The 57,671-nt window shown below is 61.7% G+C and carries 48 protein-coding genes and 2 pseudogenes (1 of these 50 running past the window's edge); 22 read left to right on the plus strand and 28 right to left on the minus strand.

Annotation, left to right across the window (positions count from 1 at the left end):
- Nucleotides 1-110 precede the first annotated feature (110 nt).
- Nucleotides 111-335, minus strand: a pseudogene (locus tag E3T46_RS16100) (transposase); the annotation flags it as partial.
- 113 nt (nucleotides 336-448) lie between these two features.
- Between E3T46_RS16100 and E3T46_RS16105 the strand changes: the two are divergent.
- The 3 genes from E3T46_RS16105 to E3T46_RS16115 all read left to right on the plus strand — a co-directional run bounded on the left by E3T46_RS16105 (nucleotide 449) and on the right by E3T46_RS16115 (nucleotide 3,805).
- Nucleotides 449-823 carry an alpha/beta hydrolase fold domain-containing protein gene (locus tag E3T46_RS16105; protein ID WP_241980840.1) on the plus strand — a complete coding sequence of 125 codons (375 nt, stop codon included), beginning with the start codon at nucleotides 449-451 and terminating at the stop codon, nucleotides 821-823.
- A gap of 105 nt (nucleotides 824-928) precedes the next feature.
- Nucleotides 929-2,296: an NAD(P)/FAD-dependent oxidoreductase gene (locus E3T46_RS16110; protein ID WP_134579325.1), complete on the plus strand. Its 1,368-nt coding sequence runs from the start codon at nucleotides 929-931 to the stop codon at nucleotides 2,294-2,296.
- A gap of 48 nt (nucleotides 2,297-2,344) precedes the next feature.
- Entirely contained in the window at nucleotides 2,345-3,805 is a 1,461-nt protein-coding gene (locus tag E3T46_RS16115) for a class I adenylate-forming enzyme family protein (RefSeq protein ID WP_134579326.1), read from the plus strand.
- Here E3T46_RS16115 and E3T46_RS16120 read toward each other — a convergent pair.
- Nucleotides 3,798-5,852 carry a 3-hydroxyacyl-CoA dehydrogenase NAD-binding domain-containing protein gene (locus E3T46_RS16120; protein WP_206751488.1) on the minus strand — a complete coding sequence of 685 codons (2,055 nt, stop codon included), beginning with the start codon at nucleotides 5,850-5,852 and terminating at the stop codon, nucleotides 3,798-3,800. The two genes, E3T46_RS16115 and E3T46_RS16120, sit on opposite strands and share 8 nt — an antisense overlap.
- Before the next feature lie 205 nt (nucleotides 5,853-6,057).
- Between E3T46_RS16120 and E3T46_RS16125 the strand changes: the two genes are divergently transcribed.
- Nucleotides 6,058-6,684 (plus strand): TetR/AcrR family transcriptional regulator, encoded by a 627-nt coding sequence (locus tag E3T46_RS16125; RefSeq protein ID WP_134579328.1) that lies wholly within the window; start codon nucleotides 6,058-6,060, stop codon nucleotides 6,682-6,684.
- Between the two features lie 69 nt (nucleotides 6,685-6,753).
- Here E3T46_RS16125 and E3T46_RS16130 read toward each other — a convergent pair whose 3' ends face one another.
- The 3 genes from E3T46_RS16130 to E3T46_RS16140 are packed head-to-tail and all read right to left on the minus strand — an operon-like array spanning nucleotide 6,754 to nucleotide 8,466.
- Complete coding sequence (locus E3T46_RS16130) at nucleotides 6,754-7,116, minus strand: nuclear transport factor 2 family protein (protein WP_134579329.1); 363 nt, start codon at nucleotides 7,114-7,116, stop codon at nucleotides 6,754-6,756.
- Between the two features lies 1 nt (nucleotide 7,117).
- On the minus strand, nucleotides 7,118-7,777 hold the full coding sequence (locus tag E3T46_RS16135) for a 3-oxoacid CoA-transferase subunit B (protein ID WP_198415574.1): 660 nt from the start codon (nucleotides 7,775-7,777) through the stop codon (nucleotides 7,118-7,120).
- The gene (locus E3T46_RS16140; protein WP_134579330.1) at nucleotides 7,774-8,466 is read right to left on the minus strand and encodes a 3-oxoacid CoA-transferase subunit A; all 693 of its coding nucleotides are present in this window, start codon (nucleotides 8,464-8,466) and stop codon (nucleotides 7,774-7,776) included. The genes E3T46_RS16135 and E3T46_RS16140 overlap by 4 nt, the downstream gene beginning before the upstream one ends.
- A 211-nt stretch (nucleotides 8,467-8,677) precedes the next feature.
- Between E3T46_RS16140 and E3T46_RS16145 the strand changes: the two genes are divergently transcribed.
- From E3T46_RS16145 to E3T46_RS16165, 5 genes are read left to right on the plus strand one after another with little or no spacing between them, the layout of a single operon-like run.
- Nucleotides 8,678-9,187, plus strand: a complete 510-nt coding sequence (locus tag E3T46_RS16145) for a biotin/lipoyl-containing protein (protein ID WP_166790310.1) — start codon at nucleotides 8,678-8,680, stop codon at nucleotides 9,185-9,187.
- 4 nt (nucleotides 9,188-9,191) lie between these two features.
- Nucleotides 9,192-10,550: a biotin carboxylase N-terminal domain-containing protein gene (locus E3T46_RS16150; RefSeq protein ID WP_134579332.1), complete on the plus strand. Its 1,359-nt coding sequence runs from the start codon at nucleotides 9,192-9,194 to the stop codon at nucleotides 10,548-10,550.
- Nucleotides 10,551-10,610: 60 nt separating this feature from the next.
- Nucleotides 10,611-12,083, plus strand: coding sequence for a carboxyltransferase (locus tag E3T46_RS16155; RefSeq protein ID WP_134579333.1), 1,473 nt, complete (start codon nucleotides 10,611-10,613; stop codon nucleotides 12,081-12,083).
- 4 nt (nucleotides 12,084-12,087) lie between these two features.
- Entirely contained in the window at nucleotides 12,088-12,915 is an 828-nt protein-coding gene (locus E3T46_RS16160) for an enoyl-CoA hydratase-related protein (RefSeq protein WP_134579334.1), read from the plus strand.
- Nucleotides 12,916-12,930: 15 nt separating this feature from the next.
- On the plus strand, nucleotides 12,931-13,854 hold the full coding sequence (locus tag E3T46_RS16165) for a cyclase family protein (protein WP_134579335.1): 924 nt from the start codon (nucleotides 12,931-12,933) through the stop codon (nucleotides 13,852-13,854).
- Nucleotides 13,855-14,070: 216 nt separating this feature from the next.
- On the opposite strand, the gene E3T46_RS16170 is transcribed toward E3T46_RS16165, so the two are convergent.
- Entirely contained in the window at nucleotides 14,071-16,275 is a 2,205-nt protein-coding gene (locus E3T46_RS16170; protein ID WP_134579336.1) for a hydantoinase B/oxoprolinase family protein, read from the minus strand.
- A 21-nt stretch (nucleotides 16,276-16,296) separates the two neighbouring features.
- The gene (locus E3T46_RS16175; protein ID WP_134579337.1) at nucleotides 16,297-18,510 is read right to left on the minus strand and encodes a hydantoinase/oxoprolinase family protein; all 2,214 of its coding nucleotides are present in this window, start codon (nucleotides 18,508-18,510) and stop codon (nucleotides 16,297-16,299) included.
- A gap of 260 nt (nucleotides 18,511-18,770) precedes the next feature.
- Here E3T46_RS16175 and E3T46_RS16180 point away from each other — a divergent pair, with 260 nt between their 5' ends.
- The 3 genes from E3T46_RS16180 (at nucleotide 18,771) to E3T46_RS16190 (ending at nucleotide 23,484) form a co-directional block, all read left to right on the plus strand.
- Nucleotides 18,771-21,482, plus strand: coding sequence for a branched-chain amino acid ABC transporter permease/ATP-binding protein (locus tag E3T46_RS16180; protein ID WP_134468204.1), 2,712 nt, complete (start codon nucleotides 18,771-18,773; stop codon nucleotides 21,480-21,482).
- Entirely contained in the window at nucleotides 21,479-22,162 is a 684-nt protein-coding gene (locus tag E3T46_RS16185; RefSeq protein WP_134579338.1) for an ATP-binding cassette domain-containing protein, read from the plus strand. Before E3T46_RS16180 ends, E3T46_RS16185 begins: the two co-directional genes overlap by 4 nt.
- Before the next feature lie 137 nt (nucleotides 22,163-22,299).
- On the plus strand, nucleotides 22,300-23,484 hold the full coding sequence (locus E3T46_RS16190) for an acetyl-CoA C-acyltransferase (protein WP_092448051.1): 1,185 nt from the start codon (nucleotides 22,300-22,302) through the stop codon (nucleotides 23,482-23,484).
- Nucleotides 23,485-23,875: 391 nt separating this feature from the next.
- Here E3T46_RS16190 and E3T46_RS16195 read toward each other — a convergent pair whose 3' ends face one another.
- The 8 genes from E3T46_RS16195 to E3T46_RS16230 form a co-directional block, all read right to left on the minus strand.
- Nucleotides 23,876-24,742, minus strand: a complete 867-nt coding sequence (locus tag E3T46_RS16195; RefSeq protein ID WP_241980874.1) for a hypothetical protein — start codon at nucleotides 24,740-24,742, stop codon at nucleotides 23,876-23,878.
- A 62-nt stretch (nucleotides 24,743-24,804) separates the two neighbouring features.
- On the minus strand, nucleotides 24,805-25,779 hold the full coding sequence (locus E3T46_RS16200) for an electron transfer flavoprotein subunit alpha/FixB family protein (protein ID WP_241980842.1): 975 nt from the start codon (nucleotides 25,777-25,779) through the stop codon (nucleotides 24,805-24,807).
- A gap of 37 nt (nucleotides 25,780-25,816) precedes the next feature.
- A complete protein-coding gene (locus E3T46_RS16205) occupies nucleotides 25,817-26,596 on the minus strand; it encodes an electron transfer flavoprotein subunit beta/FixA family protein (protein ID WP_134579433.1) in 780 nt (259 codons plus the stop codon).
- Between the two features lie 143 nt (nucleotides 26,597-26,739).
- On the minus strand, nucleotides 26,740-27,933 hold the full coding sequence (locus tag E3T46_RS16210; RefSeq protein WP_134579340.1) for an acetyl-CoA C-acetyltransferase: 1,194 nt from the start codon (nucleotides 27,931-27,933) through the stop codon (nucleotides 26,740-26,742).
- The gene (locus tag E3T46_RS16215) at nucleotides 27,926-28,819 is read right to left on the minus strand and encodes an acyl-CoA dehydrogenase family protein (RefSeq protein WP_134579341.1); all 894 of its coding nucleotides are present in this window, start codon (nucleotides 28,817-28,819) and stop codon (nucleotides 27,926-27,928) included. The genes E3T46_RS16210 and E3T46_RS16215 overlap by 8 nt, the downstream gene beginning before the upstream one ends.
- Nucleotides 28,816-29,943 (minus strand): acyl-CoA dehydrogenase family protein, encoded by a 1,128-nt coding sequence (locus E3T46_RS16220; RefSeq protein WP_134579342.1) that lies wholly within the window; start codon nucleotides 29,941-29,943, stop codon nucleotides 28,816-28,818. The genes E3T46_RS16215 and E3T46_RS16220 overlap by 4 nt, the downstream gene beginning before the upstream one ends.
- Before the next feature lie 112 nt (nucleotides 29,944-30,055).
- A complete protein-coding gene (locus E3T46_RS16225; RefSeq protein WP_092448058.1) occupies nucleotides 30,056-30,886 on the minus strand; it encodes a cyclase family protein in 831 nt (276 codons plus the stop codon).
- Nucleotides 30,883-31,971, minus strand: coding sequence for an MBL fold metallo-hydrolase (locus tag E3T46_RS16230; protein WP_166790312.1), 1,089 nt, complete (start codon nucleotides 31,969-31,971; stop codon nucleotides 30,883-30,885). The genes E3T46_RS16225 and E3T46_RS16230 overlap by 4 nt, the downstream gene beginning before the upstream one ends.
- 298 nt (nucleotides 31,972-32,269) lie before the next feature.
- Here E3T46_RS16230 and E3T46_RS16235 point away from each other — a divergent pair, with 298 nt between their 5' ends.
- From E3T46_RS16235 to E3T46_RS16245, 3 genes are all read left to right on the plus strand, one after another.
- Nucleotides 32,270-33,520 (plus strand): ABC transporter substrate-binding protein, encoded by a 1,251-nt coding sequence (locus tag E3T46_RS16235; protein WP_166790313.1) that lies wholly within the window; start codon nucleotides 32,270-32,272, stop codon nucleotides 33,518-33,520.
- A 158-nt stretch (nucleotides 33,521-33,678) separates the two neighbouring features.
- Nucleotides 33,679-34,437 (plus strand): glucose 1-dehydrogenase, encoded by a 759-nt coding sequence (locus E3T46_RS16240; RefSeq protein WP_092448061.1) that lies wholly within the window; start codon nucleotides 33,679-33,681, stop codon nucleotides 34,435-34,437.
- A 67-nt stretch (nucleotides 34,438-34,504) separates the two neighbouring features.
- Nucleotides 34,505-35,263: an SDR family oxidoreductase gene (locus E3T46_RS16245; RefSeq protein WP_134579345.1), complete on the plus strand. Its 759-nt coding sequence runs from the start codon at nucleotides 34,505-34,507 to the stop codon at nucleotides 35,261-35,263.
- Nucleotides 35,264-35,557: 294 nt separating this feature from the next.
- Here E3T46_RS16245 and E3T46_RS16250 read toward each other — a convergent pair whose 3' ends face one another.
- From E3T46_RS16250 to E3T46_RS16255, 3 genes and pseudogenes are all read right to left on the minus strand, one after another.
- Nucleotides 35,558-36,709, minus strand: a complete 1,152-nt coding sequence (locus E3T46_RS16250) for a glycerol dehydrogenase (protein ID WP_134579434.1) — start codon at nucleotides 36,707-36,709, stop codon at nucleotides 35,558-35,560.
- Nucleotides 36,710-36,897: 188 nt separating this feature from the next.
- A pseudogene (locus E3T46_RS18620) lies at nucleotides 36,898-37,100 on the minus strand (IS110 family transposase); the annotation flags it as partial.
- 1 nt (nucleotide 37,101) lies between these two features.
- Entirely contained in the window at nucleotides 37,102-38,538 is a 1,437-nt protein-coding gene (locus E3T46_RS16255) for a GAF domain-containing protein (protein ID WP_241980844.1), read from the minus strand.
- A gap of 194 nt (nucleotides 38,539-38,732) precedes the next feature.
- Between E3T46_RS16255 and E3T46_RS16260 the strand changes: the two genes are divergently transcribed.
- From E3T46_RS16260 to E3T46_RS16275, 4 genes are all read left to right on the plus strand, one after another.
- Entirely contained in the window at nucleotides 38,733-39,776 is a 1,044-nt protein-coding gene (locus E3T46_RS16260; protein ID WP_134579346.1) for an amidohydrolase family protein, read from the plus strand.
- A 14-nt stretch (nucleotides 39,777-39,790) separates the two neighbouring features.
- The gene (locus E3T46_RS16265; RefSeq protein ID WP_134579347.1) at nucleotides 39,791-40,600 is read left to right on the plus strand and encodes an iron-sulfur cluster assembly protein; all 810 of its coding nucleotides are present in this window, start codon (nucleotides 39,791-39,793) and stop codon (nucleotides 40,598-40,600) included.
- On the plus strand, nucleotides 40,597-41,631 hold the full coding sequence (locus E3T46_RS16270; RefSeq protein WP_198419238.1) for an NAD(P)-dependent alcohol dehydrogenase: 1,035 nt from the start codon (nucleotides 40,597-40,599) through the stop codon (nucleotides 41,629-41,631). Before E3T46_RS16265 ends, E3T46_RS16270 begins: the two co-directional genes overlap by 4 nt.
- A 515-nt stretch (nucleotides 41,632-42,146) precedes the next feature.
- Nucleotides 42,147-42,926, plus strand: coding sequence for a carbon-nitrogen family hydrolase (locus E3T46_RS16275; RefSeq protein ID WP_134579348.1), 780 nt, complete (start codon nucleotides 42,147-42,149; stop codon nucleotides 42,924-42,926).
- A 283-nt stretch (nucleotides 42,927-43,209) separates the two neighbouring features.
- Here E3T46_RS16275 and E3T46_RS16280 read toward each other — a convergent pair whose 3' ends face one another.
- The 4 genes from E3T46_RS16280 to speB all read right to left on the minus strand — a co-directional run bounded on the left by E3T46_RS16280 (nucleotide 43,210) and on the right by speB (nucleotide 47,244).
- Nucleotides 43,210-43,794 carry a helix-turn-helix transcriptional regulator gene (locus E3T46_RS16280; protein ID WP_134443211.1) on the minus strand — a complete coding sequence of 195 codons (585 nt, stop codon included), beginning with the start codon at nucleotides 43,792-43,794 and terminating at the stop codon, nucleotides 43,210-43,212.
- A gap of 134 nt (nucleotides 43,795-43,928) precedes the next feature.
- The gene (locus E3T46_RS16285) at nucleotides 43,929-44,768 is read right to left on the minus strand and encodes a nitrilase-related carbon-nitrogen hydrolase (protein WP_277870987.1); all 840 of its coding nucleotides are present in this window, start codon (nucleotides 44,766-44,768) and stop codon (nucleotides 43,929-43,931) included.
- 10 nt (nucleotides 44,769-44,778) lie between these two features.
- Nucleotides 44,779-46,248 (minus strand): cytosine permease, encoded by a 1,470-nt coding sequence (locus E3T46_RS16290; protein ID WP_134443212.1) that lies wholly within the window; start codon nucleotides 46,246-46,248, stop codon nucleotides 44,779-44,781.
- 45 nt (nucleotides 46,249-46,293) lie between these two features.
- Nucleotides 46,294-47,244 (minus strand): agmatinase, encoded by a 951-nt coding sequence (gene speB, locus E3T46_RS16295; protein WP_134443213.1) that lies wholly within the window; start codon nucleotides 47,242-47,244, stop codon nucleotides 46,294-46,296.
- 568 nt (nucleotides 47,245-47,812) lie between these two features.
- Between speB and E3T46_RS16300 the strand changes: the two genes are divergently transcribed.
- Nucleotides 47,813-48,772 (plus strand): cytochrome b/b6 domain-containing protein, encoded by a 960-nt coding sequence (locus E3T46_RS16300; protein ID WP_134579349.1) that lies wholly within the window; start codon nucleotides 47,813-47,815, stop codon nucleotides 48,770-48,772.
- A gap of 10 nt (nucleotides 48,773-48,782) precedes the next feature.
- On the opposite strand, the gene E3T46_RS16305 is transcribed toward E3T46_RS16300, so the two are convergent.
- The 3 genes from E3T46_RS16305 to mmsB all read right to left on the minus strand — a co-directional run bounded on the left by E3T46_RS16305 (nucleotide 48,783) and on the right by mmsB (nucleotide 52,054).
- Nucleotides 48,783-49,553, minus strand: a complete 771-nt coding sequence (locus E3T46_RS16305; protein WP_134579350.1) for an EI24 domain-containing protein — start codon at nucleotides 49,551-49,553, stop codon at nucleotides 48,783-48,785.
- An 83-nt stretch (nucleotides 49,554-49,636) separates the two neighbouring features.
- Complete coding sequence (locus E3T46_RS16310; protein ID WP_134468224.1) at nucleotides 49,637-51,121, minus strand: CoA-acylating methylmalonate-semialdehyde dehydrogenase; 1,485 nt, start codon at nucleotides 51,119-51,121, stop codon at nucleotides 49,637-49,639.
- 30 nt (nucleotides 51,122-51,151) lie between these two features.
- Nucleotides 51,152-52,054, minus strand: a complete 903-nt coding sequence (gene mmsB, locus E3T46_RS16315) for a 3-hydroxyisobutyrate dehydrogenase (protein WP_134579351.1) — start codon at nucleotides 52,052-52,054, stop codon at nucleotides 51,152-51,154.
- 112 nt (nucleotides 52,055-52,166) lie between these two features.
- Here mmsB and E3T46_RS16320 point away from each other — a divergent pair, with 112 nt between their 5' ends.
- Nucleotides 52,167-53,069 carry a LysR family transcriptional regulator gene (locus tag E3T46_RS16320; protein WP_241980848.1) on the plus strand — a complete coding sequence of 301 codons (903 nt, stop codon included), beginning with the start codon at nucleotides 52,167-52,169 and terminating at the stop codon, nucleotides 53,067-53,069.
- 79 nt (nucleotides 53,070-53,148) lie between these two features.
- Here the strand turns inward: E3T46_RS16320 and E3T46_RS16325 are convergent, their stop codons facing one another.
- Nucleotides 53,149-54,534, minus strand: a complete 1,386-nt coding sequence (locus tag E3T46_RS16325) for an MFS transporter (protein ID WP_134579353.1) — start codon at nucleotides 54,532-54,534, stop codon at nucleotides 53,149-53,151.
- 180 nt (nucleotides 54,535-54,714) lie between these two features.
- Between E3T46_RS16325 and E3T46_RS16330 the strand changes: the two genes are divergently transcribed.
- Nucleotides 54,715-55,368, plus strand: coding sequence for a hypothetical protein (locus E3T46_RS16330; protein WP_134443220.1), 654 nt, complete (start codon nucleotides 54,715-54,717; stop codon nucleotides 55,366-55,368).
- A 31-nt stretch (nucleotides 55,369-55,399) separates the two neighbouring features.
- Here the strand turns inward: E3T46_RS16330 and E3T46_RS16335 are convergent, their stop codons facing one another.
- Together E3T46_RS16335 and E3T46_RS16340 are read right to left on the minus strand one after the other, a co-directional pair.
- The gene (locus E3T46_RS16335; protein ID WP_134579354.1) at nucleotides 55,400-56,857 is read right to left on the minus strand and encodes an MDR family MFS transporter; all 1,458 of its coding nucleotides are present in this window, start codon (nucleotides 56,855-56,857) and stop codon (nucleotides 55,400-55,402) included.
- A 174-nt stretch (nucleotides 56,858-57,031) separates the two neighbouring features.
- Nucleotides 57,032-57,671 carry the final stretch of an excinuclease ABC subunit UvrA gene (locus E3T46_RS16340; protein ID WP_134471057.1) on the minus strand. 1,829 nt of this gene lie beyond the right edge of the window, so only the last 640 of its 2,469 coding nucleotides appear in the window; the start codon falls outside the window, past its right edge; its stop codon occupies nucleotides 57,032-57,034.

Genomic DNA, 57,671 nt, shown 5'->3' on the forward strand with positions numbered 1-57,671 from the left:
CCAAGTCACCACGAATTGGAAGCAAGCCCTCAGCCAGCTCGTGATGATTTACCCCGACCGAATCAACCCCCACCTCTAACCAATTCCCAACACTTACACAAAAGATTTGACAGGCTCTCGGACTGCAAAGCCTTGAATTTAGCCCACTCGACCGGGCCATGCTCGGCAGTGCCAGCCTCCGGGTGTTCCTCTTTCCAGAGGCGAACCCAATTGCCCAGCGTCCCCTCGACCACACCGATCTCGGGTGCCACTTGAGGGATCGGCCGGCGCGATGAAATGACCAGCTCCACGGCCTCGGCCCGGAACTCGGCATTGAACTTGCGACGATTAGTCATGAAACAGATTCTCCTTACCTCTGTCTCAATTCACTGTGCGGACGCAAAACTCGACGCACACACCCCCAAACGCTGACATGGGTCATACTCAATACAATAACCACAAGTCAAAAATGAACCTGACCAGCACCTTTACAACTCTAACCCGAGACACCCCGGAAACTCACGCTGGGCCATCGGGTCCTGAGCTCGTAGCTATGTTCCTGGGCGGCATTACACCGGCGGACGATCCGTTGGCCAATCCTCTTTACGCTGACTTCGCAGGTTTCCCCCGTCTCTATATCAACGTGGGTTCGGGAGAGGCGCTGCTTGACGACGCCCGCCGACTCCATGAACGTGCACTCGCTGCCGGGGTCGATTCAACGCTCAGCCAAGTTGCCGGCATGCAGCATGTTTTCCCCATCCTGGCCGGGCGGGCGACGGAAGCCGACGAGGAGCTCAAACGACTCGCGCAATGGTTTTCAGGAAGAAGACGATTGACAGGTTGAAATATCTACATCAGGATATGAATCATACAAACGATTGGTACATCTCAATGGTGAGAGCATATTAACTTCTCTTCGTGGTGGGCCACCAGCTATGAGGAGAAACTCATGACGTTCGAACTGCCTGACACCTTTGCGATCGTCGGAGCGGGCCCTGCCGGCCTCGTCACCGCCCGCGCATTCCTCAACTATGGGCTCAAGATTGAAATCCTCGAGCGCCACAGCCGTATCGGCGGAATCTGGGACAAAAGCAACCCCGGATCTCCTGTCTACGATAGCTGTCATTTCATCTCTAGTCGCGACTACGGGGGATTCATCGGCTACCCCATGCCCTCGACCTACCCCCTGTATCCCAAGTGGCACCAGATACGTGACTATGTTCGGGGCTTTGCCGATACATTCGGTCTGACTGCGTTTATCCGGACCGATTCAGACGTTGTCAGTGCCGTGCCAGTGGACACCGACGTCGGCCGATACTGGTCGATCACGCTGGGCTCCGGTGAGACGCGAAACTACCGAGGCGTCGTTAGCGCAACGGGAGGTCAGTGGGTTCCGGTCATTCCCAAGTTCTCCGGGTCCGAACGGTTCACCGGCACCATCATGCACAGCTCGGAGTACGACGACATCGATGTCTTCCGAGGCAAGAAAGTGCTGGTCGTCGGCGCCGGCAATAGCGGCGTTGACATCGCAGCGGACGCGGCGTTCATGGCGGAGAAAGCTGTTCTCTCGACCCGTCGGGGATATTGGTTCCTCCCCAAGCTCGCCTACGGCGTCCCGGTGGGAGACCTCTTGCAGGGAAACATCCCCGATGAGAAACTGCCCGCTGAACTTGTCGGGCTGGATTCAGCGGGAATCATTCAGAAAGTCCTGGACGCCGTCGTGGGTGACGTCACAAACTACGGTCTGCCCGCACCGGATCACCCATTGGGCGCGACGCACCCCATCACCAACTTCCAGGTACTGCACGCTCTGGCGCACGGCTTGCTCTCCTATCGCCCCAATATTCAGGAGATCACTCCAACCGGGGTGATATTCGAGGACGGCAGCTTCGAAGCGATCGACGTCATCGTCTTTTCAACGGGATACGACAACAGCATTCCCTGGCTGCCCGAAGGAATGCTCGAGTATGAAGAGGGGCAGCCGAAGTTCCTGCTCGGGGCACTCGTCGACAACGTGGAGGGACTGTACGGCGCGGGAGTGTTGCACTTCGCGGGCAACACCTACCCGGTCTTCGATCAGCTCGTTCAGCTTGCGGCGGCAGACGCGAAGGCACTATTATCCGGCGAAAATGAAGCTCGTCTCAAGGAATTACGGGCGTCATATCGGCCCAGCTTCAAGCACAACGGTACGTTCCTGGATGTGCGGCGCAACGCGAATCATGTCGATATAGAGGCTGTCAACACCTATCTCAAAGAACTGGAAGAGGACTTCGGGGTTCCCGTCCCCTATTTCAACACTCCGGACTTCTATGTATAAGTTCGACGGACGGCCCGTCGAGCCTGGGCTCTCGAAGGTGGCACGCGCATGAACCGGGCTCTGCCGATTCTCGACTGGGCTTTCTCACAACCGGACAAGGCATGCCTGGTCACCGATGAACGTTCCTACAGCTACCGCGAAGTCAGCCTCGCGATCCAACAGGTCGCGGCCAGCCTCATGAGCGCTGTCGGCATCGGGACGCGCGTGGGCCTGTTCATCGACAGCACGCCGAACTTCATCGTCTATCAACACGCGGTTTTCTATCTTGGTGGAATCGTGATGCCCCTGAATCGGGCGTTGACGGAGCCGGAAGTTGTCGAAGTCGTGACACTCGTCGGTCTGACGATCGTCGTAAGCGATACGCCGGTAGAGCTTCCTGACGGCGCAACAAACATCGTCGTCGCGGGGGAGTTCGATGTGCCGCCGCCGGGTGCCGTGATCCCCACCCCTGCCGTTCTTCAGCCTGACGCTGGCGCCTGCCTCCTGCAGACATCGGGGTCGACCGGCCGTCCCAAGGGCGTGCTCCTATCCATGGGAAACCTCAGCTCCAACTATGACGCGACCTATCGTTGGATAGGCATCGGCAAGGAAGATCGCATTCTGCTCACCCTTCCGGTCTTCAACACCTACGCGCTGAACCAGGGCATTAATATGATGGCGATGACCGGTGCCACGCTGCGCTTGGTTCGTCGCTTTTCACCCGAGCGTCTGCAAGAAGTAATGAATGAATTCCTGCCCACATTCATCCCTCTCGTCCCCACCATGGTGACGCGCCTGCATCAAGCCGGCGTGCGCTTTGACGGTGACGTGCGGGTGGGTATCGGCGCCGCTGCGTCGCCGTCTCAAATCTCAGCCGATGCATGGTCGGTGTTTCCCAGAGCCCATATTTACTTCGGCTATGGATTGACGGAGGCCACCGCGATCGTCAGTACGAACCACGTGGGCACGAAAGAGAACAACACCGGGGACTATCTCTCAGCGGGCGCAGTCGTACCGGGCGTGCGGGTCACGATCCGGGACCCATCCGGTGAAGACGCCCGCGGCGAAGTTCTGGTTTGGGGTCGAGCCGTGTTCAGCGACTACGTGGGGACTGCTGAGCCGCGCCCCGTCGAAGATGGATGGTTGCTCACGGGGGATATCGGTCTCTTCGATGAGAAAAGACGATTGCACATCGTCGACCGAAAGCGGGAGTTGATCATTCGCGGTGGACAGAACATCTACCCCGGTGAGATCGAACGCGTCCTGTCGTCCCATCCAGCCGTGAGCGAGGCCGCAGCAGTCGCCCGCGCTGATGCCGACTTCGGCGAAGTCCCTGTTGTGTACGTCGTGCTGCGTCGCGGGGAGAACGTCTCCGGCGCTGAACTCCTGACGTGGGCGGCGGCCCGGCTTGCACCGTTCAAGGTGCCGGAGGATGTTTTCGTCATCGATGTGATGCCGAAGACTCCCACCGGCAAGATTCGCAAATTGGATCTGCGCCGAGGCAGGGAAGTGGAGAACGCCGTCAGCTGAGGGGAGAGCCCACTGCGGCCAGCAGGGCGACAACTTCTGGGGGCATGACGCCCGTGGTCGCAGGCCGGGCCAAGGCGAAGATCAACGGGCAGGACTGGTAGGCCGCTGCGAGCCCCTCCATCAGCCAGGTGGGGGACTGCGCGGCGGCGAAGCGGATGGGGCCGCCCAGCGCTTTGGGAAATGCGAAACCTGCTGTCATCACCACGTCGATGTCGCTGGCGCGCTGAGCAACGCCGCTCGCGAGAACTTCTGCGGCTCCGACCAGCATGGAGGAGATGATGCGCTGTTGGATCTCGGCCGATGTGAAAAAGCGAGGCGTGATGCACTGGGCGGCTCGGCTTTCCGCGATGACCTTCGCGGTGTTTTCACTGGGTATTCCCCGTTTCGCCCCATCGGGATAGGTGTACCAGCCCTCGCCCGTCTTGGTGCCCAGATGGCCTTGTTCGCAGAGAGAATCGGCGATGGTCACGTAACGTTCGAGCGGATTTCGAGAGCTGCTCAGACGTTTTCTTCGCGCCCAGGCGATGTCGAGGCCGGACATATCCGACACGGCGAAAACGCCGATGGGGAGGCCGAGATCCACCATGGCAGCGTCGACGTCCTGAGGTGTGGCGCCCTCTTCGACAAGGAATTCTGCCTGCGCTCGGTAGTCCGTGTAAATGCGGTTACCGATGAAGCCTTCACCGACCCGCGCCGGAACGCCGGTTTTCCCTAGCTTGCGAATAAGATCCGCCAGGGTGGACGCGGTGGCGTCGTTTGTGAAGCGTGTTCGGATGACTTCGACGAGTGGATTCTTCTCTGCGGGGTTGAAGAAATGAAAACCGGCCAGGCGCTCCGGATAGCGAAGGCTCTGGGAGATTTCATCCAAATTCAGATACGACGTATTGCTGGCCAGAACCACGGTGGACGAAACAACGGTTTCAAGAAGCCCCAGCAGGTCCTTCTTCACCTGCATGTCTTCAAAAACGGCATCGATGATTAGGTCAGCGGTGGCCAGATCCTGGACATTCAACGTCATGGTGATGGTGCCGTTGTTTTTTACGTCGCTGTGGTCCTGTGCCAGCGATGTCATTGCGCGGTCGAGTACCTCTGGGTTGGAGTCGAAGAGCGTGACCGCGAAGCCCGCCGTTCGGCACACCTGAGCGATCGAGGAGCCCATTGTTCCCGCGCCGGCGATTCCGATATGTGACAGTTTTGCGGCGGTCGCAGTTGTGCGGAGGCCTTTTGCGGCGGCTCTCGTGGCGAAGAATAGATACCGGAGGTTGATCGCTTCGGTGCCGGATCGCAGCTCGTTAAACGCCTGACGCTCGAGGGCCAAAGCCTCGGTTGAGTCGCGGGTGAGCGAGCCAATAGTGAGTTCGACCGCCCGGGTGATATTGGGGCGAGCGCGGCCCCGGCCGGAGGCTCTTTCAACGGCACGCTCAATGAGATCGGGCGGGTCGATGGGGGGGACCAGATCGAGTGTCCGTCGTTTGGAGGCCATGGTCCGTGCGGTGGAAATTGCTGAATCGAGGAGGGCCTCTGCGGGGACGATGCTGTCGACCAGCCCCATGCCGAGTGCCTCTCTGGCCGTGATGTGACGCCCGGATGAGATGAGGTCAATCGCCGCCGCGACTCCCACAAGGCGAGGGAGCCTGACGGTGCCGCCGGCGCCGGGGAGAATTCCCAGGGTCACCTCTGGGAGACCCAGCACCGCCGTGGAGTCGGAGATTCTGGCGTCGCATCCCAGAGCGACCTCCAGGCCGCCGCCGAGAACGAAACCCGTGAGTGCTGCAACTACAGGGCAGGGGAGTGCTTCCAGCGCTGCGATGACGGTCGGGAGTTGGGGTGCCTCTATGGCGTTCTCGAATTCCTTGATGTCAGAACCTGCATAAAAATGTGCGCGCCCGCTGGCCAGGACGACCGCACGGACATCGGACATGTTCGCGACGAGTTCCAGCGCTGCGAGCAGGTGTCGCCGCAACAGGCTGTTGCCCATGTTTATGGGGGGACTGTCCAGGGTAATGATCGCCACATTGGAGCGTACGAGCGTTGAGACGACTGTCATGTGGTGATGCCTCATCCTTGAGTTAGTTTCAATTCACCCGATCGATACGCGGTGCACGAATTATATTATCAAACAATCATTTGGTTGTCATCGTATGGAAAAACAAGTTCGATATACCGACTGAACACCAAACAATCGGTAGTATGTCTTTCTAAGGACTAGAGGTATCGCGGCGCAGTCAGCCCTGGCTGAGAAATGGGTAATCATGAAAAAGAAATCATCTGAACGCCCCTCCGCGGAGGGGCGGAACAGAGATGGGAACGTCATCGCGGCAGCTATTTCCGTCATGTCGGAAAAAGGGTATTCCGGCACCTCAATTCAAGAGGTCGCCGATCGCGTCGGTGTGCTCAAGGGCAGTCTCTACCACTATTTCTCCTCCAAAGAAGAGCTCCTGTTTCGCATCCTCGACGAATCGCACTCGGAGTCAATGGTCATCGCCGACGCGGTTGCCGCTTTGGGCCTGGATCCGATCGACGAGTTGCTGGAATACGTGACGCGACAGAGCTTGTGGTACCTGGCCAATGTTGAACGCGCCAACATCTTCTTCACGGAGTCGCGGAACCTCACGGGGGAGCGGAAGGCGCTGACGAAAGACCGCGGCCTGCAGTTTGAACGGCATGTGCGTGATCTGATCACCGCGGCGCAGGAAGGCGGACAGATTCGCAGTCACCTGGATGCAAGGCTGCTGACCCGCTTTGTGATCGGCGCGATGAACAACGTTCGTTTCTGGCCATCGCGAAGTGCGGGGAGCTTCTCGGACGAACAGCTCGTTTCCGCCCTTGTCGAGCTGACGTTCAACGGGCTGGAAGCCCAACCGGCCGCGCACGATTAGCGGTCGGCCGCCGGATGAGGGGCTGCCTCACTCTGGCCAGGGCGGCGCGTTCGCCTGACGTAATCCGGCTCAGGCGAAGGTGAGTTCCGCCGTGTCATAGAACGACCGGACAGCGGCGAACTTGCCGCCGATCACCGGCATGCAGTTGATGCCCCGAAGCGGGTATCTGATGCCTGCCGACGTGATGAGGACGGACTGCCACTCAAATGCGGACTCGGCACCCGACGTGGTTTCGTGCACGATAGCGACCTCAAGGCCCGGATAGAGGTCGCTCGCGTTTGCATAGAAGCCACGAATGGCGTCGTGACCCTGGAGGTTCCAACCCGGTGCCACAAAAGTTGCATCGTCTCGGTAGAAGGCCATTATGGCATCGAGATCTCGCGTGATTTCGGCATCCCAGTAGGCGCGGGCTATGTCGAAGTTCGTTGACATGTCAGTTCCTTACGGTTGCGGACGTTGTCGCGTCGATGAGGGTGAATCCCACCAGCGTCGAGAGCTGACCCGCATCCAGATCATCGAAGATTTCGAGAATCCGAACGCCGGCAGGAATGACGTCGAACACGGCCACGTCCGTGTATATCCGTTCCACGCACTCGGCGCCGGTGAGCGGGTAGCTGCAGTTCTGCACGAGTTTGCTCTCGCCGGTCTTAGAAAAGAGGTCCATCACGACGTAGACGTGTTTCGCTCCCGCTGCCAGGTCCATCGCCCCGCCAACGCCGGGAATGGACGTGGTCGAGTTCGTGCGCCAGTTGGCAAGGTCGCCCCGCGCCGACACTTGGTAGGCACCCATGACGCAGAAGTCGATGTGTCCTCCACGCATCATCGCGAAGGAATCGGCATGATGGAAATACGACGCGCCGATCTCTTCGGTGACGTAGACCTTTCCCGCGTTGGTCAGGTCCGCATCTTCTTGTCCGGGGAGCGCGGCGCCACCCATTCCCAGCATCCCGTTCTCTGTGTGGAGAATGATCTCCCTGTCCTCGGGTAGATAATCCGCCACGAGTGTCGGTACGCCGATACCGAGGTTCACGTAGGCGCCGTCGGGGATGTCTTTCGCCACTCGTGCCGCAATTTGGTGGCGCGAAAGCCTCATGATGTCACTTTCGGGTTGGTCGGGGCGTTGCCCGTGCTTATGAAACGGTCCACATAGATTCCGGGGGTCACGATGATCTCGGGATCCAGTTCGCCGAGTGCCACCACGTGATCGACTTCGGCAATGGTTACCTTGGCTGCGGCAGCCATGACGGGGCCAAAATTTCTCGCCGTCTTGCGGTAGACGAGGTTGCCCCAGCGATCTGCACGGGATGCCCGGATTAGGGCGAAGTCTGCATGCAGGGGTGTCTCGAACACGTAGTGTTCCCCGTCGATGAGGCGCACTTCCTTGTCCGCGGCCAGCTCTGTGCCATAACCGGTCTTGGTGAAGAAACCTCCGATTCCGGCACCCGCAGCACGGATGCGTTCGGCGAGGTTGCCTTGAGGGACGAGCTCGAGCTCAATCTTGCCGGCGAGAAAAAGTTCATCGAAAACAGTGGAGCCGATTGCTTTGGGGAAGGAGCAGATCACTTTGCGAACGCGGCCGGCTCCAAAAAGTCGGGAGATGGCGTCCCCGCCCGCCCCGGCATTGTTGTTGATGACCACGAGGTCGCTGACCCCGCGGTTCAGGAGTGCCTCAATCAGCGCGATGGGCTGGCCGGGAGGGCCGAACCCGCCGATCATGATCGTGGCGCCGTTTTCGATTCCCGAAACGGCTTCTCCCGCGTCGTGGACTTCTTTGTCAATCACCGGACACCTTCACTTCGTGTTCTTGGCTGGGTCTTGAGCTAGTCAACCATACGTCTGTTCGATAAACCAGAATCAGTATGTCGAACTTCGTATTGACAACAATGCTTGACCGCCTTGTTCTGGTGACCATATACTAAAACTGCCAACCGATTGTTTGATTCAAGCACGTCGGTCTTAATCCGGCAGACCGAGAATGGCAAAGGAGCCCACAGTGAGTCTTTCGTCCGCTGATATCAATAGCATCGTCGCAGCCCTGCACGAATCGGACTGGGATGAGGCCGTCGTGAGCGTCGGCGACGTAAAGATTTCCGTTGCTCGTAACGGCGCCCACCTTCCCGGCGGATCAACCGCGATGACGACTCCTGCACCGGTCGCGGAGCCGGTCGTCGCCCCTGTTGCGGCCCCCGCAGTGGCGGTATCCGCTCCGATTCCGTCCTCGCCGGCAGCAACGGCCCACGCTCCGGCCAATGCCACGGACTTCGCCATCACGGCACCCAGCATTGGGGTTCTGTGGCGTTCCCCCGAACCCGGCGCCACTCCCTTCATTGAGGTCGGTCAGCGCGTTGAGATCGGGGACACGGTGTGCATCGTTGAAATCATGAAGTTGATGAACAACGTTGCCTCCACGGTTACCGGGATCGTGACGGCTGTGCATGCCGAAAACGGGGCGACCGTTGAATATGGAACACCCCTGTTCAGCGTTGACGTCACCGCGAACTGACCCCGTGCGCAGCATTCTGATTGCCAATCGCGGTGAAATCGCCGTTCGTATCATCAAGGCTTGCTTCGACGAAAATATCGAGAGTGTCCTCGCCGTCTCGGCCGCCGACGTTGATTCGCTCGGGGCCAAACTCGCAGATCGAATCGTCGTCATCGGGCCGGCAGCAGCGGGGGAAAGCTACCTCTCCGTTGAACGGGTCGTGGCAGCGGCGCGTCACGCGAACTGCGATGCACTCCACCCTGGCTATGGGTTTCTTTCCGAGCGGCCGACTCTTGTTGACGCCTGTGAAGAAAACGGGATCACGTTCATCGGGCCTCCGGCTGAGGTCATGCGTCGCGCGGGCGACAAGCTTCAGGCACGCGCGGTGGCGGAGTCCATTGGTATTCCCACGGGCAAGGGATCTCCGGGGCTGACCAGCGTCGAAGACGCGATCCGGACGGCCGAGCACTTGAACGCATACCCTCTCTTGCTCAAAGCGTCGGCCGGCGGTGGTGGACGTGGAATGACGGTCGTGAGGAATCCCGATGACCTCAGCCAGGGTTTTGTCCGGTCGAGCACCGAGGCACTGCGTGCCTTCGGTGACGGAACCCTCTATCTCGAGCCCTACATCGAGAAGGCTCGACACATTGAGATTCAGATCCTCGCCGACTCCCAGGGGACCGTCTGCCACCTCGGCGAACGTGACTGCTCAGCGCAGCGTCGGTACCAGAAGATCATCGAGGAGGCACCCAGTGTCGGTCTTCCGGATGGCCTCATCATCCGGATCAGGCAGGCTGCAGTTGACCTGGCGACAGCCCTCAACTATGTCGGGGCAGCAACAGCCGAGTTCCTGGTTGACGTAGAAAGAAACGCCTTCGTCTTTCTGGAGGTGAATGCCCGAGTTCAGGTTGAGCATCCCGTCACTGAGGCAGTATCGGGAATCGACATCGTGCGCGAACAGATTCGTATCGCCCAAGGCCTGCCCCTGTCATTCTCGCAAGAGGACGTTTCTATCACCGGGCATGCAATCGAGTGCCGGATCAACGCGGAGAATTCTCGCAACAACTTCCTGCCCAACCCCGGACTCATCGAGGAATGGACGATGCCTCAAGGTACGGGCATTCGCGTGGATACCTACGCACACAACGGAGCTCACGTGCCCCCGCACTACGACTCGCTCATCGCGAAGATAATCGTTCATGCGCCCGACCGGCAGCAGGCAGTAGACCTGATGGCCCGAGCTCTGGCCAAAGCTACCGTTCGCGGCGTCGACACGACAATCGACCTTCAGCTCGACATTATGCGCAACGGTACTTTCCGCACCCAACCCATCACCACCAAATGGCTCGAAGAATCATTTCTTCCAGCCCGGCCCGCCGCCTAAGCACGTTCCCTTGTCACCGCTCACTATGTGTGCATGCCCCGACGCTTCGAAGGAAATAGCATGAATGTCGAATTTGTAGACCAGACCCTGCGCGATGGAACTCAGAGCCTCTGGGGATTGCGGATGCGCGCCTACGATGCCGCAGATGCCCTGCCGTACCTGGCCAAGACGGGATTCGAGACCATCGACCTGACGGGCCCAGGTGTCTTCACCGTCCTCGTTCGGGAGTTCAACGACGATCCGTGGGACACGATGGACTTCCTCGTCAAGGGCCTGCCGGGCAACAAAACACGCTGCGGAATGCGCACCCACAGCGTGATGGGATTCGCCCGCGCCCCCGAATCGATCATCGACCTGTGGGTCCAAACGCTGATCAAGCACGGCGTTGAGAATTTTTGGATTTACGACTGCGCCTACGACCTCCCGGTGATGAAGCGCTTGGTCGATGTGATTGCGGCGGCCGGCGGCGAGGCGCTCCCGTCGATCATGTACGGCTTGACCTCGATTCACGACGACGCGTTCTTCGCCGCTCAAGCAAAGGAAATGGCATCGTGGGCAGGAGTGCGTTCCATCTATGTAGAGGATGCGCCCGGCATTCTGAAACCGGAACGCGCAAAGACCCTGTTGCCGGCAATCCGGGCGGCGGCCGGCGATATGCCTCTTGAGCTTCACTGCCATAACAACGCCGGGATGGCCCAGCACAACTACATGGTGGGGATTGAGAGCGGTTTTAACCGTATCCACACCGCGTCACGCCCTCTCGCCAATGGGGCATCTCTTCCGTCGACGGAGAGCATGGTCGACATCGTCGAATACATGGGCCACACCCATTCGCTCGACCGGAACATGTTTGCGCCCGTTGCCGAGAATTTCATTCGAGCAGCCAAGGCCGGAAACCACTTACTTGGAGTGCCTGCCGAGTTCGACCCCCGGATCTACGATCACCAGCTTCCCGGTGGCATGACGGGCACGCTCATCAACCAGCTCGGCAAGCATGGGATGGCTCACCGGCTGAATGAGGTCCTGAACGCGATCCCTCAGGTTCGTTTGGATTTCGGCGAACCGATCATGGCTACTCCGTTCTCCCAGTTCGTCGGAATACAAGCGGTGCTCAATATTGTTACGGGCGACCCCTACAGCCTGGTTCCTGACGAGGTCATCCATTACCTTCTCGGTCACTATGGGCCCATCCACGGCACCGTGAACCAGAACGTGCGCGACCGCGTTCTCTCCAGTGCGCGCGCCAAGCAAATTGCCCAGTGGGAGCGTCCCGAGCCCAGCCTGAAGGAGATTCGTTCGCGCTTTGCCGCCGGGATCTCGGACGAGGAGCTGCTGCTTCGCTATATGAACTCCGAAGATGAGGTGAACAAGACCCTCGCGGCGGGACCTGTGCGCAAGGACCCTCGCCGGAGTGCAAACAGGATCGTCGAGAACATCGTGGACTTGGTCGGAGAGAAGAGCACGGCCACGGCCTTCTCGGTGTCATCGCCGGACTTTAGCGTTCAACTCAGTAAATTGACCGGAAGCAAGTAAGGCCATGACCGCACCTTACGAAGCCATCACCCTCCTCGAGGAAGACAACGTCGCCTGGATTACTTTCAACCGGCCTGATCGGCTCAATGCCCTGAATGATCAGCTCTTGGAAGAACTAGGCCACGCGTTGGATTTCCTGGCAACGTCAGACAGCAGGGTCATCGTCCTCAGGGGCAGCGGCCGAGCATTTTCGGCGGGCTACGACGTCGGTTCGGACTCTGATGAAATCGGCTACGCGCACGAGCGAAGCCCGGTTGAAGACCGTGACCGTCAGCTCGCGAACATCGATCTGTTTCTGAAAGTGTGGCGCCACCCGCTTCCTGTCATTACGTCCGTTCACGGCTTCTGCATGGCCGGAGCGACGCAGCTCTGTGTGTTCTCCGACATCACCATCGTGGCTGAAGATGCCGTCATCGCCGCTTCCCCGGCTGTTCCCATCGGGGGTGGGTTCATCTCCCCGTTGTGGGCCACCATCGTCGGTCCCAAGCGCGCAAAGCTCATGAGCTTCGACGCCGGCCATCGCATCAGCGGTGTGACGGCTGTCGAATGGGGCTGGGCCACGGAAGCGGTCCCTGCAGATGCTTTGGATGAACACGTGCGAGCGCTCGCGGTCTCCATCGCTCGCACGCCGACGGCGATTCTGAAGCTCAAGAAGGAGGCCATTAATCGGGTTTCCGAACTTCAGGGTCTCGTCACGATCGGGCGGATGGGCGCCGAAACAGATGCGCTCCTCCATCTCACGCCCGAGGTTCAGCTCCTGCAGAACCTCATCAAGGAACGTGGCCTCAAGGGCGCCATCGCTCACTTCAACTCCGGCGAAATGAAATTCTAGCCAAGAACGGATCCCATGATTCCCGCATTCGATGACCTCCCTGAAATCGGCACCATCGGCATCAAGCACTCGTGGGGGGTCCTTCCCGTTTCGTTGGGAACGCTCGCGTTTCTGAGCCCGGCGGCGACGCTCGAGGCCAGCCATGCCGTCCGCACGGGGGAGACGATTTCTCTCAACGTTCCCTTCGACGACTTCGCACCGCCCCTCTTCGGCCGCCCCAGCCTGGGGCATCTCGTGACGGAGACCGGGAAGAACACGTTCGAAGACACCTTGAACGATTTCAATCCTCAGTCCGCATCACAATGGGACGGCCTAACCCACATCCGGGCCCGAGAATTCGGATTCTACGGTGGCATCACCGACGGCGACGAAGCCCGAACAACACTGGGAATGCACCACTGGGCCCAGCACGGCATCGTCGGCCGCGGATTGCTCGTCGACGTCGTTCGGTATCGGGCCGCGCAGAATATCGCGTGGGACCCGTTCGTGGAGGACGCCATTGAAGCGTCTGAAATCGCCGACATCATCGCCTGGCAAGGACAGCATCTGCAGCCCGGAGATATCCTCTGTGTTCGCACCGGGTGGATGGGTGAATATCGACGTCGAGCTTCCACCGACGGAGATGTCTCCCGCGTCGGGGACCAGTTTGCCGGAATAGCGTCCACCGAGGCAATGGCGCGATTCCTCTGGGACAACAAGGTTGCTGCCGTCGCATCGGACAACCCCGCTGTGGAGAGCGCTCCTGGCGATCCTCGCAATGGCTCGCTTCACCGGCGACTGATCCCCGGATTGGGCTTCGCCTTGGCAGAGCTCCTCGATCTGGATGCCCTCGCTGACAGGTGTTTCGAGCTCAACGCATACGACTTCCTCTTCTCCGCCGCACCGCTTCCCCTGACCGGGGGAGCGAGCTCAACGGCAAACGCGCTCGCCATTCTCTAGACGAACGACCGCTGCTCTGGCTGCTTTCGCTGCTCGGCGCGGTCGTTTGGCGCGCCTGCGTGTCTCCGCGATCGCGAACATGGCAGCCCATCGGGGTGTTGTCGCAAGCCGGTTCTGATCCGGCATCCGCTCGTGAACCGGACACCCCGCGCGGGCCGAACGCACTACAGCCCCGGACCTTCAGGTCCGGGGCTGTAGTGCGTGGTGTGTGGTTCGTTACGCTCCCGCGGGGAACCGCTCGAAGATACCGGGACGACTGGACTGAACCAAGGGGTGCCCGTCCAGGGTGACGTCGACCACGAGCGAACTTGCGCAGCCCGGGCAGCTGTTTTCGCGAAGAACAACCTCTTCGAACTGCACACGCTTGCGAACGTTCGACTTGAGCTCCGCGAAACGGCCGGAAATCTCTTGTTCCTTCGTCACCGCCTGGGTGCGCCAGTTGCCCGTACTGGCGCCTAGGTCCTCGCCGCACATGTTGCAGGCCCAGCGCTCATTGACGATGCCCAGAGGCGCGAAGGTCGTCGCGTTGCTCAGGATCGGGCGCTTCACTTTGCCGCCGATTCGCGCTTCACGGATTGACTCACGAAGAGCCATGGTTCCGAGCTCATCAACGCTGCCATTTTCGGCGAGCTCGACACCATAGACATCGTGGGCGACTCCAGCGGAGACGTAGCCGTCAGAGACGTCCGCGCTCACACGGTGCGTTTCCCGCAGGAGCGGGTCACCGGCACCGCCGCCGCCGCCGTGGATAACGGTGTAGACGTCACCTCGGTTGAGCGTGAGCGACGCGGATTGCGTGGGGCCGGGGATGGAGTGTCCTTGAAGCGATTCTTCAGTGGGGTAGGTTCCCGTCTCCAGGAGATCAAGAATGTTCGTGTCGCGAAGAAGCTTCCACGTGCCGGCCGAACCGGCGAATCCGCCGGCAACGCCACGAGGAGGAACATAGGCGCTGTTCGTGTAGGCGCCGGCATTCATCCGGTCGCAGTGCAGGATGGCGAGACAGGTGTTGACGCCGTTGCCGCCTCGGAACACTCCGGCACCACCGGTGTCGGGCTCCACGCGGCGCCAGAGGATCATTCCGGGCTGGCTCATCTCTTCAGCCTCAACGTCGGGCATGTCGCACCCGGCCATCGCCTGTGCGGCATAGATTTCCATGCCGTCGCCAACGCTTTGTCCCGCTCCGCCCGAGGACATACCCACGGACATCGAGAACGAAACAGTGGGGTTCCCTGTCCGGCGATCAACGCCGAAGGCGGTGAAATAGGTTTGATTCTGGGCAGGCTGTCCGGCAACACGAGCGCCGATGACGGGATTCTTGCTGAAGGAGCAGGCCTGGGAGAACACATCGATGAGCAACTTGTTGACGCGCATTCCCGTCTGGATGTGTGACATCGTGACGGGAGCCGGGGCCACCGCGTTGACAATGGAACCCTTGGGTCCCAGATCGAAGTGGACCGGACGCCAAATTCCGGCATTGATGGGGATGTCATAGGCCAGCTGCGCCAAGATCGTCGTCCACGACTGGCCGAGAACCGACGGTTCGACACCGTTGACGAATGAATCCGTCTGAGGTCCACCGCGGAATTGCAGTGTTATCTCATCATCTTCCACGATGAGGCGGCAGTGAATCTCGTGGAGTTCTTCAATGCCGCGGGCGTCGAATTCGACCCAGTCGCTGCTGTCATACGTGCCGTCCGGCATTGACTTGATGATGGCACGCAGGCCGATCTCAGAGAGCCGCTTGCTCTCTTCGTTCAACGTTGTGAAGCGGTCAAGGCCGATTTCAGCCAATGTCGCTTCGAGACGGCGTTGGCCGGCGTTGTTGGCGGCGATCATGCTGCGAATGTCGTTGAGGACTGTTCCCGCCATGCGTACGTTATTAGCGATGAAACCTTCCCATTCAGGATCGATGGCGCCATCACGAGCAATTCGCGTTCCGGGGAACGCGAGGGATTCCGAGAAGGAGTCCACGGCACCCAGCGCGAAACCGGAAATGGCAGAACCACCGATGTCGAGGACGTGTTCGTTCACATAGCCCCAGGCCACGAGCTTGTCCTCGAAGAAGAAGGGCATAACGATACCTACGTCGCCCTGGTGCACGGCGCCGGAGGTGTGCGGGTCGTTGCAGGCGAAGGCGTCGCCGGGCCGAAGGTTGGCGGGGTCGACTCGACGCATAACGGCCTGAACGCCCAGGAGAGCGGTGCTGACGTGGAACGAGACGAATCCCGAGAACGCGAGCTGCTCACCGTTTGCATCCAGGATGCAGGTGCTGAAGTCTTTGGCGTCGGTGACGACCGGGGAACCCGATGTCCGCATCAGGGTGATGGCCATTTCGTTGGCAATGTTGCGAATCGACTTCTGGTGAACCTCGACATCGATTAGATCGTATTCGAGGGTTCCCTGCGTCTTTGCAGAATTCATGACTGTCTTCTCTCTGGTTCTTTACGCGGTGAGCGTGAAATTGAAGTACTGGTCACGGCCACATTCGGAGCCTTCGGGTACGTAGATTGTCGTATCTCCGACGTCAACGATGCAGGGGCCGTTGACCACGGCGCCGGGGATGAGGTCTGCTTCGGCGTAGATGGGGAGCACTGCGTCGCGTCGCTCGCTGGGCAGGAAGACGGAGCGTTCGCCGACAGGCTGCGGCGTGGGGGCTCCGACGACGACCGCCTGCTGACGCTCAGTCGGCTTCGGGCGGTGGTGGATGACACGGGTCGAGAGGGTCATGAGAACAACAGGTGAGCCCTTCCATGCCGTTCCTTCGCCGTAGTTGCGCTCGTAGACGCGGGGGAAATCCTCCGCGAGGCGAGCAGCGTCGGCTGGAACGAAATCCACGTCCTGCAAAGGAACGGTCACTTCATATGTCTGTCCGAGGAAACGGAAATCACCGCTTCGTTCAACCGAGAGATCCTCTGGAGCAATCCCCTCGAGACCAGCGTCGTGCTTGGCCTGGCTGAGCATGACCGCCATGGCTTCGTTGATCCGATCGGCCTGGCTTGGGTCGCTGAGATCCCAGTTGACTGTTTGCTCGTACTGACGCACGTAGTCCGCGATCAGAACGCCATACGCGGAAAATGCCGAGGAATTATCGGGGATGACGATACTCGGGCAGCCCAATCGGCGGCAGATTTCCACGGCAAACAAGCCGAGCCCTCCGCCGTACGAGAAGAACGTGAAATCACGAGGGTGATGGCCTCGTTCGATGCTGACAACACGTAGTGCATTGGCCATTTCGATGACGGCAAGGTCATAGATGCCTGCTGCGGCTTGCTTGACATCCCAGCCCAGCGGATCCCCAATTCGGTTCTTCACAGCTGCTGACGCATCCGCGACGCTGAGCTGGTGGCGACCATTGAGGTAGTTTCCTGGATCGATCAACCCCAGGATGACGTTCGCATCGGTAACCGTCGGTTCTGTTCCGCCGCGTCCGTAGCAGGCGGGGCCGGGCTCGGAACCCGCGCTGTGCGGGCCCACCTGGGGAACGCCTCGTCCGTCGAGCCATGCCACGCTGCCGCCGCCGGCGCCGACTGAGACGATGTCCAACATGTTGATTCCGGTGTGGAACGGTCCGAATGTTGCCTGCTTGGCGATGGACGGCTCGAGGTTGGGGAGAACCGCCGTGTCGAAACTCGTTCCTCCCATGTCACCGACGAAGATATTCGTCAGTCCGAGTCGGGCGGCAGCGTGCCGGGCACCCATTACGCCGCCCGCCGGGCCGGATTGCATCAGGGTGACAGGCTTGGCCTGAACGGCCTCGGCGCCGACGGATCCACCGATTCCCTGAAAGAACGTGAGAGTGCCGGTGAAACCCGCATTGCCGAGCTGCGTCTGCAGGCCTTCGACATATCGTGTCGTAGCCCGGTGTGACAGGCAGTTGAAAACCGCGGTCATGAATCGCGGATACTCGCCGACGACGGGGTGAACCTCAGAAGAGAGGGTGATGAAAATGCCGGGGATCTCTTCGAGAACAATCTCGCGGGTTCGCTTCTCGTTCGTGCCGTCGCTGAACGACCACAGGTAGCAAATTGCAATGGCTTCAACACCATTGTCGCGAAGACGACGGACGGCGGCACGGACTTCGACTTCATCGAGGGGAACGGCGATCTCGCCATTGCTCATCACGCGTTCACTTATTTCTTCAATGCAGTCCCGCGCAACGACGTCCGGCGGGGGAGTCTGGAGATGGTCGTCGTATTCAACGCGGCGGGCGCCGCTGGCCAGACGAAACGTGTCCTTGAATCCGCGTGTGATGAGCACGCCTACTTTGGCACCACGCAACTCGGTGATGGCGTTGGTGACAATAGTTGAACCGTTGATGAACGCATGGCATTGGGCAAGAACTTCATCGCGTTCCTGGCCGAGCTGGTTCGCTGCAAGCTCAAGGGCATTGAAGATGCCGACACTGTAATCACCATGTGTCGTGAACGACTTACTGCGTACGAGACCATTGGGCCCCGAGAGGACGAGGTCGGTATGGGTCCCCCCGACGTCGACTCCAACGGCATAGTCACCTTTTTCAACCAGCTGCGATTTCATAGTCCTTGTGTTCTCCATTTCATAGCAACGCCTCGCTGCGTCATGATCACATTTGCCCTGTTGCGCTTCGACCGCTTGCGCGGAAACGACGGGTCTGTGAGCTCTCGATAAGTGTCGCAAAGGCGAGATAAATCTGTCAAGCGTTTGTTTGAATTACTGTTTGTTTCCGGAGGGATGCCGGCCAGAGAATTCCGGCGTGATCGAGTAGAAACAATAGTTGACTTTCCACCATACGATTGGTAGAAATATCAGGTAGCCTGTGGGATCGTGCAGCAGGTCGAGCGTTGACCCCCTGTACAACCCCGATCAATGAGGATCGAAAGGAGCTTCATGCCCTTCCGGCCTTTTGTTGAATTTGAATTTGATGGAAGAAGGACCTGATGGAAGAAGTTCTGCGGTTTGCACTGATCGGCCTTGGCCTGGGTGCAATGTACTCACTTGCCTCGCAAGGTCTTGTTCTCATCTACCGAGGTTCGGGTGTTCTCAATTTTGCGCAGGGTGCCGTCGGCATGCTCGGGGCCTACGTCTATTACGAGGCTCGCACGACGTTCGAGCTTCCCTTCCTGGTATCGGCATTGATCGGCATCGCCGCTTCGGGAATTGTCGGTGTTCTCGTGCAGGTCGTCATCATGCGCCGGCTCAAGAACGCCTCGCCGCTGGCGCGAATCGTGGCGACCCTCGGGATCCTGCTCACCTTGCAGTCCCTCGCGGTCTTGAAATACGGCGGCCGAACGACATTCGTGACGCCCGAGTTGCCCCAAGGCGTCATTCCCCTATCCGGATCGATAGTCCTTCCTTGGGACCGACTCATCATGGTCGTCATCGCCGTGGTCTTGACGGTCATCCTCTGGGCTGTCTACAAATACTCACGATTCGGACTCGGCACCTCAGCGGTGGCTGAAAATGAATTGGCGGCCTCGACCCTGGGCTGGTCGTCTGATCGCATCGCCATGATCAATTGGGCCGTTGGTTCCGCACTGGCTGGTCTTGCCGCAATCCTCGTTTCGCCCATCATCACCCTTCAGGTCTCGGTGATGACGAACCTTGTACTTGCGGCCATGGCGACGGCGCTGATTGCCGGCTTCCGTTCGTTCCCGATAGCACTGGTGGCAGGGCTCGTCATCGGCATGATGCAGACCGCTGTGGGACGCTTCTCAGCAGACATCCCGGGGCTGGCGGACTCGCTTCCCCTTGTCGCCATCGTCATCATCCTGCTGGTGCGGGGCAAGTCTCTTCCACTCCGCGATTACATCTTCCAGAAGCTTCCCCTGGTTGGCTCGGGACGCATCCGCTGGAGAATCGTCGTTCCTGTTCTCGTTGCTGCCGCAATCCTGATCATCGCCGTCCCGCCTCGCTGGCAGGATGCCTTGACCATCACCATTGCCGCGGCCATGATCACGCTGTCCATCGTGCTTCTTACCGGCTATGCCGGACAGATTTCGCTGGCCCAATTTGCGATGGCAGGTTTTGGCGCATTCATCGCCGGTCGGATGGTTTCCATTTGGCATGTCTCCTTCGAAGTGGCTCTCATCTCCGGCATCTTGGCCACCATTCCGGTCGGAATTCTCATTGCGCTCCCCGCGGTGCGAACCCGGGGGATCACCCTGGCCGTTGTCACTCTCGGGTTGGGCACGACTCTCGAGTTCATGGTCTTCAACAGCGACTTCCTGACGGGCGGCTTTTTCGGGACCCAAATCGGGCAACCCCGGCTTTTCGGCCTCAACATCAGCGCCATCGTTCATCCCGAGCGATATGGACTCGTGGCCTTGGGGCTCCTGCTCCTGATGACCCTGGTCGTGGGCAACATTCGTCGCGGCCGAAGCGGCCGCAAGCTCATTGCGGTGCGAACGAATGAACGAGCCGCCGCCGCACTCGGAATCAGCATCACGTCAGCCAAGCTGTACGCCTTCGGTGTCGCTGCCGGTATAGCGGCGTGCGGCGGTATCATCCTCGCGTTCCGCAGCGAATCGATCGTCTTCGGTTCGACCTTCACGAGCTTCAACTCGATTTCGGCTGTGGGCTGGGCGATGATCGGCGGAATCGGATTCCTCCTCGGCCCGCTCTTTGGCGCGACGCTGGCTCCGGGATCCATTGGTGCCGCGCTCCTGAACGCAATCCCGGGAGAGTTCAGCACGTTCCTGCCCCTCGTCAGCGGTGTGCTGATCATCTTCTTCGTGATCCAGAACCAGAACGGTGTTGCCAAGGAAATGTCGACGCTGTTCAAGGGACTTCTGCCCAAGCTGGCCCGTGATGCCAAGGCGCATTCCTCCAGGGAGCTGATGGTTCCCAACGCAGCTCCGGTGCGCGTCAGCCAGAAGGTATTGGAAGTCAGGAACCTGACCGTTCGATACGGCGGAACGGTCGCCGTGGAAGGCGTGACCCTGACGGTCCGCCCTGGCCAGGTTCTCGGCCTGATCGGGCCCAACGGTGCCGGAAAGACCTCCATCATCGATGCGATCACCGGTTTCGCCCCGCAGACCGAGGGCGATGTCATCCTCGATGGAGTCAAGATGAATGATCTCTCGGCCATGCGTCGAGCACGCGCCGGAGTCAGCCGTTCATTCCAGTCTCTTGAGCTTTTCGAAGACTGTACCGTTCTCGACAATCTGCTTACGGCTGCCGATCCATTCGAGTCGGGTTCATACTTCCTGGAGATCTTTCGGCCGAGCAAACCGCGACTCTCCCCGGCCACAATCGAAGCGATCCGTGAGTTCGACCTCGCTGATGAACTCGACACGGTGGTTGAGAACCTGCCCTACGGCAAGCGTCGACTTGTCGCTCTCGCCCGCGCTGTTGCCATCGAACCCAGCATTTTGCTGCTGGACGAGCCCGCAGCCGGATTGGGCGATGTCGAATCGGCGGAGCTCGCAGAAATGGTTCGAAAACTCGCAAAGAACTGGGGCATAGGAGTCCTGCTCGTGGAGCATGACATGAACTTCGTCATGGGTCTGTGCGACGAGATCGTTGTCGTCGACTTCGGAAAGAAGATCGCCGAAGGAAGCCCCGCTGAAGTTCGCGGGGACAGCCTTGTTCTCGAGGCCTACCTCGGAGCTCCCTCGTCGGAAGAAATCACGGAAGGAATGAATCGATGAGCGCACTTGACGTTATCGGGATGAGCGCTGGATACGGCACCCAACCCGTTGTGGAAAACATCAACCTGACCGTTGAATCGGGAACCGTCACCGCTCTCTTCGGGGCAAATGGTGCGGGAAAGTCAACCACGCTCAAGGCCATCAGCGGGGCCATCGGCGTCCTGGCGGGAAGTGTGGCGATTAACGGCAGCGCAACCACAGCCCCTTTGTACCAGCGTGCACGCAATGGGCTCTCGTATGTCACGGAAGAACGGTCCGTTTTCAAGGGGCTGACCGTTGAGGAAAACCTCCGAGTCGGCGGTGTAGACATTCCCACCGTGCTCGCGCTCTTCCCAGAACTTGAGAAACGTTTGCGCATTAAGGCCGGACTCATCTCGGGAGGCGAGCAGCAGATGCTCTCGCTCGGTCGGGCCATGGTGCGAGGACCCAATCTGATTCTGGCCGACGAACTGTCACTCGGTCTCGCCCCGCTCGTCGTGACACGCCTCTTCAAGGCGTTGCGCACTGCGGCGTCTGAGACAGGGTTGGGTGTTCTCCTCGTTGAACAACACGTTCGGAAGGCACTCGACTACGTTGACCACGTCTACGTCATGAGGCGCGGGCGAGTCGAACTAGACCTTCCGGTTGCCGAGGCGAAGAACCGCATTGAAGACATTGAGAACGCCTATCTCTCGGCCTGACGAGCGACCGGCCCGGCCGTTGGGCTGCGGACCGAGAACCATCCCGTCAGCTTGCTGACACACGCTGATATTCTCAGCCGAGTCAAACAGAGTGCCACGGCACAGACCCCATAATTACATCGTCGTCAGGAGAGGACATGGCAGAGGCCTACCTCGTTGGAGGAGCACGAACGCCCGTCGGTCGTTATGGTGGGGTGCTGGCGGGGGTGCGTCCGGATGACCTCGCGGCGATCGTGGTGGCGGAGGCGGTGCGTCGTGCCGGGATCGATCCGGCCCTGATTGACGACATCATTTTCGGCGCTGCCACGCAGGCCGGGGAGGACAACCGTAATGTGGCGCGGATGGCGGCTCTCCTGGCCGGTCTGCCCGATCACGTGCCGGGGATCACGGTCAATCGCCTGTGTGCGTCGGGTTTGTCGGCGATCACGATGGCGGCGCAGGCCATTCGCGCCGGCGATGCCGACGTGATGGTGGCCGGCGGTGTGGAATCGATGACGCGGGCGCCCTGGGTTCAGGGTAAACCGGACCGGGCGTGGGCGAAGCCCGGTGCGCAGTTCGATACGTCCATCGGGTGGCGTTTCATCAACCCGAAGTTGGCGGCGCGGGATAAGGCCACGTTTTCGATGTCGGAAACGGCGGAGGAGGTCGCTCGCATCGACGGCATCACCCGTGATGAGGCGGATGCCTTCGCCCTTCGCAGTCAGCAGCGGGCGGCGGCGGCGATTGATGCCGGTCATTTCGTGGACGAGATCGTCGGCGTGCCGACGAAGGCCGGCGAGGTGCTCGTGGATGAGGGCCCGCGCCGGGATACGAGCCTGGAGGGGCTCGCCGGGCTGCGCCCGATCGTCAGTGGCGGTTCTGTCGTGACGGCCGGGAATGCCAGTTCGCTCAATGACGGGGCTTCGGCGGTCGTGGTGGCGAGCGGCGAGGCGGTGAAGCGTTATGGCCTCATTCCTCGCGCCCGCATCGTGTTCGGTGCCAGCGTGGGTCTCGCGCCGGAGATCATGGGGCTGGGTCCGGTTGCGGCTACCCAGAAGGTGCTCGCTCGAACGGGACTGCGGGTGGAGGACCTGGGCGCGATCGAGCTGAACGAGGCCTTCGCCACCCAATCGCTGGCGTGCATCCGGCGCCTCGACCTTGACGAGGAGATCGTGAACCGCGACGGCGGCGCGATAGCCCTCGGGCATCCGCTCGGATCGAGTGGGGCGCGACTCGTCGTTACTCTCCTCGGACGCATGGAACGTGAAAACGCCCGGCATGGCCTCGCCACGATGTGTGTGGGCGTCGGCCAGGGCTCGGCCTTGATCCTGGAGCGTGTCTGATGACCACAATGGGACTCGAACTCGCCGCGACGAGAACCTTCAGTTCTCCAGAGGTTTGGCTACAGCAACTCCGCTTCTGAGGCGGAAGCCCGACGCAAGGGACGGCTGCCTTCGAGGCCGGCCTGAATTGCCTCAACAGCATCTCCCACGTCACCGCCGCGCTAACTGACTGGCATCTTTGGGTTTCATCCCTCCGATGGTGGGATTCTGCGTTCTGGCGGTTCGCCCGAGGATGGTAGCCGGATCGTGAACTGTGCAGGGTTCGGCGGCCTTCATGAGGTGGTGGCCGGCCTGTCCCTCTGTCGTTCCCAACCCGTCGCACTCCGGACGCATTCCGCGACCGGCTCGCCGTGATCGGTCACTTCGCCCATGCAAGCCCGGAAAATTGCCGCTAGCGAGAAACTGTTCCGGTCAGTGCGGCAACGGAGCGCAGCACGAGCGGTGTCGCTGCGAACCAAGCCGCAATCATGACCACCAGTGATCCTGCGAAAATCCAGAACCCCAACCATGTTGTGTTGTCCTGGGAGGCATACATGTGATTGAGGTTGCGCAGCGCACCTGTTGCGAGCACGAGTGTCACGTGAAGGATCGTGAACCCGGCGAACCAGAGCATGACGGGAAAATGAATTGCTCTGGCCATCGCCAGGGGGAACGCGGCGTTGATTCTTCGGGCACGTTGTGGCCAGGCTGAAGACATCCGGAGCCCGGTTGCGATCGCCAGGGGCGCGGCGACGAAGATTGTCGCCGAGTAGCTCAGAAGCTGAAGACTGTTGTAATTGACCCAACCGTTGTCAGTGGGCCAATTCAGCGATAAATACTGAATGCCCACGGAAACAGCGTTGGGAAAGACGTCCCAACCCAGGGGGACAACTCTCATCCATTGGCCGGTGACGACGAGCAAAACAATGAAGACAATACCGTTGAGAATCCAGAGGAAGTCCAGGCTGAGGTGTAGCCACAGCATGATGCTGACTCTTTGCGGTGCCGATTTCGTGCGGAAGATACCGGAATTGCGTCTGGTCCAATAGGCCGCGGGGCGACGCTCGGTGCGTACCTGCCATCCCGATCGAATGATCAGCAGGATGAAGAAGGCATTGAAGAAATGTTGCCACCCCAACCAGGCGGGCAGGCCCACCGGAGCGTTGGCGGGTAATGCGGAATGCCCGGGGTAAGTCTGCATGAAAGAACGCACCTCGGGTACGTCGCGCACGGCCTGGGCACCGAGAACTGCGGCGAGGAGAAGAAGGACGCTCAGCAGCGCTAACCCGGCGGCCTTGACCCATCGGCGGCGTACCGGCTCCCGCACCTTCAGGGAGGAGCTCAATGCCGGAGCCGATGCAGGGCTTCAATGGTCTGCGGAATGACCGTGAAGATATCACCCACGATGCCGAAGTCGGTGAAGTCGAAGATAGGGGCGTCGGGATCTTTGTTCACGGCCACGATGACCTTGGCCGTTTGCATTCCGGCCAGATGCTGAATTGCGCCGGAGATGCCCAGGGCGATGTAGAGCTGGGGTGACACGATGGTTCCGGTCTGGCCTACCTGCAGAGAATGCGTGACGTACCCCGCATCCACCGCGGCGCGTGAGGCCCCCACGGCTGCACCGAGAGCGTCGGCGAGTTGCTCAACGAGGAGGAAGTCTTCCTTCGAACCGACACCGCGTCCGCCGGAAACCACAGTTGCGGCCCCACGAAGGTCGGGCCGGCCCGAATCGGTGGGTGCTTCCGTTCGGGATGTGATCGTGGCGGCGGCAACGCCTGTGAGGGACAGGGTGATGGTGGTCAGGTCGGGAGTGTGGGCCGTGACCTCTTCGTCGATCGAGCCCTGTCGGAGCGTTATGACAGCCGGCCCGCCGTGGATGGACGACTCGACGTCGAAGGCTCCTCCGAAAACGGAGTTGCGGGTAACCACTCTGTCGTTGACGAGCGCGATGTCTATGGCATCGATTGTGAGGCCTCCACCGATTCTGACCGCGAGTCGTCCCGCAATCTCACGGCCTTCGACGGAGTTCGTCACGAGCACAGCGGTTGAGGTCTCGAAGTGGGAGAACGCTGCCGCGAGGGACTCCACGGCAGGAGTCGCCAACAGGGAATCGGTCTGGGTCGACTCCGCGATGAAGACATGGTGAGCTCCGAGATCGCCAAGCTGTTTCACGTGTTCGCTGTGGTCGCCCGGCGTGGTGCTGAGGACGGCGACGGGAGTTCCGAGTCGCGTCGCGGCGGCAATCAGCATCGTAGCGCTTCCGCGAATCTCTCCCGACGGAGACACTTCAATCAAGGTCAGTGCAGTTGACACGGTGTCATTCCTTATGTTTGATCGACGTTTGGCGGGGTTAGACGAAGCGCCCGGCGGCAAGAAACTCTGCCAGTTCGACGCCGGCATTTCCCGAGTCGACAATCTTGATTCCAGCGGTGCGTGCGGGGCGACGCGTGACGGTCGTTATCGTCGATCGGCCGGTTGACCCGAATGAGGTTTCCGGGTTGATGCTCAGGTCGGAGAGGGAGAGGGTTGCCAGGGGCTTCTTCTTCGCCTTCAGGAGGCCCTTGAAACTGGGAAAGCGAGCGTCAGGGGATTGTTCCGTCACCGAGATGATGGCAGGAAGCCGTGCTGTCACGGTGAGGGTCCCGTAATCGGTTTCGCGTGAGCCGTTGACGACATCGGCGGCTATGTGGACCTCGGACAGCGATGTCAGGTGAGGCACCGATAAATGCTCTGCAACCATGGCAGGGATTACGCCTCCGCGGCCATCGGTTGACTCGTTTCCTGCAATCACCATGTCGAAGCCCGCGTGGGTAATGGCAGCAGCAAGCACGCTTGACGTCCATGTGACATCGGCACCGGCGAGGGCGTCGTCCAAAACGTGAACCGCCGAATCCGCGCCCATCGCAAGGCAGTGGCGCAGCGCAACCGCGGCGGAGGCGGGGCCCATGGTGAGAACGATGATTTCTGCGCCGGTCTCGTCTTTGTGCCGGAGGGCAACCTCCAGGGACCGATCACTGATCTCGTCGATGATGTTGTCGGGTGCGGAACGATCAAGCGCCCCGGTCGCTGAATCGAGGGATCGTTCGCCCCAGGTGTCGGGAACCTGCTTCACGAGCACAATGATCTTCACGGGGCACTCTTCCTGCTGTTTGGAGGACGGATGATGATGAGATGCTCGTTGTTCAGGGACAAGAAGCTTGTTCTCCATTGAACACCACGTATGTCGAAAAATCAATCAATCGTTTGTTTTATTCTCACGCTTTTGAAAAGTTGTCAGGACAGCCGCTCGATAACCATGGCCATGCCCTGGCCACCCGCAACGCACATCGTCTCCAGACCGAATTGCTTGTCATGCCACTGCAATGAGTGGATGAGCGTGGTCGTGATCCGCGCGCCGGTCATCCCGTAGGGATGACCGATGGCGATGGCCCCACCGTTAACGTTCACCTTTTCGAGCGGGATGCCCAGCTCTCGGTAGGAAGGGATGACCTGCGCGGCGAAGGCTTCGTTGATCTCTACGAGATCCAGGTCCTGGGCGCTGAGCCCAGCGAGGGCCAACGCCTTCTTGCTCGCCTCGACGGGGCCGAGGCCCATGATCTCGGGGGAAAGCGCGGAGACGGCCGTTGAGACTATCCGCGCGAGGGGCGTCAGGTTCAGCTCTTTTGCCCGCTGAGCACTCATGATGACGAGGGCCGCCGCCCCGTCGTTCAGACCGCAGCAATTACCAGCCGTGACAGATCCACCCTCGCGGAAGACGGGTTCCAACCCGGCTAGTTTCTCCATCGTCGTGCCGGGACGCGGTCCGTCGTCCCGGCTGACGACGGTGCCGTTCGGAAGCGTGATGGGTGTGATGTCGAGGTCCCAGAAACCAGATAGACGCGCCTGCTCTGTCAGCGCCTGGCTCCGAAAGGCGTACTCGTCCATTTCCCGACGCGAAACGCCTCGAATGCCCGCGATGTTCTCTGCTGTCGTTCCCATATCGACAAATGCATTGGGCATGTCCCCGGTGATCCTGGGGTCAACCCAATCTCCGGACTGCGGTGTTCCGGAGGTGAAGGCACTGTTGCCGTACTGAGGGTCGTCTGGGTTTCCGTCGCGGATGCGGGAGACCATCTCGACGCCGGCGGAGATGAGCACATTGGCTTCACCCGCTCTGATGGCGTGCATGGCCATACGCGTCGTTTGCAGGCTGGACGCGCAGAACCTATTGACCGTCGTCCCGGGGATGTCGTCGTAGCCCATCAAAAGCGGAACAATTCGGCCGAGGTTGGCGCCCTGTTCCCCTCCCGGGAGGCCGCAGCCGAGGAGGAAATCCTCGACGGTGGCAGGGTCCAGCTCGGGGATCTGGGCCAGGGCGGCGATCGTGATCTGCGCGGTGAGGTCATCACCGCGGATCTCGGTCAGTGATCCCTTGAAGGCGCGACCAATCGGCGATCGAGCTGTGGCGACGATGACGGCTTCAGGCATGTTCACCGAGCGCCGTGACCATTTCTCGCAGGGTGATGAGGTGGCGCAAGTAAAAGTGAAGACCCATCTCCCAGGTGAATCCGATGCCTCCGTGAACTTGAATCGCCAGCTCGACAGCGCGGATGCTGAGGTCGAGCGAGTAGACCGCACTGCGATGTGCGTTGGCGGGATCCAGGCTGCCCCAGACGACGGCGGTTTCCGCCTGTTCGGCGTCCATGTGGGCATTCGACAAGTGGTGTTTGACAGCCTGGAACGAGCCGATCGGCTTACCGAACTGCATGCGCTGCTTGGCGTACGTCACGGCATCGGCCACGGCACGTTTGGCGATACCGCTGCCCTCCGCAGCCCACACGACAGATATTTCACGGGCGGCTTCCGCAGTGAACGTTGTGATGTGCGATGAGTGGGCTGCTCGCAGGCTGGGAGCGAAAATGTCACTGGTGAGGCTCTGCACGGCAACGAGGGAGCTCGTATCGGAGGTGAAATCAGAGACCATGTGCATGTCTGCGATCTGACCGAAAGGCACCATCCCGGTGCCCGCGGCGAGAGCGCGTGTGGGGATGCTGAAGGTGACGGGACCATCGTGCTCGGCTGCGAGGGCGGAGTGGCGCTTCGCCATGATCGTGGTCAGCAGAGGGAGCTGAACGGTGATTTCGCCCCAGGCCTTGGCGATTTCCACAAGGTCGCGAAGGGTCGCGGACTCGTCGTCCTCGATGACGCCGACAAGGTCCCAGCCGGCATCAGAAATGTCGCTCCAGGCGAGAGGGGATTGCCCTTCGATATAGGAGGAGATGTTCGCCTGGTCCGTGGCCTTGACGAGGGCTGAATGGATCGCTCCGGCGGCAAGCAGACCGATCTCGCCCGGACGCGTGGTGAGAAGTGTCATCGCGGCAACCCCAATACTCGTTCGCTGATAATGTTTCGCTGGATTTCATTGCTTCCCGAATAGATCGAGGAGGCGCGGGTTTCGAGATACTGCAGACGCCAGTGATCCGATGTTTCGGGGGTCATGTTCTCGAGTCCGAGAATGGAGGTTTCTTGCCACAGCTCGCTCCACAGCAGCTTCAAAATGGATGTCGCCCGGAAGAAATCCGGTGAGTCGAGCTCAAGATCAACCGCTTTGGAGACCTGCCAGTGGACCAGTTCGACCCGAATGTCCAACTCGTCGAGTTGCTTTCGCAGGTCTGGCCGGTCACCGAGCGTCGCGAGCAGGAGATCCATGTCGGAGCGAATCTCGACATAGCGGCTTGTCGCTTCGACGCCTCCGCGTTCATTCATCAGGGTCGTCATGGCGACTTTCCACCCTGAGCCTTCCGTGGAGACCCGGTCGGCGTCGGCGACAAAGACGTCATCGAACTGGACCTCGGCAAAGTGTGTCAGTCCGGAGGCTTGTTTGATCGGGCTGATGTTCACGCCGGGCTGCTTCATATCCAGCAGGAACATGGTGAGATTCTTGTGGCGGGGCGCGCTCGGATCTGTCTGGGCCAGAAGGAGGCAACGATGGGCCATCTTGGCGAAGCTGGTCCAGGTCTTCCTGCCCGAGATGAGATATCCGCCGTCGACTTTGACTGCTCGGCAAGATACGCCGGCGAGGTCTGATCCGGCATTGGGCTCGGAGAATCCCTGGCACCAGATTTCATCCCCGTTGAGGATCTTCGGCAGGAAGCGCGCAAGTTGCTCATCCGTTCCGTGGCCGATCAGGCTGGGTGCCGTCAGGATGCGGCCGATGCGGGCCAGCCCGTCGGGGGCCTGAGCCTGGGCGGCGAGATCGTGGAAGATCACCTCTTCAACCATGGAGAGCCCCTGGCCACCGAATTCCTTAGGCAGGGAGAGTCCGGCAAACCCGCCGCGGTGAAGCTGACGGTCCCACTCGTGTCGGATCTCGTCCGTTTCCTTCTCGCTCAAGCTGCCTCTGTGTTCCCTCCAACGCGCGGGGACGTTCTCTTGGAGCCACACGCGGGCGGCGCTGGTGAACACTTCCCTCGCATTGCGCTCTTGTGTGGTGGGCATTTCTACTCCTTATAATTCAGCCAAACGATTGTTTGAATATTACACCCGGATTTCCTCCCGTGACTAGTGCTGCGGAGAAACCTGGGAAATTGTTCGGCCCTGACGGTTGTGGTTATTGCGGAACAATCGCGAGAGGCCGAATGGGGGAGCCGGTTCCTCCGCCGATGCGCAGTGGTGTTGCGATGAATGTGAATTCAGAGACGCCTGCCTTGCCCAGTTCTTCGAGGTCCATGGATTCCATGATGGGAATTCCCATTTCAACCAGGTTGTGAACGTGCACGGGCAGGTTGATGATGGCGGAAGAAGGCTTGTGCTCGTAATTCATGGTGTCGGATCCCGTTGCGAGAATGCCTTTCGCACTGAGCCATTGAGCGCCCTCGAGGGTTACTCCGGGCAGTCCCGTTGACAGCCCGATGTAGCGTTCGGAATCCGCCCAGTACTTCATCCAACCCGTGCGGATGAGCACGATTGATCCGGGGATGGGGAGAGTGCGACCGGTGAACCACTGCTCCAGTTCCCTGGGGCCGAAGCTGTCGGCCGGGGTGAGGTCGCGACCAAAGAGCTCAGGGCCGTTGACAAGGTAGCCCGGCCCAATGATTGGTGGCATCTCCTCGATGCTGCCGGCGTCGAGGCCGCCCAGCCCTTCGGCGCCCATGAGTACGTCGCGACACCCAAAGGTCATGCCGTCTTTTGACACATGACCGAGGGCGTCAATGTGCGTGCCGACGTGAGCGCCCATGGCGATCATCTCCATCGCGGCAGAGACGCCGTCACGGTATCCGTGCCCGCCATGCGTTTTGGCCATGGCGAAAGAGTAGGGCGGGTGGTGAGGGTGTCGAGCCATACCGTTTTCCAGACGTACCGCAAGGTCGAAGACGCGAACTCGTCCTTTCAGCGTGATGTCGAGTTCGGTATCGAGAAATGATCCGGACCAGTGGGTCATGGGGTGGTCTCCGTTTCGGCAGTAGGGAGGAATTGAGAGATCTCGATTTCCTCGGTGAGAGTGGTTGTGAAATATATTCTTCCGTCGGTGACAACCCGACTCAAGTGTCCCCAGGCCAGCAGGAGATGGGCGTAGGCAACGACGCGCGACACAACGAATCCGAACCAAGTCGAACCGGGGTCGGATCGGCTCAGCTGGGAAACCAGTTCCCTGGCGGACTGAGGTTCGTGGGCCGCCTTCAGTAATCGGTTGCAGACCTCGGTGTGTTTCGTCGCCTGTCTGGCGAGTGCGGCGGCAACGCCCCTGAAGGGCTCCTCGTGTCCGGGGAGGATGAGCGTGTCTTCGGGGATGGACCGTCGGATGAGGTCCATGGATGCAATGAACCCAGCGTAGGGATTTGCGTCGGGCTGATCGGACATGACGGCGACGGGAGGCACGAGCCGGTCCGACAGTTGGTCTCCACAGATGAATATGTGGTCTTCGGAACAGTGCAGGCCAGATGCAAGAGGGGAGTGCCCGGATAGCGGGAGGATTTGAAACGTCCGTTTCCCCACTCTCACCGGATCACGAGGTCCGATCGGAATGTAGGTTTCGGGAAGGGGGGAGATCATGGACATGTTCTGAAAGCCTTCAGCAAGCCATCGGTCAAGCACCGGGAGGGCGGCGCCATGGGCCAGCAGGTAACGCCGCTCCCGGGCGTCGCGAGCGTGACGTGTCTGATCCGCTTGACTCGCTCCGCGCTGGTGCTCCTCGTCACTGATCAGCAGGGTTGCTCCGGTGCGGCGAGCGAGCCAGCCGGCCATTCCGAGGTGATCGTTGTGCCAGTGCGTGACGAGAATACGAGTGATCGGCTTGGACGACAGCGGTCCGGAGATGAGGGCAAGCCAACTCTCTCGGCTGGCCGTGCTGTCGACTCCGGTGTCGACAACGAGCCAACCGTCACCGTCGTCCAGAACATAGATGTTGACGTGGTGGGGGGCGTAGTGAAGGGGAAGGCGCCCCCAGGCGATGCCGGGAGCGATCGGAGTGAGTTCACCGTCGCAGGGCACAGCAAAGATGTCGGGCGCAGGTGCTGAGTCATGCACGGGTCCTCCTGAAGTGATGGCGTGAAAGACAGCTTGACCCAGGGATGTGCTATCCGTCAATCGTTTGTTTGATTAAGTGTAGAGTCCATCGGCTTCTCCCCCGAAAGATGCCGGGAAAAGAATTCTCTTGACTCCTATAAGAGGGGGTGGTAAAAAATAAATCAACCAATCGTTTGCTTGAGCAACTGGATGGTTGTCGCTTATCCCACAGCATCCTCACCCCCATCGGGGAACGAGCGACATGACTCAAACCTCGCGGTTCGGCCCGCACCACATTTCAGCTCAAGGAGGAGCTCAATTGATCAATTTCCGTAAATCCACCCAGAAGCTGGGGGTCGTGGCTGCTGTCGCCGTCGCCGCCCTCATGCTGTCCGCTTGTAGTTCCGGTTCCGCCGCCGATGGCAGCGCGTCCGTGGCTGGCGCAGCGGTCGGCACCCCCATCAAGACAGTGACGGTGGCTGCCGCCGACTGGAACGGCCCGACGTACGAGAACATCTTCGTGGCCGCAAAGGCATACGAAAAGTGGATCAACGACCAGGGTGGTATCGCCGGACACCCGCTCGAAATCACCGTGTGCGATGACAAGGGTGACCCTACGCTCACCGCCGCTTGTGCGCGTGACGCTATCGCCGCGGGTGCCATCGCCGATGTGGGTTCCTTCAGCTACAACGCATACGTCAACGTCCCCATCTATAGTGCCGCGAGCATGGCCATCCTAGGCGCGTGCTGCAACCTTGCCGCCGCTGAGTACACGAGTCCGAATACATTTCAGATGGGCAACAACCCGGTGCTGAACCCCGCCGGTGTTGCTCGTGCGGTTCAGGACGGGTGCGAGGACATCGCGGTTCTTGAGCTGGACATCCCGGGCGTCACCGACGACACGAACATCATTTTCAGCAATATCGCCAAGGCGTACGGCTACGAGAAGGAACTCAAATTCATTCGCGTTCCCCTCACCGCCACCGACTACAGTTCCGTTGTCGCCCAGGCCACTGACGGCACTGACTGCATCAGTATGTTCCTCGGAGAGAACAACATCTCGGGCATGATGGCGCCGTTCGCTCAGTCCGGCGGAACGCAGACTCTGTACGGAGCACAGGGAAACCTGAACGCCGTTTCGACCAAGGGCTATGAAGAGCTTGCCGGCGTCAAGAACAGCGTTGTAACCGGTGCTTACATGCCTTTGAACGACGCCGTCTGGGACGACTTCCGTGGAGCGCTCACGGCCAACGACGCTCCGGACACGTTCGACTACAGCTCCCTGGGAGCCTTGTCAGCTTGGTCTGGATACAGCGCCTTCACACAGATCGCCGAGTCGATCACGGGGGACATCACGCCGGAGAGCTTCCTCGCAGCCGCTTCGACAGCCGTTGTGGACAACGGCGGCATGACCCCGGCCATCGACTTCTCCAAGACCTGGGATGCCTTCGACGGCCAGTACGCACGGGCCTTCAGCCGGCAGGTGACCTATATGAAGATCGACGGCACTCCTGTTGACGGTGGCGGATGGATTGACCTTTCTGGGCCCATGCAGGGACTGGCACCGTAACGCGCGGGGCATCGTTTGCCGATGAACCGGCGAACGACAAGTTGTAACGAAACATAGCCACGGGGCCTTCGCTCGGAGTCGATCAGTCAGAAATGATTGCTTCTCCGAATCAGCGAGGGCCCTCCGTGCATCAGCCCTCAACGATAGGAAGTAGTGAAATGAATCGTCTACAAGGCAAAGTCGCACTCATTACCGGGGCAGCTCGCGGCATGGGCGCAGAGCATGCACGCCTCTTCAGCGAGGAAGGCGCACGCATTGTCATCGGCGACATCCTCGACGCTGAGGGGCAGGCCCTTTCTGCCGAGCTGGGAGACAACGTTGTCTACGTTCATCTGGACGTGACGAAACCGGACGACTGGATCCACGCGGTCGACACGGCCGTCCAGCGATTCGGTGGCCTTGACATCCTCGTGAACAACGCGGGCATCGCAGAGTTCGCGCCCATCGCGGAGACCTCCATGGCCTTGTGGGATCGAACCCTCGCGGTGAACCTCACTGGCCCGTTCCGCGGAGTCATGGCAGCCCTGTCCGAACTGAAGAAATCAGGACGTGCGTCCATCATTAACCTGTCCTCGACGGCAGGCTTTGTCGGCTACGAAGGCCTCAGCGTCTACAACGCCTCCAAATTCGGAGTCCGTGGACTGACGAAATCCATGGCCCTGGACCTGGCAAAGCACGGTATCCGCGTGAACTCGGTACATCCTGGCGTCATCAAGACCCCGCTGTCGGAGGGACTCAGTGAGAGCCCCAGCCATGTGGCCATGCGCCGTATGGGCGAGCCACGAGAGGTCTCCTATCTTGTGCTCTTTCTTGCCAGCGATGAGGCTTCGTTCTGCACGGGCGCTGAATACCTTGCTGACGGCGGGGAAATCGCCGGCCTAGCTAACAACGCCATCTTGTCGCGCCACACCGTCTGACGGCCGCACGCGGGTGCGCTCAAGCCAGACAAAAGTCGAAAAACACGAATGTTGAAGGAGCAGAACCATGGCACGTTTAGCTGGAAAAGTTGCACTGATCAGTGGGGCCGCACAGGGAATGGGCGCCGCGCACGCGCGCACCATGATTCGGGAAGGAGCCCGTGTCGTGCTCGGTGACATCGGAGATGCCCAGGGTGAAGCGCTCGCCGATGAGCTCGGAGTTAATGCCAGATACGTTCATTTGGATGTCACCGACTCTGAGGACTGGGACCGGGCCGTTGCGGTCGCGGTTGAGAGCTTCGGGGGACTGGACATCCTGGTGAACAACGCCGGAATCGCGGAATTCGTGAGCCTGGAAGACACGACGATGGAGCTGTGGGACCGGACGATCGCAATCAACCTCACCGGTGCTTTTCGGGGGATCCAGGCGGCCCTGCCCGCACTGAAGGAATCCGAGCACGCATCCATCATCAATATCTCCTCAATCGCCGGATTCGTCGGGTTTGAGGGTTTGGGCGTCTATAACGCTTCGAAGTTCGCTCTGCGCGGGCTGACCAAGTCGGTGGCCCTTGACCTCGCGGCCGATGGTATCCGAGTGAACTCGGTGCACCCCGGTGCTGTCAGGACACCGATGACTGTGGGACTGAGCCTTAACCCCAGCAACACGGCCATGCATAGACTAGGAGAGCCTGAAGAAGTCTCCAATCTCGTTCTCTTTCTCGCGAGTGATGAATCTTCGTTCTGTACCGGAGCGGAGTACCTGGCTGACGGTGGCGAAGCAGCGGGCCTTTCCAATCTCATACCTCTGTCGCGGGTTGTCGTCTAATCCGGCACGTTAGCCACGGGACCTGCTGGCTGGACTTCCCTAGGCAAAGTCGACGCGCGCCGATCATCTCCGATCCGTTCAGCGCGCCCGAGGTGAACGAGACCTGAGCGGCGATCGTGGAGGCGATGCTGGGCACCTCGGCTGGGATCGGCGAGGTGCCCGCCATCTGATACGAAGTTGATTCCAAGCGAGGTCTCTGATTCGTCCGCATATGATTTCAACAAATCGAAACCGCTAAACAATCAGGTCGTCGGCGGCCTCTGCCCGGTTGGACTGGAGAAGCCCAAGAACACGTCAGTGAGCAGCCACGTATGGCGTCGGCACCGGGAGGCTGGCTTCCTCGCGGACCCGGCGAGAGAAACGCTCTATCGACTTAAGGGCCGAAACAACATCGGCCGGCCGCACGTCGAAAGGCATCGCGTGAATGGTCTCGCCTTTCTCGGTAGCCGCACTGGCGACCAATGCGAGCTCCTGGGAGCTTTCCACCGTCAGCCCGACTTCGGTGAGAGTTGTGGGGAGACCCACTCGAGTGGTGAACTCGATGAAATCACGGATGTCGCCGGTCGGTGCCCCTTCAAGTACCAGCTGCGTGAGTGAACCGATGTTGACCTTCTGCCCATGAGCCAGTCCATGTGTTTGCGGTACCGCCGTCAGCCCGTTGTGGATGGCGTGGGCTGCGGCTAGACCACCGGACTCGAACCCCATGCCCGAAAGCAGAGTATTCGCCTCGATGACTTTCTCGACTGCCGGGGTTACGAGGTGATCGCGTACAGCGTCGAGAGCTGGCAGCGCGTTATCCCAAAGGACATCCCAGCTAAGTCGGGCCAGGGCGGTGCCGGTGAGGGTAGGAAGGCCCCCGGCCATCGTCAGCGAGTTTGAAGCTGCCGTTGCCCGTGCCTCAAGCCAGGTGGCCAAAGCGTCGCCAACTCCCGCTGCGAGAAAGGCCGCCGGGGCGTTGGCAATAATCTGCGAATCGACAAGGACGAGGTCCGGGTTGCGAGGAAAGAAGCGGTACTCCTCGAATGCACCTTCTTCGGTGTAAACCACGGCCAAGGCGGAAGTCGGCGCATCCGTGGAAGCGACCGTTGGTACGGTCACCCACCGGATACCTGCGAGAAATCCGGATGCTTTGACCGCGTCGATCGTACTTCCGCCGCCGACGGCGACGACGACGTTCGCATTCGTGCTCTTGATCACGGCAACGAGGCGATTGATCTCTCTTGCAGACGGGATTCCACGGAACGTTTCTCGGGTGACAGGCAGCCCAACCGTCTTCAAGGATGAGGTTACATCGTGCCCCACGAAACCCCAGACGGCATCATCGGAAACGATCAGGGGTGTGTCTCCGATGGGTGCGAGGAACTCGCCCAGACGGGAAATGGCTCCCGGCCCTTGGACGTAGCGCCCCGGGCTGATGACTGTGCGGATGGGACTTATTGGGGACATGTGGGGCTCCTTGACGTCGTTGTCGATGCAGGCCAAATGGCGGTCCCGGAGCCTTTTTTCTGAACCCCGGTGTGACGAGAGTATTAGGCCGATGGAGTTCCGAGTGATGGCGACTATCTCAACTTGAGACGGGCACTGCGCGTTGTTGCAGCCCCGTGGTTTCGTCCAGTCGGGAGCGTGGACCCGATTTATACGATTGTGTCGTCTCGGATCATGGTGGAGAGGACGTCGCAGCGGCGGCGGGCTCCGGAATGAAGGCTTGGCTGTGATGTTTGCCTTGGGCGATCTTTCGGGTGCAGCAATTGCGTGAGACTGGTGCGTTGAGCGCGGCGAATGCGGCGAGAAACAGCGCGCGGTTGAGGCCTACGTTGCCTTGTCTCGAGGGATGTTGTTCAGTCGTGGCGGGGGAGTTGAATTCCGTATTGCGCCAGTTTGCGGTACACGGTGGCGCGACTCATTCCCAGCTCGGCCGCCGCACCTTCTGAGGTGGCACCGGGTCTACTGAGCACGCGCACGATCTCGTCGCGCTCAAACGCCTTGATGCGCGAAAGGTGCTGGCCGCGGGACAGTATCTGTGGCGGAAGGTGGCGCACGTCGACTAAATCGGTGCGGCTCGCGGCCTCTCTGACGGCCTGAGCGAGTTCCTCGACGTTTCCCGGCCAGGCGTAGTCGGTGAGCGCGCGTGAAGCGGCGGTGGTGAAATCGACCTCGCGGCGGCGTGCCCGCCAGGCTAGATGGTTGGCGAGGGGGAGGATGTCGGCCGCCCGCTCACGCAGCGGAGGCACCTGCACCACCGTTTCGACAAGGGTGCGAAGTGGCAGCGGAATGGCATCGAAATGCTCTGCGGACACTGGGCAGGCAGCCGCGTCGGAGGTGCGCTCGCCGACCAGCATCGCGCGCAGGTGCTCGGCGGCGGGAGAGGAGAGATCATCAACGTCGCACAGCACGAACCCGGTGTTGGGACGGCTGAGCTCGGGTGTCCAGACCGAGAACCACGAATCCGTGTCGCGCGGCGCTGGGGCGCGTACGGCAAACAGCCGGTCGTGAGGGTACACCTGCCGAACGGCTTGGGCCAATAGCGTAGCTCGTCCCGAACCTCGCTCGCCCACCGCTGCAACCATACGGCCCGCGGTGAGGGCTTCGACGGTGCGGGTGACGGCATTGTTCCAGGCGTCCGACAGGTCGCGCAGTGGAGCGTTCCCCGACTGCTCCCGTAGACCCTCGATGCGAAAGACCTGGCCGCGCGATACCCGCCGCGGGTGGTGGCCCTGCGAGCGAGCGAGCATGAGGTTCGCGGTCGACGTGGCAGCCGTCTGCGCCAGCGCGAGCAGCAGGTCAGAGCCTTTCTCCGACCAGGTCGTCAGGTTCACCGCCCCCTCGAGCCGACCGCTCACCGGGTCGAAAACCGGGGCAGCGGCACAGCTGTACAGGCGCAGGCTCAGCGTGTAATGGTCTTCCGCGCGCACGAGGGTGGGTACTCGATCGGCGAGGGCGAGGCCGAGGCCGTTAGTGCCCGCCTGCCGCTCGGAGTATGAGAATCCTGGTGCTAAGTGCACATCGTCGAGCGCGAGCAGCGGCTGGCGGTCTCCGCTGAGTCGGTTGAGCACGAGTCCGTCCGCATCGGTGAGCATGAGTCCGACCGGTTCGGACGAGAGGGTGTCGTGCAGTTCTGTCAGGACCTCACGCCCACACTCGACGAACAGCGATTCGTCGTCGTACGTGCCCGAAAACATGGGCTGGACGTCGTCAAGGGAGACGCCGTAGTCTTCACTGCGCCGCCACGAAGCGAGAAGGCGAGGGGAGATCGCCGCCATCGGTGCGTTATGCACGTGTGCACGGGAAGGAAGATCGTGAGCGTCCATCAGCACCTTTGCGGTAGTCGGTCACCATCAGTTTAGGTCTTCCCGTCACCGGGGTGCCCCGACCGATCTCAGAATGAGACGGCGCCATCGCTCCGCTCCGGCAAGCGCGCGTTACCGTGACGTAGGTAATCACGATTCCCGCATGCAGCAAAGGAGCAGGTATGTATCAGAAGGATGGCGAGAGCTACTTTATTGTCGACGCCCATGTGGCGCTCTGGGACGCGCGCCCTGAGAATCAGCGCAACATCCACGGCAAGCAGTTCATCGACTGCTTCTACGATTACCACGCCAACCTGTCCCCAGCTTCGGAGAAGTGGCCATATGAGGAGTACCTCTATCAGGGCGGCGAGCGTTTCATCAAGGACATTTTCACCGACGGCTACGTCGACCACGCCATTTTCCAGCCTGCCCGCCTCGGCGAGTTCTACAAGACCGGCTTCGGGCAGACCGAAGAAGCGTTCGCGCTCACCCAGGCCAACCCTGGGCGGCTCACCTACAATCACAATTTCGACCCACGCAACGGCGAGGCCGGCCTGGACCAGCTGCGCGCCGACGCCGAGCGTTTCAACTTGAAGGGTGTGAAACTTTACACCGCCGAGTGGCACGGTGACTCCCGGGGCTACAAGCTCAACGACCCCTGGACCTACCGTTACTTCGAGTTGTGCCGCGAGCTCGGCATCCGCAACATCCATGTGCACAAGGGGCCGACAATCCGCCCACTCGATCGAGATGCCTTCGACGTGGCCGATGTCGACCACGCAGCGACCGACTTCACCGACCTCAATTTCATCGTCGAGCATGTGGGCCTGCCCCGCCTCGAAGATTTCTGCTGGATAGCCACGCAGGAGCCTAATGTGCACGGGGGGCTTGCAGTAGCGATGCCGTTCATTCACACGCGCCCGCGCTACTTCGCCCAGATCATGGGGGAGTTGATCTATTGGATTGGCGAAGACCGCATCCAGTTCTCCTCCGACTACGCGCTGTGGACCCCGCGCTGGCTTATCGAAGCCTTCGTGGACTTTCAGATCCCGGAGGACATGACGGAGTACGCTCCCATCACGATCGAGCAGAAGCGAAAGATCCTCGGGCTTAATGCGGCGAAGATGTACGACATTCCGGTGCCGGTCGAACTGCAGTTGCCGAGTGCAGATGAGACGGCAACGGGACCGCGCCAGCCCGAACGGGCCGATCTGGCTGCAGTGTGATGGGTACCACGACGATGTCAGCCGCAGTGGCGGCCACTCTGCACTGGGAGGCAGGGGCACCAGAGCCGCTCACGGAGGGCGACGTGCTGCGGGCTTTGGATTCGGTCATCGACCCTGAGCTCGACGAGCCCATCACCGACCTCGGATTCGTGCGCTCGGTGACGCTGACGGGTGCGAGCGTTGAGGTTCACCTGCGTCTGCCCACGTCATTCTGCGCACCGAACTTCGCCTATTTGATGGCGTCGGACGCCAAGGACGTGCTCACAGCACTGCGCAATGTCGGGGTGGTGACAGTCGAGCTCGACGACCATCATGACTCCGACATCATCAACAGCGGACTGGCAGCGAACGCTGGCTACAAGGGAACGTTCCTGCACGAGGCAGAGAGTGATCTCGATGAATTGCGGGCCACGTTTCAGCGCAAGGCCCACACCGCGGCGATGGAACGCTCGCTCACCGCGTTCCTGCGCGCTCGGCCTGAACTCGCCGAGACGGCGGTCGCGAACGTGGTGTTGGGCGATTTGCCCGACGACTCGGCGAAGGCTGCCTTGCTGAGGCGGCGGGCGACGATCGGCCTGAGCACCGTCGATTCCGCATCGGTACTGGTTGACGACAGTGGATCACCCTACCCTGCAGTATCCGTTGCTCTCGCCCTTCGCCGGGCTCGCTCGACTCGTATCTCGATCGACGGCAACGCTCATTTCTGTCGGGGTTTGCTCGCAACGCGGTATCCGGGCTCCGAGGTCGATCAAGTACCCAGGGCAGAAGAGAATTTCTTTCCCGTGTCTTCAGTCATCCGCACGCACAAAAGGAAAATTGCATGAGCACCATGAGAGCCGTTCAGGTCGTCGACTACCACCAAAACCTTGTAATGACCGAGGTTCCAAAACCTCAGATCACCGGTCCGTTCGACGTGATCGTGAGGATCGGAGGCGCAGGGGTGTGCCGCACGGACCTGCACATCCTCGAGGGACAATGGGAGCAGAAGTCAGGAATCACCCTCCCGTACACGATCGGCCACGAGAACGCAGGATGGGTCGACGAGATCGGCAGTGCGGTGACGAATGTGGCTGTCGGCGACAAAGTGATCGTGCATCCGCTCATCACCTGCGGGTTTTGTCGTGCGTGCCGATCCGGTGACGACGTACATTGCACCGCGAGCGCTTTTCCAGGGATCGACACCCACGGCGGCTACGCCGAGTACCTGAAGACCTCGGCTCGTAGCATCGTGCCTATCGCTGATTCACTCGAACCGGCGGATGTTGCAGCGCTCGCCGACGCGGGCCTCACTGCCTATCACGCAGCGGCCAAGGCCGCCCGGCACCTGCGCCCCGCCGATCGGTGCGTCATCATTGGGGCGGGCGGGCTCGGGCACATCGGCATCCAGGTGCTGAAGGCGCTCACGGCGTCGGAGCTGATCGTCGTCGACCGTAACCCGGCCGCGCTCGAACTCGCGATGTCGCTTGGTGCCGACCACGGGGTGATTGCCGACGGATCACACGTCGATCGCGTTCTTGAACTGACCGGTGGCGCCGGGGCTGAGGCCGTGATGGACTTCGTCGGCGAGGGCGGATCGACAGCGGAGGGCATTCGCATGCTGCGCCAAGCCGGCGACTACTACGTCGTGGGCTACGGCGAGAACATCGACGTGCCCACGATCGACATCATTTCGAGCGAGATCAACTTCATCGGCAACCTCGTGGGTAGCTACACTGACCTCACCGAGCTGATGGTGCTTGCTGCACGAGGCCAAGTCACACTGCACACGACGTCCTACGCTCTCGACGACTTCCAGCAAGCTGTCGACGACCTCGGGGCCGGGCGCGTGCGCGGGCGCGCCATACTCATCCCCTGACACCGGGTGGGATGTAATGGGCGCGGTTTCACTACTGTCGGGCGATCGCGAGCACATCGCTGTCGACCGTCGCAAGCCAGGTTGCGCGCTGCAGAGAGACGAGATGCTCCAGATGGGCGGCAGTCTCGGCCAGAGTGGCTTTTTAGCCGTGTGGATCCAGGCTCTCCGGCAGCGTGAACGGGTGATTCTCTGCTTCATTTTCCACAGGCTGAGTGAGGGAAGTGTTCCAGCGTTCTGGAGTACGTCCTCGGCTCGGTCGGCGTGATGGTCACGCAGCGCGGTGCTGCGTTCGGCGACACCGAGGAAGGGATACTCGTGCGCCGGACAGGCCTAGAACCCCTCCCACGAAGTCCACGGATCCCAAAGTGACGTCCTCGTTTGTGGCGCCGGAATTTGAGCCCGTGAGGCGGGGGAATCCCGCGTAATTTCGTACAAGGCCTCGAGATCGGAAGATGGGGAAGGCGAAATCGACCGCTTAGGAACCCTGCTTCGCAGAACCTGGAAGGGCACTGACAATGCGTATTAGCCTCATCCAAGTAGCCAGCCCCGACAACGAAACAAGCAACGAGCGCCGTGACAGAGTATCAAAAATGGTGCTCGGAACCGACGCAGATTTGGTGGTTCTGCCTGAACTATGGGCTGCGGGGTACTTCAACTTCGATCGATACTCTGACGAGTCCGAGCCGTTCGAGGGCCGCACAGTCACTGACGCCGCCGCGTGGGCTCTCCAACTCGATTGCTACGTCCATGCGGGAAGCTTCATTGAACGGGGCTCCAACGGCGGCTACCACAACACTGCAGTCCTGCTCAGCCCTGAAGGCGGCGTAATTCACTCGTACCGGAAAATCCACGTCTTCGGCTACGAATCCCGTGAAGCTGAACTATTGTCGCCCGGAACCACAATCACAACGAGCCCATCAACGTTGGGTCGGATCGCGGCTACTACTTGCTACGATCTCCGATTCCCGGATCTGTGGCGATCGCTCGTAGACTCGGGGGCAGAAATTGTGGTGACCCCCGCCGCTTGGCCTCTGACCAGACTCTCGCACTGGCGCCTCTTCACAGCGACACGCGCCGTCGAAAGCCAAATACTGATGATCGCCTGCAACGCAGTCGGCGAGCAGCAGGGGGTGGTCCTCGGCGGCCATTCCTCGGTCATCGATCCCTGGGGAAACATCCTTTTGGAAGCAGGAGACCGTGAGGGGATCTTCAGCGTAGACGTATCCGACGACATCGTGAAGTCCGTCCGTAGTGAATTCCCGGTGCTCGGCGACCGTCGCCCGGTACTCCCCTGAAGAGCAAAGAAAGTAAGCGAGGAAATTCCGGCCTCGCCAACCCTGCTGAGCGTAGCTCCGCCCAATTACACAGTTCCACGGGCACCGTCGTAGGCTCTGCCGAACGCGATCAGGCTGCCTTCGGTTTTTCACGGTGTTGACAGGGCTGATCAGCTTCGTTGAGGTCGTGCCGACCGGGTTACCGCGTGCAGTGGGGACACCGGAGAACCACTACCAGTGCTCGCTCGCATTTTGTCGTTTGGGGCCAACGTTGGCGGCCCCAAATCGATGGAGGGCAGAAGTGCTAGACCGTGCCTTCCCAGGCGGCCGGGGCCAGGATCCACAGGAGCTCGGTCTCGGCCTCGGGGTCGGCCTGCCAATTATGAGGCTCACGGCCGTCGAAAGTGAGCGAATCACCCGGAGCCAGGGTCAACGTGCGGTCGCTGAATTGCACGGTTATGGAACCGGCCAACACGTGCACGACGTCTACCGGTGAGTTGATCGTGTAGAGCCTTCCCCCACCCGACCCCCCAGGGCTCACGGTGGAACGAACGACTTGCAAACGACTCTCGCGACGCGGGGTGAGCAGCCTCTCGTTGGCGCCGTCCCCGCCGAGGTTGATGCGCGGGGCGCCCGCGGCGGTTACGAGTTCAACGTCAGAGGATGCGAACAGGTCGCCGATATTGACATGGAGCACTTCACAGAGGGCAACCAGCGTCGAGACGCTCGGCGATGTCATGTCGCGTTCGATGCGACTGATGAAGCCTTTGGTGAGGTCGGTGGCCGTGGCCAACTGATCAATGGTGAGTTGCTGAGAACGCCGCGCGGCGCGCAATCTGCTGCCGATGGCCGCCCGCTGATTCGGGGGGTCGACAGGCATCGGGCGCATGATCACTCCAGAGGGACGTGGGCGGAACAGGTATCTAATTCTGTCAGGGTTGGCAACGCCGTCTTGTGTGAAGCAGCAGAAGATGCCCGCCGAGCAGCCATTCGTCAGCGCGCCAGCGAGGCGATAGGCGGGGCTCAGCTATCGGTGACCCGGCTGTAGAGCGACGGGCGCCGATCGGCATGCACATCGTTGCGCGCGCTGATGCCCTTGGCGCGAGCTTCGGCGAGGTCGATATCTGCCAGCAGCATCGTTTCATCGCCGAGAGTGATGTGCGTGAGCGGAAACCCGTCGGCGTCGACGACGACGCTGCCACCGAGCCAGTGCTGCCCGCGTTCCGGCCCGGTGCGATCGGCGACGGCGATGAACATACGGTTGACAGCAGCATTGGCCTGGACCTTGACGATTTCGCTGGGACGTTCACCCGCCGGGCGTGGATACAGCGGCCAGTTAACCGGGCAACAGAGCAGCTCGGTACCATCGAGGGCTGCTGAACGCACCCACTCTGGAAATTCGAGGTCGTAGCAGATGGCCACCCCGATACGGCCCCAGGGGGTCTCGACGACCGGCGGTGCAGCAGACCCGGCGGTGAAGAGGTTGTCTTTTTCACGGTCCCACAGGTGAGCCTTGCGGTAGACGGCACGACGCCCGGTCTTGTCGACGAGCACCGCGGAGTTGTAAATCAGCCCGTCGTCGCCGGCCTCGGCGAAACCGACCACGATCACGAGATCGCGCTCCTGGGCCAGCTGCTCCCATTCCCGAACGGATGGCCCGGTCGCGGGTTCCGCCACGGCTCGCAGCTCCGCCAGATCGGCGAACAGATAGCCCGAGTTCGCCAGTTCCGGCAGCACGATAATGCGTGCCCCCGCATCCGCCGCCGCCTCGATGGCAGCCCGCACCCTGGCGCGGTTGCCGAGAGTGTCACCCACGGTCACGGAGACTTGGCAGCAGCCGACTCGTACCAGGGAAGCGGTCACTGTGGTGTCGCTAATCAGCTGCGCCTTCCAGCTCAAGTTCGCTGCGGAGGCGAGCTTCGGCCTCGGCCGCGTGGTCGAGGTTGCGCGAGAACAGAAGGTAGAGCCCGCCAGAGACGACCAGACCCACGACGAAGGAGATGTCAGCCCCGCCCAGCGCCGCTGAGACCGGTCCGACGTAGAACGACGTGTAGAAGAACGGGATCATCGCAACGAAGCCGACAAGATAGGCGACCATTCCACGCCAGGCCCAGCGACCGTAAATGCCCCGCGGGTTGAAGATCTCGGCGATTGCGTACTTGCCGCGCCGCACGAGGTAAAAGTCGACGAGGTTGACGGCGGTCCACGGCACGAGGAAATAGAGCATCAGAAGTACGAAGTCGTTGAAGCTGCTCAGGTAGTCGTCGGGGATGAGCAGGGCGATCGCGAGGGTGACGAGACCGACGACGGTGAGCCCGATCACGCGAAGGCGCACGGTGGCTGAGACTTTGCGGAACCCGTCGACGGCGGTTGTTCCGGTGAGCATTGCCCCGTAGGCGTTGACGCCCATGATCGAAATCAGGGCCACCGTTGAGACCAGCACGGCAAAGGTGCCGAACCCGGGGAAGAGCATGTCGCCGACGGTCTTGATGGCGCCGATCGCGTCGGCATCGGGGATGTGGCTGCTGAGGAGGGCGCCGAGCGACATGAGCCAGGATGCCGACAGCGCTGCGCCGAGGTAGGTCCAGCCGATGAGTTTGGGCGCCGAAGCGTTCTGCGGGAGGTAGCGGCTGTAATCGGAGACATAGATGGCGTAGCTGATGTTGTAGCCGGCGGCCAGCGAGAACATCACCAGGAAGGACGCTCCATTCCAGCCTGCGGTGCTCGCGGTCTCGGTGACCGTCGTGGAGTCGAAGTGAACGATGGCCAGCACCGTGATGATGACGAAGACCACGACGAGCAGGCCGGTGAGCCAGCGCTGGATGAAGTGGAGCAGATCATGGCCCACGACGGCGATCAGGATGGAGAGCGCGATCAGGAATGGATACCAGAACAGCTTGTCGCCCGGAAAGGCCAGCAGAAGGCCCTGCGTTGCCAGAATCGTGTCGAAAACCATGAAGCCGATGTAGACGAAGACACTCGCCGCGAACGGCACGATGGCACCGCGACTGCCGAACTGGGCACGAGACTGGATCATCTGCGGCAGGCCGGTGCGAGGCCCCTGATTGGCATGAAAGGCCATAAAGAACGTTCCGAAGCAGGCGCCGGTGATGACCGCAAGAACGGTCCACCAGACACTGAGCCCGATGACCGGTCCGATGAAGCCGATCACCATGGTCGGCAGCACGAAGTTGCCGGTGAACCAGAACGGCCCCTGGTGCCAGACCTTTCCGTGCCGCTCGGACCTCGGCACGTAGTCGATCGAGCGCTGCTCGATGACAGGGCGCCGCTCCTCGGAGTCAGTGCTTGGAGGCGAAGCGGGGTTCGTCTTGTTGATCGACATCATCGTCCTTTTGGTGTGCGGTGACTGCGTGAGGTATTGCGTGTGTTAAGCGGAGGGAGTCATGGCCGAGATGATCTCGTAGGCCACGTGAGAGGCAGCGACGGCCGTGATCTGTGCGTGGTCGTAGGCCGGGGCAACTTCAACGACGTCGGCCCCGACCAAGTTCACGGCTCGCAGGGCGCGAATCATGGCCAGCAGTTCCCGGCTGGTCATGCCGCCGGCTTCGGGGGTGCCGGTGCCGGGAGCGTGGGCGGGGTCGAGTACGTCGATGTCGACAGAGAGATACACGGGGCGGTCACCGAGCCTGGCGAGCATCCGCTCGATTGCGCGGGCGAGCCCCTCGGTTTCGAACTCATGACTGGCGATGATCGCGAAACCCAGGCGTTCGTCGTCGCGGAGGTCGTCGCGGGAATAGAGCGGGCCGCGGATACCCACGTGCATGCTGGCCTGCAGATCGATCAGGCCTTCCTCCGAGGCGCGCCGAAACGGCGTGCCGTGCGTGACCGGAGCCCCAAAATACGTGTCCCAGGTGTCGAGGTGGGCGTCGAAGTGCAGCACGGCGACGGGGCCATGGCGCTCAGCAACAACCCGAAGCAGGGGAAGTGCAATGGTGTGGTCGCCCCCGATGACGACAAGGCGTTTGCCGTCGGCCGACAGCTCGGAGGCTGCCTGCTGGATTTGGGCCACAGCCTCGGTGAGGTTGAACGGGTTTGCGGCGATGTCTCCGGCGTCGACGACCTGCTGAGTGGAGAACGGTTCGACGTCTTGCACGGGGTTATATGGACGGAGCAGTCGGGATGCCTCGCGCACGTGAGCTGGGCCGAAGCGGGCGCCCGGGCGGTAGCTCACCCCGCTGTCGAAGGGCACGCCCACAACGGCGATATCGGCCCGGCGAACATCCTCGAGCCGCGGCAGGCGGGCGAAGGTGGCGATTCCGGCGTAGCGCGGAGTCAGGCTGGCGTCCAGGGGGCCGATTGGCTGCTCATCGTTGGACATCAGCATCCTGCTTTCGTGTGAATCGGTATTTAATTTTACTAATATGCAACAAAATTTGCTCTTTGTCCAACTATTCCGCGGACTCGCACCCTCGCCGCCGGCAAGCCGACCGAAAAGGCCACCAGTCACCTGCATCGACTGTTCGATCTGCTGAAAATATCGGGCGCAAGTCTCCCCGCGAATGGGACAGGTTCACTTTTTCTCTGGTGAATGGATTCGGTTGGGCCCAGGAAACACCCTGACAGGGCTTTGAGCGCGCGGTTCATATGTCACTTGGTCGCTGAAGGATGACCCGTGTCGCGACTGCAACGGCATGACCGGAGCCGACGCAAGGCCTCCCGAAACGGCAGAAACACCCACCGCGGATTGCTTGCGGTTAGCAGCTCCATCCACGCGACCAGTCAGGGCGTTCGGGAAATCGGAGGCCCTGTGTCGTTATGGAGCGGGGAATTCGGATACCATCACTGGGAATGTGACCTACCGCGTCACTGATCGACACCGTGGCTGGGCGGGCAAGTAGCCTTGCGGGGACGCTGCGGGATTTTCGCCCCGGCGAGAACGGATCGCGATGACGACGGGCACCTCCCGACGCAGTGCCTTCCGGCTGCGTACCGTGCGACCGTGCCGGTGGACCCGGCTGGCCTGGCTGGTACCTGCCTTGCTCGTGGCTGCAGCTCTCGTCGTGCTCGCGGTGAACGAGGTGCGCTCCCTGGCCGCGGTGGAGGACTTCCTGCGCAGCTATCCCGGCGTCTCCACCCACCCGGTCGCCACCCCGATCGGAGTGCCGGCCTGGCTAGCCTGGCAACACGGGCTCAACGCCTTCTTCATCCTGTTCGTCATCCGCACCGGCTGGCAGGTGCGCACGACCAAACGCCCGTCCATCTTCTGGACGCGCACCAACACCGGCTGGTTGCGCACCAGGAATCCGCCGATCCGCATCACCCTCGACCTGTGGCAGCACATCGTGTTCGACACGCTGTGGCTGGTGAACGGGATCGTGTTCTACGTTCTGTTGTTCGCGACCGGGCAATGGCTCAAAATTGTGCCCACTAGCTGGGACGTCTTTCCCAACGCCGTGTCTGCCGGCCTGCAATACGCCTCGCTGAACTGGCCGACCGACAACGGCTGGGCGTACTACAACGCCCTGCAACTGCTCAGTTACTTCACGGTCGTGTTCGTGGCAGCACCCATCGCGCTCGTCACCGGCCTGCGCATCTCTCCCGGACTCTCCGCCCGGTTTCGGCGATTTGATCGGGTCTTTCCCCTGCCTGTCGCACGCAAGCTGCACTTCGCGGTGCTCATCTTCTTCGTGGCATTTATTGTCGTGCACGTTCTGCTCGTGCTCACGACCGGTGCCCGTGCCAACCTCAACCACATGTATGCGGCGCGCAGCGACACGGGCTGGCTCGGCGTCTGGATCTTCGTCGGCTCGATCCTGCTGACGGTTGCAGTCTGGGTCGGGGCGCGCCCGGTCGTGGTGCGCGCCATCGCCGCGCGCAGCGGGCGCATCATTCACCGCAAGCGCTAAACCGCAAGCGCTAGGCGGTCCGGGCGTCGGCCTCAAGAACGTCCCGGCTCAGCAGTGCGGCGCCCGCGACCGCGGCGGGCATCACGATGACCGCCGCGCCCGGAATCAGGAACAGCAGGTAGGTGAGTACGCCGAAACCGAGGCTGCGGGATCGGCGGGCGCGCAGCATCCGTCGTCGCTGGCTGAGGGTGAAGCCACGGGCGTCGAAGGCGAATCCGGTGAGCTCAAGCGCGAGGATCCAGCCGCCGAACAGCGCACCGAGCACAATCGTGACTATCTGGCCCAGCCCGGGAATGAATCCGAAGAGCAGCAACATGAGCGCGACCCCCACGGCGAGCCCGACCAGTCGCAGGCCGTCGGCCACCGAACGCAGAATGCTGCGCACCAAGCCGCGCTCCGGTTCGACCGGCGCGTCGCCGAGGCTGGTCTCGACCGCGCGCCAGATGCGCTCGTAGAAGGGATCGCCGACCAGCAGCGTCACGGCCACAAAGGTGTACGCGAGCAAGAGGATGCCGGCCGCCGCGACCGCAACGCCGGTCACGACCCGCATCCCCGTGCGCCACGGCTCATCCCACCCGCTCGCGAATGGACTGATAGCGACGGCAATCGTCTCGAGGTTGACCAGCAGCACCACGATCCCGGCCAGATAGACGAGGCCGACGATGAAGGCGGGCAGGGCGCCGAGCAGCATCAGGCGGGGTGAGGTAATCCACATTCTGAGGCCGCGACCGAGAAATGCGGCTCCGGCGAGCAACTCGATCCTGGCGGGTGGACGGTTCATAGGTGTGGGCGTGGTTGAAGGCGGCACCCCCACACCCTAACCCGCCGGGGTCGGGCCCCCGAGAAATCGGGGGACCGACCCAGTTAGGCCAGCTGCGGAAACCCGAGGTCGATCTCGGAGCTGGCCGGGTCAGGCCAGCGGGTCGTGACGACCTTGCCCCTGGTATAAAAACGGATGCTGTCTGGCCCGTACATATGCGCGTCGCCGAACAGCGAGTTCTTCCAGCCGCCGAAGGAGAACGACCCGACCGGCACCGGGATGGGCACGTTAATGCCGACCATTCCGGCTTCGATCTCGAACTCGAACTGCCGGGCCGCCCCGCCGTCGCGGGTGAACAGGGCGACGCCGTTGCCGAACTCGTGCTCGTTGACGAGCGTCACGGCCTCGTCGAAGGTGTCAACGCGCACGACCGAGAGCACCGGGCCGAAGATCTCGTCGTCATAGACCTGCATTCCGGGGGTGACATGGTCGATCAGGCTGACGCCGAGAAAGAAGCCGTCGCTGTCGAAGTTCTGGGCGCGGCCGTCGACGACCATTGTGGCGCCGGCTGCCTCGGCACCGGCCAGGTAGGACGCGACCCGGTCGCGGTGTTCGCCGGTGATGAGCGGTCCCATTTGCGAGGCCGGGTCGGTCCCGGGGCCGACGGTGAGGGTCTTCATGCGCTTTTCGATCGCGGCGACGAGGTCGTCGGCGATGCCCCCGACGGCCACAAGCACGCTCACGGCCATGCAGCGCTCCCCGGCCGATCCGTACGCGGCGTTGATGGCGGCATCCGCTGCCATGTCGAGGTCGGCATCGGGCAACACGACCATGTGGTTCTTGGCCCCGCCGAGTGCCTGCACCCGCTTGCCGTTCGCGGCTGCCCGGCTGTAGATGGATTTCGCGATCGGAGTGGACCCGACAAAGCTGATTGCCCGGACTTCCGGGTTGTCGAGCAGCTCGTCGACGGCCTCCTTGTCCCCCTGCACGACGTTGAGCACCCCGGCGGGCAGTCCGGCTTCCGTGAAGATCTCGGCGATGAAAATAGCCGATGAGGGGTCTTTCTCGCTCGGCTTGAGCAGCACGGTGTTGCCGCAGGCGAGGGCGCTGCCGATCATCCAGAGCGGCACCATGGCTGGAAAGTTGAACGGGGTGACGCAGGCGACGACGCCGACGGGCTGGCGCACCGAGTGCACGTCGATCCCGTGCGAAACCTGCTGGGAGAAGTCGCCTTTGAGCATGTGGGCGAGCCCGGTCGCGAACTCGATGTTCTCGAGCCCGCGGGTGATCTCGCCGGCCGCGTCGGAGAGCACTTTGCCGTGCTCGCTCGTGAGAATCGCCGCGAGTTCACTGGTGCGCTCGGCGAGCAGCTCGCGCACCTTGAAGAAGATGGCGGTGCGCTTGGCCAGACTGCTGGCCCGCCACTCCGGCAGTGCCGCCCTGGCCGCCTCGATCGCCTCGACGACGACAGCGCGGGAGGCCAGGACCACCTGCTTCTCCTGCACGCCGGTTGCCGGGTTGAACACCGGGCCGAACCGTTCAGCCGACTCGACGCGCTGGCCGTTGATGTAGTGGGGAATTGTTTGCATGGGGGTGCTCTTTCTGATGGGTGACGTGGTTCAGGCGCTCGGCTGCAGGGTGCCGTCGACGAGTTTGACGATCATCGAGCAGTCCTTGCCGCCCTCGCCCTCATCGATCAGCCGCTGAAACAGCTCGGCAACGTGCTCGCCGATTTCGAGCGGGGTGTTGGTCGCACGGGCGGCCGCTATGGCGAGGCCGATGTCCTTGCTCGCGAGCGCGGTGGTGAATGTGGGGGCGAAATCCTGGTTGGACGCAGCTGTCGCGACGACATCCTTGATCGGATACCAGGTGCGCAGCGCCCAGCTGTCGCCAGAAGAAACGGATGCGATATCCCAGAACACCTGCTTGTCCAGTCCCAGCCGCTCGGCCAAAACGGCGCCCTCGGCGGTCGCAGCCAGGTTGATGAACAGCATCAGGTTGTTGCAGATCTTCGCGGCCTGACCGGTCGTTGCTGCCCCGGTGGGGATGATGTTAGCCGCCATCGGCTTGATAAACGCGGTTGCGTCGGCCACCGCGCCGGCCTCGCCGCCGATCATGAAGGTCAGTGTTCCGGCCTTCGCACCGCTCATGCCACCGGAGACCGGGGCATCGACGAACCGAGAGCCCGCCGCCGCTGCGGCATCGTGCAGCGCCTGGGCGGTCGCGATGTCGATGGTGGAGGAATCCACCAGCAGGGTTTTCGTGTCGGTGTTGGCCAGCACGCCGTCGGCGCCGAAATAGACCGAACGGGCATGCTCCCCCTTGGGCAGCATGGTGAAGACGACATCAGCCCCGGCCACGGCCTGGGCAATGCTGCCGACGGCGGTGACGCCCCCCGTCACTGCGGTGGCCACGGCATCCGGATTCAGATCGAACCCGCGTACCTCGTGGCCGGCGGCCACCATATTGGCTGACATGGGTCCACCCATGTTGCCCAGCCCGATCCAGGCGACTACTGACATGTGAAGCTCCTTTGCTTGTGTTCCTCCACCCTCGCAGCCGGATAGAGTGCAATCAAGGCAAAATTTCACAGGGGGTATGTGCGCAGATGCACAGACTCGAAGGGACCATTCCGTGAGTTCACACCAGCTTCCGAGCCCGAACGACCTGCTCGTACTGCTCACCGTGGCCCGGCTGGGCCGGTTCAACGCGGTCGCCGAGGCACTCGGCACCACCCACACGACGATTTCGCGGCGCATCCTCTCGCTCGATCGCGAACTGGGCGGTCGCACGCTCGAACGCAGCCCGCACGGCTGGGAGCTCACCGAGCTGGGGCGGCACGCGGTCAGCGCGGCCGAAGCGATCGAAGATCGGCTCGGCGCGCTCAGCACGGCGATCAGTCAGACAGATCCGCTTTCCGGGCTGCTGCGCATCAGCACGATCGACGGATTCGGGGCTGAGGTCGTCACGCCGGCGCTCGTGAAGCTGCAACAGAGTCACCCGCGCATCAACATTGAGATGTTCAGCGCCACCCGCAAGGTAAGCCAGAACCGGTCGGGGGTCGACCTGGAAATCGTGGCGGGGCGCAACGACGTCAACAATGCACAGGCGGTTTTTCTCACCAACTACTTTCTGCGGCTGTACGCGAGCCGCGGCTACCTGCTCGCCCGCGGTGTTCCCGCGTCGCTCGACGATATTCCGTCGCACGGTTTTGTGTCCTACGTCGAGAGCGCACTGCTCGTCACCGACCTCGGCTACCGGTCCTCAGAGCTGCCCGAACCCGCCACGACCTTTCAGGCGACCAGCCTGTTCGCGCAGCTGGAAGCCGTGCAGGCCGGCGCCGGAATCGGACTGCTGCCCAATTTTCTCGTACACGACCGGCCCGAATTCGTGCCCGTCCTGCGCGACGATTTTCAGCGTCAGCTGCCGATTTGGGCCGTGGTGCGGGCCGAATCGCTGCGCTCCCCGGTGGTGCGCGCCGCGATCGAGGCCATCTCGCTCGAGATCGCGGGTCGACCGGCGGCCTTCACCGATTGACCGGGCGAGCGGATGTGCGTCACTCACGCAGCGAGATGGCCCGATCGACGAGATCGGGCCATCGCTTCGTTCCGCCGAGCTAGCGGCGACCGGCCCCAGCCAAATCGGCGGCGGCGCGATCGGCCGATTCGGCGGCATCCGCTGCATCAATGTCGTGCAGCGAGAGGCCGCGTGTTTCCTTGAGGGTCAGCACAACGAGGGCCGTCAGGAGGCAGGCTACCGCGAGGTAGATGGCCACCGGCACCGAGGAATCGAAGGCGGAGAGCAGGCTCACGGCGATGATCGGGGCGATCGAGCCCGCGACGACCGAGGTGACCTGGTAGCCGAGCGAGACACCGGAGTAGCGCATGCGGGTGGGGAACATCTCCGCCATAATGGCGGGCTGGCCGGCATACATGAGGGCGTGGAACAGCAGACCCAACATAATCGCGACGATGATGATGAAGTCGTTCGCGGTATCCATCATGGGGAATGCGAAGAAGCCCCAGGTGCCGGCGAGGACGGCACCGAGGAAGTACACCGGGCGGCGACCGACTCGGTCGGACAGGTGGCCGACGAGCGGAATGACACTGAAGTGCAGGGCGTGGGCGAGGAGTAGAAGCAGCAGTACCCGGGAGGTGTCCATCTCGACGATGATCTTCAAGTAGGTGATCGAGAACACCACCACCAGGTAATAGAGGATGTTCTCGGCGAAACGCAGGCCCATTGCGGTGAAGACGCCGCGCGGGTAGCGACGGAAGACCTCGACAATACCGAAGCCCTTGTCGCCCCCCATGACCTCTTTCTGCGCTTTGAGAAAGATCGGCGCATCGCTGACCTTGGTGCGAATGTAATACCCGACCAGCACGATCACGGCGGAGAGCCAGAACGCGACGCGCCAGCCCCAGCTCAGGAAGGCCTCATCGGAGAGGGTGGAGGCGAGTACGAACAGCACGCCGGTGGCCAGTAGGTTTCCACCAGGCACAGCGGCCTGGGGCCAGCTGGCCCAGAATCCGCGCGACTTCTCCGGGCTGTGCTCGGCGACGAGCAGCACGGCACCGCCCCATTCGCCGCCGACTGCGAAGCCCTGAATGAAGCGCAGGAGCACGAGCAGAACGGGCGCGAGGTAGCCGATCTGCTGGAAGGTCGGCAGACAGCCCATCAGGAAGGTGGCGACGCCGACGAGTACGAGGCTGAACTGCAGCAGTCGTTTGCGGCCGAACTTGTCGCCGAAGTGTCCGAACACGATGCCGCCGATGGGGCGGGCCAGGAATCCGACCGCGTAGGTGGCGAAGGCGGCGATGATGCCCTCGAGCTCACTGCCCGCGTTGGGAAAGAACAGGGTGCCGAAAACCAGGGTTGCCGCAGAGGCGTAGAGAAAGAACTCGTACCATTCCACGACCGTGCCGGCCATAGAGGCTGCCACGACCTTTTTCAGTCCGGACGTCTGTACGTCCTGTCGGGAATTGGATCTGGTCGTGCTCATGGGAGTCCCTCTCGTGTCGTCATTGACACAACGTGCGTGCACGTCGTCTGGCTCGTCTCAGCTTGCGCTTCGCACTGCTGACTGTCAAAGGCGATTCGCGCAGGGGCGCCGTGCAGAAATGCACACGTGGTCTGAGGGAACGAACTCGGCAACGGTATTCTCAAAGGAACAAACAGTGAGGTGGGAACAACGGTGACGCACGCGCATCCGCTGCACGTCGACGTGGAGGTGCCGTGCCTGTGCTGCCTCGCGCCGCAGCCGTTTCACTTCACCTCGCTGAGCGATCAGGTGGTCTGCGCGCAGTGCGTGCACCACATTGGGGCCGAGAAGAGTGAGCGTCGCGACGCTGAGCACGTCAAGCTGTGGGCCGCTCGCTGGGCGGTTTCCGAGTCCGCGCACGAAGAATATATCGCCGAAACGGATGCTCTCCTCGTCGCCCGCGACATTGATCTGACCGCTCTGCGCGCCCAGGTCACCGAGCTCAGTGCCGTCGTGGAAGGTCAGTTCGCGGACGGGATCGACGGGGTGCGCGCCCTGCTGCAGAATGATCTGGTCAAGCGGGCCGAACGCAATACCGAGCTGGCCCGGCGCCAGATTGACTGGGCGATGGGCGGCCTCTGGCGCATCGCTGGGCTGCACCACGACGACCCGGCTCAGCCGGCGAAGTGCTCCTGCGGACGCACAGCCGGCAGCTGCGCGGAGAGCAGCGCAATCGACGCGCTGAGGCAGGCGCTAGGCGACTGGGAGAAGAAGAACGTGCTGCTGCTGCAGGGTGGCCGCCGGCATGGACTGCCGGCGGACCACCCTGCGGTGCTGAACCAGCGCATCCGCTGAACCAGCGTGCTGCGCTGCGCAGGTGTGCGGGCTAGTGCCCGATCGGAACCGGCGCGCCGAGCGGCGGACGCCTTACCAGGAATGCTGCCGGAATGGCGAACAGCGAGATGATCGCGCCGCACAGGAACGCACCGCGAATACCGGCGGCCGTCGCGGACACCTCGTTGACGCCCTGCGCGATCAGCGCGGCCGACTGCGAGGTCATCACGGCGATGAACAGGGCCGTGCCGATGGCTCCGGCGAGCTGCTGGACCGTGCCGACGACCGCGCTGCCGTGGGAGTACAGGCTGGGCCTCAGGGAGCCGAGACCCGAGGTGAACAGCGGTGTGAACAGCAGGGACAGGCCGGCGCTCATGCCGATGTGGGCGACCATGAGCATCCACGGTTCGGTGGTCTCGCCCATCCTGGTCATCGCCCAGAACGCCGCGCTGACGAGGATCGACCCGGGAACCAGCAGGATGGTCGGGCCGCGACGGTCGTAGATACGGCCGACGAACGGCGCGAGCAGGCCCATGGTCAGCCCTCCTGGCAGCAGCAGCAGCCCGGTAGCGAGGGCGGTCATGCCGAGCACGTTCTGCATGTACAGCGGCAGCAGAATAATGGTGCCGAACAGGGCCAGCATGCTGATGCTGAGCATGGAGATCGACAGGGTGAACGTGCGCGAGGTGAACACTCGCAGGTCGAGCAGGGCACGATCGGTGCGCTGCAACTGCAGTTGGCGCAGCACGAACAGGGCCAGGGCAACCAGGCCGACGCCGAGCGGCAGCCAGCCGGCCATTGCTGCGCCGCCCAGGTTGCTCAGACCGTAGACGAACCCGCCAAAGCCGAAGGCCGAGAGGATGACCGAGAGCACGTCGATCGGAATCTGGCGCGGCGTGGTCACGTTCTGGATCCGTGAGGCGCCGAGGACGAGGGCGCCGATGGCGATCGGCAAGACCAGGATGAACATCCAGCGCCAGTCGAGCACGCTGAGGATGATGCCCGAGATGGTCGGGCCGATCGCCGGGGCGACCGAGATGACGATGGAAATGTTTCCCATGGTCTTGCCGCGGGAGCTGGGTGCGACGAGGGTCATCACGGTCGTCATGAGCAGGGGCATCATAATGGCCGTTCCGCTGGCCTGCACGATGCGGCCGAGCAGCAGCACCTCAAAGCCGGGAGCGAGCGCGGCGATCAGGGTGCCGGTGCTGAACAGGGTCATCGCGGCGATGAACACCGGGCGGGTGTTGAAACGCTGAATGAGAAAACCGGTGATCGGAATGACCACGGCCATCGTGAGCATGAACGCCGTGGTCAGCCACTGCGCGGCGGTCGCCGTGATGCTGAGGTCGTCCATGAGGTGCGGCAGGGCCACACCCATGATGGTCTCGTTCAGAATGACCACGAACGCCGAGACCAGCAGCAGCCGAATCACCAGCTGGTTGCGCTTGGCATCGGCATCGGGGCGGTGGTCCACCGTGGTTGTGGGCACGCTGGCTGTTGTGGTCATAACTGGTCCTGACAGTGGTACGAAAAAAATATGCATAAAACAACATGCGAAAATGAGCGGCGGCCGCCCCCCGAGCCGGCTTGCTGTGTGCGCCTCTAGGTGCAGCGTTTTGCAGGGTGTGAATTATTCCTGGGCACGCGAATTAGCCACCGCGAACCGGATGAGGCGCGCGATTTAGGCCAGGCGGAGCTTGAGATAGGGCGCCGTGCGGCTGGTCGGGTGGGCCGCCACGGTCGCGGGGGTGCCGGCCGCGATGATTTGGCCGCCCTGGTCGCCACCGGACGGGCCGAGGTCGATCACCCAATCGGCGGCGGCGACCACGTCCATCTCGTGTTCAACCACGACGACGGTGTTGCCGGCGTCGACCAGGCGTCCGAGCTGCTGCAGGAGCAGCTCGACGTCGGCCGGATGCAGCCCGGTCGTCGGCTCGTCGAGCAGATAGAGGGTGTGGCCGCGGCGGGCGCGCTGCAGCTCAGTCGCGAGCTTGATGCGCTGGGCCTCGCCGCCGGAAAGCTCGGTGGCCGGCTGCCCGAGTCGCAAATAGCCCAGGCCCACCTCGCGCAGGGTTTCGAGGCTGCGCGCGGCGACGGGGACGTCTTCGAGAAAGTCGAGTGCGGCATCCACTGTCAGGCCGAGTACCTGGGCGATGTTCTTGCCGCGGTAGGTCACCGCGAGGGTCTCGGGGTTGTAGCGCGAGCCCCCGCAGTCCGGGCAGGGCGCGTAGCTGCCCGGCAGAAAGAGCAGTCCGACCGCCACGAAACCCTCACCGAGGCAGGTCTCGCAGCGGCCGCCGGCCACGTTGAACGAGAACCGT

The organism is Cryobacterium sp. Hh11, assembly GCF_004404045.1.
Lineage (GTDB): Bacteria > Actinomycetota > Actinomycetes > Actinomycetales > Microbacteriaceae > Cryobacterium > Cryobacterium levicorallinum.

Bases quoted from the DNA above. Each gene is read 5' to 3' on its own strand.
- E3T46_RS16215 (WP_134579341.1), bottom strand. From the start codon at position 28,819: ATGACACTTCTCACCACGCGTCCGGGCGAGATCGGTCTGCTTGCCGCC.
- E3T46_RS16185 (WP_134579338.1), top strand. From the start codon at position 21,479: ATGAGCGCACTTGACGTTATCGGGATGAGCGCTGGATACGGCACCCAA.
- E3T46_RS16180 (WP_134468204.1), top strand. From the start codon at position 18,771: ATGGAAGAAGTTCTGCGGTTTGCACTGATCGGCCTTGGCCTGGGTGCA.
- E3T46_RS16165 (WP_134579335.1), top strand. From the start codon at position 12,931: ATGATTCCCGCATTCGATGACCTCCCTGAAATCGGCACCATCGGCATC.
- E3T46_RS16265 (WP_134579347.1), top strand. From the start codon at position 39,791: ATGTCAGCCGCAGTGGCGGCCACTCTGCACTGGGAGGCAGGGGCACCA.
- E3T46_RS16305 (WP_134579350.1), bottom strand. From the start codon at position 49,553: ATGAACCGTCCACCCGCCAGGATCGAGTTGCTCGCCGGAGCCGCATTT.
- E3T46_RS16290 (WP_134443212.1), bottom strand. From the start codon at position 46,248: ATGTCGATCAACAAGACGAACCCCGCTTCGCCTCCAAGCACTGACTCC.
- E3T46_RS16225 (WP_092448058.1), bottom strand. From the start codon at position 30,886: ATGACCCACTGGTCCGGATCATTTCTCGATACCGAACTCGACATCACG.
- E3T46_RS16270 (WP_198419238.1), top strand. From the start codon at position 40,597: ATGAGCACCATGAGAGCCGTTCAGGTCGTCGACTACCACCAAAACCTT.
- E3T46_RS16125 (WP_134579328.1), top strand. From the start codon at position 6,058: ATGAAAAAGAAATCATCTGAACGCCCCTCCGCGGAGGGGCGGAACAGA.
- E3T46_RS16250 (WP_134579434.1), bottom strand. From the start codon at position 36,709: ATGTCCCCAATAAGTCCCATCCGCACAGTCATCAGCCCGGGGCGCTAC.
- E3T46_RS16115 (WP_134579326.1), top strand. From the start codon at position 2,345: ATGAACCGGGCTCTGCCGATTCTCGACTGGGCTTTCTCACAACCGGAC.
- E3T46_RS16135 (WP_198415574.1), bottom strand. From the start codon at position 7,777: ATGAGGCTTTCGCGCCACCAAATTGCGGCACGAGTGGCGAAAGACATC.
- E3T46_RS16110 (WP_134579325.1), top strand. From the start codon at position 929: ATGACGTTCGAACTGCCTGACACCTTTGCGATCGTCGGAGCGGGCCCT.
- E3T46_RS16260 (WP_134579346.1), top strand. From the start codon at position 38,733: ATGTATCAGAAGGATGGCGAGAGCTACTTTATTGTCGACGCCCATGTG.
- E3T46_RS16210 (WP_134579340.1), bottom strand. From the start codon at position 27,933: ATGCCTGAAGCCGTCATCGTCGCCACAGCTCGATCGCCGATTGGTCGC.
- E3T46_RS16130 (WP_134579329.1), bottom strand. From the start codon at position 7,116: ATGTCAACGAACTTCGACATAGCCCGCGCCTACTGGGATGCCGAAATC.
- E3T46_RS16120 (WP_206751488.1), bottom strand. From the start codon at position 5,852: ATGACAGTCGTCTCAACGCTCGTACGCTCCAATGTGGCGATCATTACC.
- E3T46_RS16240 (WP_092448061.1), top strand. From the start codon at position 33,679: ATGAATCGTCTACAAGGCAAAGTCGCACTCATTACCGGGGCAGCTCGC.
- E3T46_RS16160 (WP_134579334.1), top strand. From the start codon at position 12,088: ATGACCGCACCTTACGAAGCCATCACCCTCCTCGAGGAAGACAACGTC.
- E3T46_RS16335 (WP_134579354.1), bottom strand. From the start codon at position 56,857: ATGACCACAACAGCCAGCGTGCCCACAACCACGGTGGACCACCGCCCC.
- E3T46_RS16300 (WP_134579349.1), top strand. From the start codon at position 47,813: ATGACGACGGGCACCTCCCGACGCAGTGCCTTCCGGCTGCGTACCGTG.
- speB (WP_134443213.1), bottom strand. From the start codon at position 47,244: ATGTCCAACGATGAGCAGCCAATCGGCCCCCTGGACGCCAGCCTGACT.
- E3T46_RS16325 (WP_134579353.1), bottom strand. From the start codon at position 54,534: ATGAGCACGACCAGATCCAATTCCCGACAGGACGTACAGACGTCCGGA.
- E3T46_RS16155 (WP_134579333.1), top strand. From the start codon at position 10,611: ATGAATGTCGAATTTGTAGACCAGACCCTGCGCGATGGAACTCAGAGC.
- E3T46_RS16245 (WP_134579345.1), top strand. From the start codon at position 34,505: ATGGCACGTTTAGCTGGAAAAGTTGCACTGATCAGTGGGGCCGCACAG.
- mmsB (WP_134579351.1), bottom strand. From the start codon at position 52,054: ATGTCAGTAGTCGCCTGGATCGGGCTGGGCAACATGGGTGGACCCATG.
- E3T46_RS16310 (WP_134468224.1), bottom strand. From the start codon at position 51,121: ATGCAAACAATTCCCCACTACATCAACGGCCAGCGCGTCGAGTCGGCT.
- E3T46_RS16280 (WP_134443211.1), bottom strand. From the start codon at position 43,794: ATGCGCCCGATGCCTGTCGACCCCCCGAATCAGCGGGCGGCCATCGGC.
- E3T46_RS16190 (WP_092448051.1), top strand. From the start codon at position 22,300: ATGGCAGAGGCCTACCTCGTTGGAGGAGCACGAACGCCCGTCGGTCGT.
- E3T46_RS16105 (WP_241980840.1), top strand. From the start codon at position 449: ATGAACCTGACCAGCACCTTTACAACTCTAACCCGAGACACCCCGGAA.
- E3T46_RS16275 (WP_134579348.1), top strand. From the start codon at position 42,147: ATGCGTATTAGCCTCATCCAAGTAGCCAGCCCCGACAACGAAACAAGC.
- E3T46_RS16220 (WP_134579342.1), bottom strand. From the start codon at position 29,943: ATGCCCACCACACAAGAGCGCAATGCGAGGGAAGTGTTCACCAGCGCC.
- E3T46_RS16170 (WP_134579336.1), bottom strand. From the start codon at position 16,275: ATGAATTCTGCAAAGACGCAGGGAACCCTCGAATACGATCTAATCGAT.